We start from the raw sequence: 57671 nt of genomic DNA on the forward strand, positions 1-57671 counted from the left end.
TCAGCCTTAGACAAAGCCATTCAAGAGGCATTTGCTCAAGTCTCTCTAGAAGATATTCGCAGCTGGTTTACTCATTGTTGTTACTGTACCTCAGGAGACTAGGAAACGCTCTATCGATCGTCTCCCTTCTTAAACTTATTGATCAAATAATATTCATGTAGCTCCTCAGCCAGTTCAGAACCTTGTTTCTTTAAGAGATCCCTTAGTGCAATAAGTAATAGTGTCAGAGTTATTAAACGTTGTTGTCCATCAATCAAGAGATAAGGAGAGATACCATCAGCAGTTCCCGGCTCTGCAAGAGTAACAATAGGTCCAAGAAAATGATACTCTTCTACACCATCACTGTATAAACTCATTAGGTCATCCCAAAGAGTTTCCCAATTGCCTTTTTCCCATGAGTATGGTCTTTGGAAAAGAGGAACCTTAAACTGTTTACTACCCTCTAAAAGATTACGAAAACTTGTTTCAGATGCTTTCATTCGATTGCTCCCTAAGCTTAAGAAAAAATTTAAAGCTACCCACGCTTCTCATCTTTATAACACTAGATTAAGTGTCTGTCGGTGTGACCAAATCACTCTCATACGGAAATAGAATGAGCATTTATTCCAGTAAGTGAAATTCTGACAGACTTGCAGAGCGAATTTATCAAGCGATCCCGCTCGGGGAATTCTTGCAAGGTAATATTGATTCGAGTTGTGCGACTTGAAACTTGAGGGCGATCGCCCTTCAATTACAACGAGGGGGAAACCCTTGCGCTAAAGTCAGTAAAGGCTAGTGCGTATTGTTGAATTTATGACCGTGTCTCCCGCTGCATCTGCTGTTCCTGATCCCACCAATGGCTTGCCAGAGCGATTAGCCAAGCACACCGTTCGCTATGCTGACCATCGCTCCGTGAATCGGGAAGAGTTGACCCCGATGTTTCGGCAGTATGTGGACGTGAAAGACCAGTATCCCCATGCCATTCTGCTGTATCGAGTAGGCGACTTCTTTGAGTGTTTCTTTCAAGACGCGATCGCCGTAGCACGTGAGTTAGAACTAGTGCTGACGAGCAAAGAAGGGGGCAAAGAAGTAGGGCGAGTGCCGATGTCAGGCATTCCCCACCATGCCCTCGATCGCTACTCTGCCCAGCTAGTGGAGAAGGGTTACGCGATCGCCATTTGTGATCAAGTAGAAGATGCCTCAGAAGCGCAGGGATTGGTGCGACGGGAAGTAACCCGTGTCCTCACACCTGGCACCGTCATCGAAGATGGCATGCTGAATGCGCGTCGCAACAACTTTCTAGCGGCAGTTGTGATTGCGGGTAGCCATTGGGGCTTAGCCTATGCCGATATTTCCACAGGGGAATTCTTAACCGCGCAATCAAGTGAACTAGATCAACTGACACAAGAATTGATGCGGTTGCAACCTTCAGAAGTGCTGCTTCCCACGAATGCGCCTGATTTAGGGGGGCTATTACGTCCGGGGGAAACTTCCGAACATCTGCCCGATTGCCTGCCAACTCAATTTTGCTACACCCTGCGATCGCAAACCCCGTTCACAATTGGGGAAGCCAAGCCTCGGTTGATGCAGAAATTTAAGGTGCGATCGCTGGAAGGGCTGGGCTGTGAGCATTTGCCTCTGTCTATTCGTGCTGCTGGTGGCTTGCTGGAGTATCTGGAAGACACGCAGAAAGAAACTCAGATTCCGCTGCAACTCCTCCGCACCTATACGCTGACCGACTACTTGATTCTGGATCATCAAAGTCGGCGCAATTTAGAAATTACCCAAACTGTCCGTGATGGCACGTTTCACGGCTCTCTGTTGTGGGCCTTGGATGAGACAGTGACGGCGATGGGGAGTCGCACGCTGCGGCGCTGGTTGCTACAGCCCTTGCTAGATATAAAAGGGATTCAAGCTCGCCAAGACACGATTCAAGAATTAGTCGAGAACGGCGCTCTACGAGAAGATTTGCAGCGTTTACTGCGTCAAATTTACGACTTGGAACGCCTTGCAGGACGTGCGGGTTCTGGAACAGCAAATGCACGGGATTTGGTCGCTCTTGCCGACTCCTTTGAGAAGTTACCAGACTTGGCCAGCTTGGTGGCGACTGCGCGATCGCCCTACCTCAAAGCCTTACAAACAGTCCCCCCGCTCCTAGAGCAGTTAGGAGAAAACCTGCACGCCCATTTAGTTGATTCGCCACCGCTGTACCTGACAGAGGGCAACCTGATTCGTCCGGGTGTGGAGCCACAGTTGGACACCATGCGTCAGCAGTCAGAAGACGACGTGCAGTGGCTGAAAGATTTAGAGCAACAGGAACGAGAGCGCACAGGCATTCCGACGCTGAAGGTCAGCTACAACAAAACTTTTGGCTACTACATCAGCATCTCCCGCGCCAAGGCTGAACAAGCACCTAAAGACTACATCCGCAAGCAAACACTGACCAACGAAGAGCGCTATATCACGCCAGAGCTGAAGGAACGCGAAGCTCGGATGCTGACGGCGCAGGAAGACCAAAAACGGCTGGAATACGAAATTTTCTTAGGGTTGCGATCGCAAGTTGGCGAACAAGCTGACTTGATCCGCACGGTGGCAAAAGCGGTAGCAGCGGCAGATGTATTGTCTGCATTGGCAGAGATTGCGGTTTATCGCGGCTATTGCCGTCCTAAAATGGCTGCGGGTCGAGAAGTCACTATCGTTGAAGGTCGCCATCCTGTGGTAGAGCGCTCCTTACCCGCCGGATTCTTTGTGCCCAATTCAACCGAGCTAGGTCAAGAAACCTCAGAAGTAGTGCCTGATTTAGTGATTCTTACTGGACCCAATGCCAGCGGCAAAAGCTGCTATTTGCGGCAAGTGGGACTGATTCAACTGATGGCGCAGGTGGGTAGTTTTGTGCCAGCGCAGGTAGCAACTTTGAGTGTGTGCGATCGCATCTTTACCCGTGTGGGAGCGGTGGATGATCTAGCCACAGGTCAATCCACGTTTATGGTGGAAATGAATGAGACGGCGAATATTCTTAATCACGCCACGCCGCGATCGCTGGTTTTATTGGATGAAATTGGTCGAGGCACCGCTACCTTTGATGGTCTCTCGATCGCTTGGGCCGTGGCAGAGCACTTAGCTACCGAAATTCGCGCCCGCACCATTTTTGCCACTCACTATCACGAACTGAATGAACTCGCTTCTATCCTGACAAACGTGGCGAATTATCAGGTGACGGTGAAAGAGCTACCCGACCAAATTATCTTTCTGCATCAAGTGCGACCAGGAGGAGCCGATCGCTCTTATGGCATTGAAGCAGGACGCTTGGCAGGTCTCCCAGCTTCAGTGATTCAGCGGGCTAGACAGGTGATGAGCCAGATTGAAAAACATTCCCGGATCGCGATCGGACTACGCAAAGGAAGCCAAGTAGAAAATGCGAGTCGAGAGAAAAACGGCAAATCCTCAACGACTCAACCAACTGAACAATTGGATATTTTTGGTGCTTAGTTCTGCAATTTTTTGACTTCTTTATAAACACTCATCCCAATCTCTAAAGCTTCATTCAGCAGTCGGCCATATTCGCTAGCTTGGCTGTTGACTTCCAAGGTTCTGAGGGTGAGCAGATTATTTTCAATATTGACAAATAACTCCTGGCGGCGGGCGATAAAGCTTTTGTGTTGCCGCAGAATCTTTTCGGTCATTAAGGCACACACCAAACTTTCTCTAGTTACTCGGAGTGCTTCCAAAACCTCATCGCGATTAATTAAATTTGCAGGTAAATGTCCAATTGCTGCCAATTTATCAATAATTTCTACTGCTTTAATCACTTCGTTGTATTTATCGACTTCATCTAACAATTTTGCTAGCGGAACCAAGCTTTTTTGCTTACTCCAGAGATAAAAGTTCCAGCCCAACATGAGAATAAAGGCAATACTCAAGTTAATGGCGAAAAACTGTAATGCTTGCTGAACTTCCCCTCCTACTTGCGTCGAGTTTTGAGTCAGAACAAAGCCAACAGGTAGAGTAAAAACTAAGATTAGAACAAAAACAGAAACCTCTGTGAGGCAAAAGAAGAAGAGTTTTTTCGAGTCTCGCCATACTGAAGGACGATACGTGCCGCCAAAAATTCCCCCAACGAAAATATCATTAACATCTAAACCACTTAGAGTTTCCAACTCTCCTTCGCCAATCTTCAAAGCTTTGAGATCAGATTGCATGATGGCATAGCCCTTATCCTGATTAATTGCTTAGATGGTGCGATCGCAAAAAGCAATTGTAGTTTTAGTTCGTCAAAATCTCCAGCAGTGATTGAATCACGCTGAGATAAAAGTTGCCTTCACGGGGGCGAAAGAGTTCAAAAGCTTGTCCCGGAGCCCCAAAGAAAGGACGAAGTGTCCAGGCCAGCTGACAACCCACAAAAGCATATAATCCCAACCAGAAGCGCAAAATATTAGTACGAGTTTTAACTGCTGGATCTACATTTTTAGTAACTCTTTTCTTTGACTTTTGGTCTGCATCTACTACCACAAAATCACTTTCAGCTTTTTCCTCAACTAGAGTACCTGAGGTGACTGGAGAAAGTTCTAGCTGTTCAGGCTCAGGCCGCATGATTTGATAGAGATAGGAGATGCCGATGAATCCCGTGAGGGCGAAAATTACTACATTTAATAGAATAAAGAATTGGTAATTGCGAATTGTAATCAGAAAAAACAACGTGACAGGAGCAAAGCTAAATAAGAGTACTGCCGTAATCGAAATAGCGGTTAGTAGGAGAGCCAAGCTTTGACTAATACTTTGTTTTGAACCAAAAAAGGCATTAAAAAAGTAGAGCGTTGGCAAACAAATGATTAGCGTAATCAGATAAAGGGCAGGTAACTTGATTGCAGAGGCAAGAACCTGGAGTGGGCTAGCAAAAGCTCCGATGATTCCTCCATAAATTGCCAGAAAAATTGAACTCGAAATTAGTAAAGCCGTAATCTTAGTTTTGAGGCGAGCTTTGTGATGAATCTCCTCAACAAAGTTTTCGCGATCGCGCAGCAGCGTAATTAATATGGTGAAGTAGTTCATATTGTTATGCCAACCAACATCAATCCTGTAGTACGTAGCCTAATTGCTTCTAAAATCTAAAATCAGCGCAGACCTAAAACTTCTAAAATTGATTGAATTACGTTCAAGTAGAAGTTTCCCTGCATATCTCGAAATAGCTCGAAGGGCTCTCCCGGTGCGCCAAAGAAGGGGCGTAGTGTCCACCCTAGCTGGCTGCCCACAAAAGCATAAAGAATCAGCCAAGACTGCAAAATTTGTGTACGAGTTGCTTGCCCTGCTGAATCTTGAGGCGATAGCGCTTGGAGACCGTGATAGAGAAAGTTGATTCCTAAAAATCCAGTGATTCCAAAAATTACGACATTGAGCAGCTTGAAGAACTGATAGTTATCAATTGTCGCTAGGAAAAAGAGAGTGACTGGAGCAAAGCTAAATAGCAAAATGCTAATAATTGCTGCTGAACCTAACAAAACCACAAAGTGTTGGCCCAAAGTTAGTTTGGAGCCAAAGATGATGTTGAAAAAGTATAGAGTTGGCAGACAAATAATCAGGGTGATCAGGTAAAGTGCTGGTAGCTTTACTGCAGAAGATAGCGCTTGCAAAGGTCCAGCAAAAGCACCAATTACCGCTCCGTAAATGGCAAACAAAATAGAACTGGAAATTAGCAAAGAGGTGATTTTGCTATTAAGCCGAATTCCCTGACGCACCTCATCAATAAAATCTTTGCGATCGCGTAGCAGTGTAATCAGCACCGAAAAGTAGTTCATAAACTCACCCGAAAGGGGGGTTCGCCTAACTACACAAGTGTTGTTGCCCATTACGGAAAAGCTGAGGCTGGTTGATAGAGATTACAGCACCAGTTCGGCCAAGCCCAAGTAGTAAATACCTTCGGGGGTAATTTCAAAGCGGCAAGGCAACACTTCTAGCCCTTGAGCGACTGCTTCCCGCAAAAGTTTGCCATAGGCTGGATCGCGATCGTCACCGGGGGCAAAATGTGTACAGTCTCCCCGATTGATGAAGTAGAGCATGACGGGTCGTACTTCTGGCAGCAGTGCCACCAACTCCCGAATATGCTTTTGGCCCCGTGTTGTGACCGTGTCTGGGAAGCGCACCAAGCGATCGCCTTCGCACCAAGTTGTACTCTTCACTTCCAAATAAATCGGGCGTTCTAACTTCTCACCCGTAAGCAAAAAATCCACTCGACTTTTTTCTTGGCCATAAGCCACTTCCAAGCGAATGTCACTATAGTCTCCGAGTTCGGGAATGAGTTTCTTTTCTAGTACCAGCTTGACGATGCGGTTGGGCATGGCAGTATTGACTCCTACCCAAGTCGGCCCATTCTCATACACCTCAATTAGCTCCCAAGTGTAAGGCAGCTTTCGCGTCGGGCTGTCACTGCGCGACACATACACCGAGCTACCCGGTCTAGAAATGCAGCTCATCGGCCCTGTATTCGGGCAGTGAGCCGTAATCACTTCACCGTTGGTCAACTCGATGTCTGCGAAGAAGCGTTTGTAGCGCTTGAGGAGAATGCCGGGGTAAAGCGTCGGGTACTGGTAGATTAAAGCGGTCATCTGTATGAAATTCGAGTGAACTGCCACTTTGACGCTGGTTCACTTTTCGCAACTTCATCATCTTGACATAGGCTGACCAGTTTGCTGCTTTGCGCTGAAGTCGAGCTTTCATTGCTTTCGCGGCCAGAGCATAGCCTCCGTCTGCACCATCAATAAAATGCACTTGCTGCCCATTGCGTTCAAACACTAAGCAGGTCATCAGGGCGCGATCGGATAGATGGATTCCGTGCACCAACTTGCCCGCTTTGTATTGAGCTTCTAGATAGCTATTCAGTTGTTCCCGCTGGTCGGCTGTACCCGCAATCACCATCCGCAGCATGTCATCAAACTTGCGGTAATCTGTAGCTGCTGTGACGATCTGTTTGTAAGCACCCCAATCTACGTCACCCACCTTAGTCTCAAATTCCATGAAGGACCAGCCGAGAAAATTTTCTAGCTTTTCCTTCAGCAAGTACATCTGCTGGGGTAGCCAAGCTTGAGAGGTGGCCCGTGCTTTTGCTTCCGGTAACAAGTTGGAATGCTGGAACGAAAGCTGAAGACTCTTGGCAGCAACCGGATGTAAATCTGCATCCTCGCCAAAAATTTCTTGGATTTTTTGAATAACAGTTCGGTAGGTCAGGTATTGCTCTTTTTTGGAACCCATTGCCAGCACCAAAATGCTGAGCACTTCGCCCCGCTGGTTAGGAATATCTTGCCAACGGCACTCTAGACCCGAAAAATCAGGTTGTAGTGGTTGAGTTGCAGGTTTTAGCTGATAAGGATTATTCGGGATATCCTGCTTCACCATCTCAGTAGCGCAAGTTAGGCCCCCACCTGTAAATATTCCTTGGCTGTAGTTTTTTGAGACTTGCAACTTGGCTACTTTAATTTCGAAGCCAGCAGCCAGAACGTCGGTAACTGGAACCAGCCCTACTCTGAGATCTAAGTCAAATCTTGTTTTAGCAGCCTGTTGCGTCGCTAGTAGGGCTTGCTTCGTCTGATCTAGCAAAGCGGGGGGGATCAAAATAGAAGCTCCGTCACCCCCAAAGACAAAGGGAATCTCGGCAGATTTAGCGACGTTGAGCACAGCCACAATTGAGCAAGCACCCAACAGATTGACATCTTTATAACGCCCTGCTTCTATGGCCTGGGTCGAACCTACAATATCTGTAATTACCACGTGCCAGTCGTGGGGCAAATCCACAAAATTGTGCGGCTGGGTAATCTCGATAAACTCCTTGAGGCGCGGGAGCTGGGCATAAAATTGCTCGGTGCTCATAGGCTAACTCTGCCTTGGTTTCCGTATAGTGGCATGACTTAAGCACCCTGAAGAACTGCCTGAAACAGTTCAGCATCTCCAAAGCTTGAGTGAACTCAGTTGCTATCTTTGGGTTCGGCTGCAAGTTTGGAGATGCGATCGCTAGATCTGTAGATGAATTCAGTATGACTTTGTTTTATCAGTTCTTGTAGTGAATCTTTGGCCTAAGTTACTACGCGAAATCGCTGAGTAGTCTGTAAACCATTTACTAGAACTATTTGCTGCAGCCATCCTCATGAGGACGGTAGTAGGGACGGCGGCGTTCCATAAGATTGATCCGGGCGGAACTGGCCGATTCGCGATTAAATAGGGGATGCACGTTCGTTATTTGTAACTATTCGTGTCTGAAACTAAAAAGCCTTCTCGTTCCCTCGCTGGAATTGCTGGGATTGTGGCTGTGGCCACGATGATCAGCAAGGTATTTGGATTGGTGCGTCAGCAAGCGATCGCCGCTGCTTTTGGGGTGGGTCCTGCCGCTGGAGCTTACAACTTTGCCTATGTGATCCCAGGGTTCTTGCTGATTTTGTTGGGTGGCATCAATGGCCCCTTCCATAGTGCGATCGTCAGTGTGCTTTCCAAGCGCAAACAAAGCGAAGTCGCTCCCATTGTCGAAACGATCACAACTTTGGTCGGTGGGCTGCTCCTACTGGTCACCATTGGATTGATCGTTTTTGCCGATCCGCTGATGCATTTGGTGGCTCCCGGTTTATACATCAGCCCGGAGGTGGCGCAGGCGCAAGGGGTGAATCCAGAGCAATTTCAAGTATTGACTCAAACTAGAGCGATCGCCGTCCAGCAGTTTCGGATCATGGCTCCGATGGCGTTGCTGGCTGGATTGATCGGGATTGGCTTTGGCACCCTCAATGCCTCCGATCAATATTGGCTACCCTCCATCAGCCCTTTGTTCTCTAGTGTGACCGTGCTGATCGGGATTGGCGTCTTGGCATTCCAGCTTGGCCCTCAAATTACTACCCCCCAGTACGCCCTGCTCGGAGGAATTGTATTAGCTTGGGGAACCTTGGCGGGTGGTGTTTTGCAATGGCTAGTGCAATTACCAGCACAGGCAAGAGCGGGTATGGGTGGCTTACGGCTGCGCTTCGACTTCCATCGCCCCGAAGTCAAAGAAATCATCAAAATTATGGGGCCAGCGACTTTTTCCTCAGGCATGATGCAAATCAATGTCTGGACGGATTTATTCTTTGCGTCGTTTTTGCCCCAAGCAGCAGCGGCAGTATCAGCTTTAGGTTACGCGGGGTTGTTGGTCAACACGCCTCTGGGCATTCTTTCCAACATGATTTTGGTGCCCTTGATGCCTGTGTTCTCTCGGCTCACCGATCCGGCAGACTGGCCCGAATTGAAAGGACGGATTCGGCAGGGTTTGTTGCTGACTGCGGTAGCTATGCTGCCTCTGAGTGCCATCATGATTGCGCTGGCGTTTCCCATTGTGCGGGTGGTGTATGAACGCTACGCTTTCGATGAATCAGCCTCACGCCTCACGGCCTCCCTCCTGATTGCCTATAGCGTTGGGATGTTTGTGTATTTGGCGAGGGACGTGCTGGTGCGGGTGTTCTACGCTTTAGGAGACGGAGACACTCCCTTCCGCATTAGCATCGTTAATATCTTTTTGAACGCGGTCTTGGACTTCTTGTTAATCAAACCTTTTGGCGCGTCTGGTCTAGTCTTAGCCACAGTTGGGGTTAACGTCACCTCCAGTATTGCTCTTTTGGTGATTCTGCATCGCCGTCTACATGGCTTGCCTTGGCGAGAGCTAGGTTGGCCGATTTTAGGTCTGAGTTTGGGTAGCGCGATCGCGGGAGGATCTTCCTGGGCAACGCTACGAGCCTGCGAGCACTTTCTGGGTACCGAAGGCATCATGACTCAACTGCTAGAACTCACTACAGCTGGTTCAGTCGGCTTAGCAGTATTTGCCCTATTTGCAACTCAGTTACGGTTGCCAGAAGTGGATTTATTTATCGATCGCATTCGCCAGCGGCTACTGAGGCGTTAAGCAACAGACCATAACTCACGACAAAGGGCACGCTAGGTGCCCTTCACTTTTTAGACCTAAAGCTGATCTTGGTACTTTTCTAGGAGGTCCATGAGCGTGACTTGGCACTGCATGGGCAGGAGATCGAGTAGAGGCACTTCACGGCGGCCACCGCCCAGCTTAACTGACATGCTGCTGAGGATTTGCTGCACTCGGTTTTCATTCACTGAACTGGAGGTGAGCAAAGGATAGAGTTGCTCTGCCAAGGGAGTACTGAGGTGAGCATCGCTTAAGTAGAGGTGCCACTTGGCAATATCCATGTAGACATTTTCGCCAATATCAGCGGCGAGGGCTTCTAAAAGCTCGGTTGTATTGGTTTTTGCCATGATAATGATTTCCTAAATGCAAAATGGGGGCCAAACCAGCTAATTTAGCCAGATTCTGCCCCCATTCTAATCAAGCAATCGCCCAGACAACTTCGCTCTATGGTTTGGTAGATTTTGCACTCGTTTTTTTAGAATCAGCAGGAGTTCCGGCAGAAAATTGAGGGTTATAGCCAGAGTAATCTGCGATCGCAGCAATATAAATTAGATGCACTAGCAGCCCTACAGCCCAGGTTCCTGTAACCCACTTAGACCAAGGCCAAGTGGCAGCTTCTAGCGTGCGCACAAACCACATGCCAGAATTGGTCGCACCAAAAACTGCTACGTGCATGGCAAAATTCATCCGATCATCCAGACGGCGATAAGCAGGATCGCGACGATCTGGTTGACGAGGCCAACGAGGCGGCATAGAAAACCCTTTAGTAAGTGATTAAGCGTCAGAGTGGCTATTGTAATCGATTAAGCGCTGGATGACTGGGACTGGGACTGAGAGGGTGGGAGTTTGACAGTGTTGTCTGTACCGCTGAGTAGTTGAGCCTTCATTGCAGCCAACTCGTCATCTACGGCGTCGCCGCCTTCTAAGGAAGCAAACTTCTTTTCTAGGTCATCGGTGCCTAGTTCTGCAATCGCCTCTGACTGGGCTTCTAGTTGCAGTACCTTTTCTTCCATCCGCTCAAACGCAGACATAGCGCTACCCGTTCCCACGCGACCCAGCATGTCATTAATCTGCTGAGAAGCTTTTGCAGAGCGAGCACGAGCGATATATAAGTCCTTTTTAGTTTTGGCCTCAGAAATTTTGCTTTCCAAGGTCAACATATTTTGCTTCAGCTTGGTGACAATGCCACTTTGCTGGTCTAGCTGCGATCGCAAAGCTTCGGCAGTTTCCTGATAAGACTTACGACGGGTCAAAGCCTCCCGTGCTAAATGATCATCACCTTTTTGCAAAGCGAGTTGCGCTCGTTGATACCACTCATTAGAGGTGGATTGCGCTTGAGCACATTGTCGTTCTGTGCGCTTCTGAGTGGCGATCGCTTGAGCAACAGCTTGTCGCAGATGAATCAGGTCTTCCTGCATATCCAAGACCGTTTGCTCCAGAATCTTTTCTGGATCTTCTGCTTGCCCCACTAAGCTGTTGATGTTGGCTCGAATTACCCGCCCAATGCGGTCCAATAAGCCCATACCGATCTCCGTCCACGTTGCTACGACAGGCTTGTGGGCCGCTAACGCATCAGCTACAAAACGCAGTTTCAACGACCCCAGCGGAATATTAACCTCATGGTATCGCACCTTTCCGGTTCGTAAGCGAGCCGAAAGCAGGAGATTAGTGCTGTTCTACCTTAGCGGGAATCCCTTGTTTTTCGAGTTCTTCTGCTAAGGCTTCCGCTTTGCCAGCCTCATCAAAGGCTCCCAATTGAATGCGAGCACCATCCGGGAAGTTCTTCACATAGGCATCCGGAATAGCCTTTTGAGCTTCCTCCAACGTCGCATCACCACTGTATTCAGTCACCACCTTATAGTCGTAGGCGCTGCTACCCGCCGGAGCTGAGCTAGCAGCGCTCTCCGCTTCCGGTTCAGCCGCTCGCGATCGCGGAGCTGGAGGCTCTGGAGCGACCACTACAGGAGCAGGCTCTACTCTGGGAGGCTCTGGAGCAGGCGCATATCGTTCAACGGGCGGCTCGGCAGCAGGCGGGTTGTAAGCAGGTTGGTTATAAATTGCAGCGGGTGGAGGGGGAGGCGCGATCGATAGAGGGGGTGCCACTGGCTGCACCACGTAGGGAGCCGCAGAGCGAGGAGCCGCAGCTTGGGTAGCTGGTGCAGTTGTAGTAGTTCTTCCAGCAGCAGGCCCGATGTTAGCACTTGGAACTGCTTTCACTTTAGGCACAGCAACCGACTTGCCAGGGGTAGCGCTTACCTTTCCAGCTCCTGTATTGGCCTTCAGCGTGCTCAAGGTACCCAAGTTCAAATCGACAAATTCTTTCGAGGCTAGATTGGGTGAGTTAGGCAAGCCCACTGCTGCACTATTGGGCGTGACACTCGTAGAGTTAGTGGTTGTAGTGGATGATGCGGCATTAGGCGATCGCCCTACACCTAGAGGACGCAGCACCGAAGGATTCATCAACACGTAACCCAAGGTGGCGCTAGACAGCAGAAGCAGAAGCATTGAGCCTAAACCTAGCGGGGTGAGTAGGCTTTGCATAAAGCCCCGCTCAACTCTGGCTTCTGCTTCTTCCTCTGCCAAGCTGCGTAAAAGTTCCTCGGACGACTCCAGGTAATCATCTGGCGGCATTTGAGTAGCAGCCATGCTGATCAAGCTGTTAGTTTCAGAACTATTAGCTTCCGCATAGGCAGCGGTTGGTGCTTCTGATTCTGGGACGCGAGGTAGCACTGCTAGTTGGGAAGCAGAGTGGCTACGAGCAGAACTAAACGATGATTCAGAGCGCGGTTCCTGACTGGGTGACCAGGCTCTAGGTTCAACAGGTGGTGCAATCGGTGCCGTAGTGGATGGGCTGGCAGTAGCAGTATCAGTACTGGTGGCAACTCCCGAATTCATCGGCTGAGTTCTACCCCCTACTGCGCCAACTGAAATCAAATCCAAGGTCTTCCGGGCTTGCTGGCGACCTAGCCCACGAGGCGGTGGCACAGAGCGACCTGTTCGCTGACGCCGATAGCGAACCAATTCCTCTTCTAGGTGCACGTCTAAACTGCCCAAGGCCGTTTGCAACACCGAATGTAAGGATTGGTTTGGCTGGGATTGATTTGGGGATTCAATCGAGGGGCGTTGACTCATTACAGGATTCCTACCATCTTGACTAACCACAAACTTTCCAAGTGGGTGTCCCTCAACCTACGCCATCCAGGACAGCCATAAACTTTCGCAATCCGCCCTAAATTGTTTCGGTCAAAGCCTAGCTTTAATCCTCACTCAGACGCAAGCGGGTCTTACACAGATCAACCCTAAACTAAATAGACGTGGGTGAGGGATGAGGGCGAATCATGTAGATGCATCGTATAGTACTGCTGTTGATTCTGATCCTAAAGTAGAGAACCTTTAGAAAAGGGTATACGATTTTTTACCGAGATCGGCAGCATGGCTTTTGAATCCCTTCATCATGTTTTAGGCAGCTTCGAAAATCAAGGGGGATGGCAAGAGCGACAACAGTTCAAGCGCTTGTTGGCCTATTGGCCAGAAGTCGTAGGACTAGCGGTTGCCAGCCAAACAAAACCAGTTGCAATTCAGCGAGGCGTGCTAAAGGTAGCCACTTCTAGCCCTGCCTGGGCTCAAAACTTGATTTTTGAGCGACAACGGATTCTAGAAAAGCTCAACACTCGGTTAACCATCGAACTCACTGATATTCGTTTTTCTACCGCTCAGTGGCACAGCAGCCGGAAAGAAAATTCTGCTGCCACTTCTGGGCCAGAGGCCAACCCTTGGCAAGACCATCCTAGCCATGTAGCTAACTTCCAGGCACCCAATCAATCACCTCCCGCTCAGGCACCAGCGCCAAAAGACCCTCAAACCGCGTTTCAAGCTTGGTCAGCGTTAGTGCAACAGCGATCGCAGCATTTACCTGCCTGCCCCCGTTGCCACTGCGCGACTCCACCGGGAGAGTTGCAGCGCTGGACTGTTTGCGCCCTTTGTGTCGCGCAACAATGGCGAGGGTAATTCGTCACGGTTATAGCTTGTGTAGATTGGGAATTCAGCTCTGCATCTGGGTATGACTAAGCAGGGGGCAACCAACTCACTGCTAGCTTTGGCATTCTCACCCAGACGAGTTACTGAGTCTTTAAGTCCTATGATGCGGCGTTACACCTGTCAAATGGCTGAATTTACAGACTCAAACAGCAATTCAAGTTCCTTGACTTTGCTCGAGCTCTAAATTGATTTAAATGTAATTGTCTATCTTTTCTCTTGATCCCCAATTATTTTTGAGAGAAATCAGCGTGGTGGAGCTAGAACCAAAACTACTGTAAATGTATCCGTTTTTTAACAGGATTATAAAGACAATCTAAAAGGCCTTTTTTATCATGAATCGCTGAAAACCAGGTGCAAAAGCGATCGCAGGTTCCCGAATCAACACTCTCAAAAAAACTTTAGCTTAAAAATTAAAGACAACAGGTTACCTCCTAAAAAATCCTTCTATGAGAACCATAAACCTCGAAACTTCAGCATGTCGCCACTGTCGGTATTACACTCCCGAAGGACGACGCGGCGGCTCTTGTCAGCAGCTAAATGTACCTGTTCGAGGCAGTTGGAAAGCTTGTTCTCTGGCGATCCCCCCGTTTGCGCCCTCTTGGGAGAAGTCTGAAGAGATTATGAATTGGTCAGAAGGTACATTAATTCTAGGAGATGTGATCTCATTGGATTGTTCTCCAATTAATTTCTCAGAAAGAAAAGATGATTTAGCAGTGCGATCGCTGGCCAAATAATCCCCTCTCTTCTCTAAATCGGCTCTGTAAAAATACTGAAGTAATTTCGTTTTTAGATTTGAGTTTGAAGCTAAATGCATCCTCATTTCGCTGAGTTGAGATTGAAGTTTTGGTGAAATGGCTACAATTACAGACAAAAATTTGAAACCGCACTCTTATTTCAGAAGTGCGGTTTTTTAGGTGGTTGAGTTTTAGAGGTTAGGCCACGGCTCGTCTCAAGGCAACCAAGGGTACTGGCGGAAGTTAGGTTGACGCTTTTCTAAGAACGCCTCTTTACCTTCTGCCCCTTCTTCCGTCATGTAGTAGAGCAAGGTGGCATTGCCAGCTAGTTCCTGTAAGCCTGCTTGGCCGTCACAGTCGGCATTAAAGGCAGCTTTGAGGCAACGGATCGCGATTGGGCTTTTTTCCAGAATTTCCTGCGCCCATTGAATGCCTTCAGCCTCCAACTGCTCCACAGGCACCACGCAATTCACCAAACCCATTTCTAATGCCTGAGCTGCATCATATTGACGACAGAGGTACCAAATCTCGCGGGCTTTTTTTTGCCCCACCAGCCGAGCTAAGTAGCTAGCACCAAATCCACCGTCAAAGCTGCCGACCTTGGGGCCAGTTTGACCGAAAACAGCATTGTCTGCGGCGATCGTTAGGTCACAAAGAATGTGGAGAACATGCCCGCCTCCGATCGCGTAACCCGCCACTAAAGCAATCACTACCTTGGGCATGGAACGAATCAGACGTTGCAAGTCGAGGACATTGAGGCGTGGCACCCCTTCATCATCTACGTAACCGCCTTGACCTCGCACACTTTGGTCGCCTCCAGCACAGAAGGCATATTTGCCATCCGTATGCGGCCCTGCCCCGGTGAAGAGAACGACCCCAATCCGGCTATCTTCACGGGCATTGGCAAAGGCATCATAAAGCTCAAACACCGTTTTGGGGCGAAAGGCGTTGCGCTTGTGGGGGCGGTTGATAGTGATTTTGGCGATGCCATCCGCTTTGTGATACAGGATGTCTTCGTAGGTTTTGGCAACTTGCCATTCAACTTGCATAGTCTGTGCGTGAGTGTAAACAATTAGGCCATCTCTTACCCGAAAGAAATGGTCTAGGCTCAGTGGTGCCATTTTAGAGCAATTCTACCAACGGACTCTGGCAAGTCAGGGTTACGAAGATACCGATAAGCTAGTGGAAAATTGGTTGGCAATATCAACTAGGAGCTGCAGGTGAAATTGTTCTGGCAGCAGTAAATCTTTAATAGTGTTTAAGGCTTCTAGGTCGTCAGATTCAGACGAATGACCATTAGCCAAAACTGTCACCTCACCAGTAGAGAGAGACAAACGGCTGGCGATCGCCTGTAAATACATACTCTCTCGCAAGTCTACTTCACCATCCGCTGCGGCCATCTTGTAGCCCAAGCCGATTAGCAACACTTTTTCAGACTTGGAAAGTAGTACTGTGAGCTTGAGTAGCTCATTCGGAATGATATAAATCTGATGCCGCTGCACCCCAGCGATCAGTTGTTGTGTCAGCTCATGGGTTTGGTCATCCAACGTCAGAAACGAGCTGAGCGTCTGCTCCAACTCTTGCTTCTCGGCATCCGCGATCGCCCGATCCACTAGCATGACGCCTAGGAGCACCGTGACCAGAGCTGCCAGAAACACTAGCGAGGAATTTAATTCGTCCTGTTGCAACTCTTGGCCCGTGATGCGGCAGAGAAGCTCTAGAGTTTCAGCGCTGATTTGTGGTTGATCCATGCCTGAGAACCGTTGTTCGCCTTCAAGAGTAAAGCTGGGGTGCTCAGTTTTGTCAATCAACAGCAAATTTTGCTAAGTTAGCCCGCCGCCAAGCACTGTCTACCTTGCGATCGGTCCGCACCTCCAGCACTCGGATGCCGTTTTGAGGGAGGGGGTTCAAACGCTCTATTAGCTGGGGCCAGGTTTGAATCAGTTCATACTCCACGCCGTAGGCTTGGCAGAGTGGCATGAAGTCAACCGCTTGCGGTGTTGCGAAGAATTCTTCAAACACCTGCTCAAATTGGGCGATCGGCAGCATCTCGAAAATGCCGCCGCCATTGTTGTTGACCACAATAATGGTCAAATGTCCTACCAGCTTGTTTCTGAGCAAAAAACCATTCGTATCGTGCAGCAGCGCCAAGTCTCCCGTCAACAGGACGCTGCTTTGATTGCCGTGCGCCATACCCAGAGCTGTAGACAATGTGCCATCAATTCCATTTGCTCCCCGGTTAAAGTAAGGTTTGATTGCCGTATTGCCCGGTTTCCAGAAAAACTCCACATCCCGGACAGGCATGCTGTTGGCGATAAATAAAGGCGTACCGGGAGGCAAATGCTGGGACAGTAGCCAAGCAACTTTGCCCTCAAACCACGCTTCTGTATCTGACATCGTTTGGTCTAGCTTTTGCCGCACCTTCCCTTCAGCACTACACCAATCTTTGAAATAACTACTTGATGACTGGGACGTAGGCGGCAACAGCGGAGCCAACTGCTCGATCACCAGCCGTAAATGAATGGTGTAACCATGCAGCGGATCTAAATTGCGATCGCCCGGATCAACAATCCACTGCTGTGGCTGCACCCTCTCCAGCCAGAGCCGTAGTTCCTTACTCGTCGGCATTTCCCCAATCCGAATCACCATCGCCGGAGCCAATTGCTCTGCTAACTGCCGATTTCGCAGCAGCAAATCATAGGTAGAAATCAGCTCCGGATTAAGATCTGCATAATTTCTCAGTGGTGACAACCCTTCCGCTAACACAGGCCAACCCAACGCCGCCGATAGTTGCGCTACCGCAGTACAGTACTGCACAGGCGATCGCGGTTGAGCAGGCCCCGCAATAATCACCCCCCGCTCACAAGCTTGCCAAGTCGCCAGCGGCAACTGAATATTTCCTACCCCAGCCGCCTCAATCTCTGTAATAGGCTGCACTGCTGCAAAAAACTGAGCCGAGTCAAACTGCGATCGCCACTCCTCCACCGCCGGATCAGGAATCGGAGCCAACGGCTCACGCAACGGCAAATTGAGATGCACCGGACCTGCTACAGGCCACAGCGATCGCTCCCAGGCATAAATCATCGTTTGGCGTAAATACCGCAGCAGCCCCACCTCTAAAGCAGGCGTTGCCAATTCCGCATACCAGTTGGGAAAATCCCCAAACAACTTTTGCTGATCGATCGCCTGCCCCGCGTTGCAGTCGCGCAACTCTGGAGGCCGATCTGCTGTTAAAACCAACAACGGCACCCGACTTTGCCGCGCCTCAATTACTGCTGGATAAAAATTCGCCCCCGCCGTCCCCGACGTACATACCAACACCACAGGTAGCCCTGACTGCCGCGCCAAGCCCAAAGCGAAGAACGCCGCCGATCGCTCATCCAGCACCGGAATCGCCTCAACTTCAGGGTGCTGAGCAAACGCGATCGCCAAGGGCGTAGACCGAGACCCCGGACAAACCACCGCCATTCTTAACCCTAAACGAACCAAAGTTTCCGCCAGGATAGAAGCCCAAACAGAATTTGTATTGCGGAAATCAATGGACATGACAGAGAGGGGTGAAGAGTGAGGAGTGGGGGTTGGGAAAGGAGGAGGGAGGAATTGGAAAGATGAAGGAGGAACGATGAAAGGGAAGGAGATAGGAGTTGGGAGCTAGAAGGCCGAAAGTGAGAGGTAGGGAGAGAGGAGTGGGGAAAAAACAAAACTCGAAGCACTCACAGTTAGATTCGTCTGGAGGGGGTCTGGGGGACGCAGCCGTCCCTCAGCGGGGGTTTGGGGGCGAGTGCCCCCAAGCTCGGTTCTAGCCAAAGAACTACTAAACCAACGCTTGCAACAAAGCCTGCAACTTCAGCTTAATCTCCGTCAACTCCTTCTCCGGATCAGATCCCGCCACAATCCCTGCCCCTGCATAAAGCCTCGCAGAGCAACCATTCACCAATGCCGAGCGGATTCCTACTATAAACTCCCCATTCCCCTTGTGATCTAGCCAACCCAAAGGAGCTGCATAGAGCGATCGCTCAAACGCTTCATAGCTGCGGATTCGCTGGCAAGCAATATCCCTAGGAGCCCCCGCCACCGCCGGAGTTGGATGCAGTTCAGCCAAAATTTGGAGCAGCGACACATCTGCTGGCACCGTGGCTCGAATCGGAGTGCGTAAATGCTGAATATTGGATAGCTGTAACAAATGAGGAGAAAGCGATCGCCTTGGCATTAAGCCCAAGCGAGAGAGAGATTGGGTCAAAAAGTCAATCACCACCTGGTGTTCCCGGATCTCCTTTTCACTATTGAGCAACCCCCTCGCTAAATTGGCATCTTCTAGAGCAGTTTTACCCCTGGGAAAAGAACCTGCCAAGGCATCGGTCAACAGCTCTTGATCTTGAATACTCAGTAAACGCTCAGGACTCGCACCAATAAAGTTTTGCCCCTTGCCATTACTTAAACAGAACACATAGCAATCTGGATAAAAGCGTCGCAGATTGCTCAAAGAGTGAATCACATGAAATAGAGTCGGTGAAATAACATCAATTGCATGAGCCAAAACTATTTTATTAAACTGTTTCGACTCAATCGCTTCTAGGGCAGATAAGACAGCTAGCTTGAAATATTTTGTATCTATAATGTCTCGTTGATCAAAGATTCCTCGCCCCTGAAAGTTGACCTCAGGGACTCGATATTTAATCGCAGTAATTTTTTGAAAATCGCCCCACGCCCGATCGAGCAAGGATTCCAAGTTGGCACTAGCGTTAATGGCAAAATTAGCTACTAACACATAGCGGTTAGCCTGGCAGGCAACTTGCCAGCGAGGCAAAAAAAGAGTTGAGTTTGGAAAGTAAGCCTCTTTAGCTGGAGTTTCCTCAAAAAAGGTAAAGCCACCGAAGAAATGTGGCCCCGAGAGTGGCAAACTCAAATCACCTGTTTTAATAGTGTTAATTAAACAGGATTCAATGAAATCTTGCGCTTGAGCAAATCGTTGCGGGCCTTCTACCTTGAGGCTAGAAACCGCACCGATCGCCGCGATCGCTCGACGGTTAGATTCTCCAATTCGTTCGTCTTGCCCTCGTTTCTCAAAGTAAAAACTAAGTTGGATTGGCTTGCTTAAGCAATGCAGTACAGCTAGCGGATCTATTGGGTCAATTTCCAGAGAAATACTTGCAATTTGGGTGCATTTTTTCTCAATTGAAACTTGTTGACAAGCTAAAAGAAATTGATAGAGATCCTTACGATCTTGAAATAGATTAGTCCGGTATGGTGTGACTGGCATGAAAGCGAAGATAGCAATTTTTTTGAAATTGAGTTTATAAATCGTGATCAGCAAGCGTGGTATGCCCGAGGTCGTAACCTCTTCTTTCTATCTAAGCACCGCAGCGCTCGGCAGACCAATGCTGCCTCAATACCCCTGCCCTCTCTCAAGTTCTCATTAATCAGGGCGTGAGTTCTAGGGTCAGCCAGAAAAGTTTACAGGTGAGCCTAATTCATCCTTCTAGGGTAGCTAAATTGCCCAAAGAACTGACTCTAGGGTGAGTGGGCCAGAACGGCAGACTACTAAACTCAAAAGGCGTCTCAAAGTCTTATGAGCTCTTGGTTTGTGGATACTTACATTCTTAGTTTTCTAGTTCTTGGCTTACTTCTGCTGTTGATCACTTTAGGTTCGAGCTGGATCAACCGTTTGCCTCTCTCCTATGCCTTGATTTACTTAGCTGTCGGTATTTTGCTGGGGCCTGGAGGCATCAACTTAGTTAAGCTGCGGCCTGAGGCTGAGTTTTTAGAGCGAGCAACTGAGTTTGTCGTGCTGATCTCGCTGTATAGCTGCGGCTTGAAGATGAATCGCCCGCTCAAACTGTGGGCCTGGAGTTCTACAGCGCGGCTGATTGGCTTTCTGATGCCGATCTCTATTGGCGCGATCGCCCTGTTGGGGCACTGGTTTCTCAAACTCAACTGGGGCGAGGCCATTCTCTTGGGTGCCATCCTAGCTCCGACCGACCCCGTACTCGCCTCAGAAGTGCAACTATCTGACCGAGATGACCGTAACGAGCTACGCTTCGGTTTAACGTCTGAAGGTGGCTTAAATGACGCGCTAGCCTTTCCTTTTGTCTATTTTGGGCTCCACTGGATTGAAGACAGCAACTGGGAGAGCTGGTTCAAAAATTGGGTGGCTGTAGACTTGCTGTGGGCGATCGCAGCAGGACTGGTGATGGGAATTGTGGTTGCCAAAGCAGTGGCTTGGGTTGATCAGAAAATCCAGAACTACCGGAAGGTAGACGAACTCTTTGAAGACTTTACAGCCATCAGTACCATTCTCTTGACCTACGCCCTCACGGAAATGGTTAATGGCTACGGATTTTTGGCAGTTTTTGTCGCTGGAGTGGTAGCCCAACGCAGTTATCGCAATCCTGAGAAACCGCGTTCCCAACTGAGTTTCATTGAGCGGCTAGAGAAACTGGCGGAAGTTGGCGTGATTTTGCTGCTAGGGTCATTGCTACGCATCGAGCCGATTCTGCGCTTTATTGACGAAGCCCTTTTAGTGGCGGGAGCGTTAATTTTTGTCGTACGCCCCATTGGCGCTTGGATCAGCACCATCGGGGAAAAATATACCAGCCTAGTGCCTAAGGGTTCGAGACGAAATTTCCGCGAACGCTTTCGTCCCACCACTCGTTGGCTGTTAGGTTGGTTTGGCATCCGGGGCGTTGGTTCCTTGTATTACCTCGCTTACGCTTACGGTAAGGGCTTGGAAGGCGAAACAGGTGAAATGATCGGTTGGATTACTTACCTAACTGTCGTGATTTCTGTGATATTACATGGCATCAGCTCAACTCCGTTAATGAAATGGCACGACGAGAGTATTAGCGACATTCTGGAAGCCGAAGAAACGACTTCCCCGTCTTCGAGCCAATAAGCCTGAGGTTCCTGTAGGCTATGTTACGGGGGCCTTTTTGACTGGAGGAGACATCCCACGCAGAGATTGCGATCGCAGGGGTGCGGTTACAGTTTGAATGGGCTTCTGGCAACATACCAATTCTGTGGAATGACTACTAAATCTGTTGCGCCATCAAACTCAGCCAATAAGCTGTGGTTCGCGGCAATCAAACCTCCCATGTACAGTGTTGCTGTTATGCCAGTTTGGGTGGGAACTGCGGTTGCGTTTGCTGAAACTAAAGTCATTAACATTGCAATATTTATCATCTATTTATTGGCTTCAATTTTCATTCTCGCCTGGATGAATTTGAGCAATGATGTGTTCGATTCGGAAACAGGAATTGACGCCAATAAACATCATTCTTTAGTCAATCTTACAGGTAACAAATCTCTAATTTTCTGGCTCGGAAATGCTTTCTTAGCTTTAGGAATTTTAGGTAGTTCTGCGATCGCTTGGTGGCAACAAGACTTCACTCTTTTAGCCATTGTGTTAGTAGGTTGTGCTTTAGGATACACCTATCAAGGCCCACCCTTTCGATTGGGTTATCAAGGTGTAGGAGAAATTATTTGCTTTATTTGCTTCGGGCCTCTAGCCGTTTCTGCCGCCTACTACAGCCAAACTCAATCTTGGTCGAGTACTAGTTTGATTGCCTCGATCATTAATGGTATTACTACCAGCTTGATTTTATTTTGCTCCCATTTTCATCAAGTGAAAGATGATTTGGCTGCGGGTAAGCGATCGCCCATTGTCCGTCTCGGTACTGCTAGAGGAGCACAACTAATTCCTTGGTTTTGCGGCTTTATCTACGTCTTGACGCTGCTATTTACCCTTTTAGGCGTGTTTCCAATTAAGGCATTGCTGATCTTTGCTAGCTTGCCTTTTGCTATTCAACTGACTCGGCATGTGCAGGCTTATCACAACCAAGCAGACAAGGTAAGCAACTGCAAATTTATCGCTGTGGCTCTCCATTTTTGGAGCGGATTATTGTTGGGATTGGGATTTGTACTCTAAAGGATGCTTGCCACCCAAATCCATCCCTACCAATTTGAGTTCCGAACCTATCAGCGCCCATTTCGCCAGCCTTTGAAAACTAGCCACGGGTTATGGAATGTTAGAACCGGAATTCTGCTGCGTCTAACTGACGAGACGGGCCAGGTTGGTTTTGGGGAGATTTCACCTTTGGCTTGGTTTGGTTCCGAAACCTTCGAGCAAGCATTAGCTTTCTGCCAGCAACTTCCTTCTGAAATTACTGCTGGACACGTCTCAGCCATTCCATCCACCTTACCAGCTTGTCAGTTTGGCTTTGAATCTGCCTGGTCAGCCTTAAACAAGTCCACCCAATGCAAAATTCAACATTCAACATTCAAAATCTCTTCTAGTGCTTTGCTCCCTGCTGGCTTTGGAGCCTTAGAAGCTTGGCGATCGCTTTGGCACCAAGGTTTCCGCGCTTTTAAGTGGAAAGTAGGAGTTGCAGCCGTACAAGAGGAATTGGCAATTTTGCAAACCTTGTGCCAATCTCTTCCACCCCAGGCTCGTTTACGGCTAGATGCCAATGCAGGTTTGACACCAGAGACGGCGATCGCTTACTTACAAGTTTGTGACCAGTTAGGCATTGAATTTTTAGAGCAACCGCTGTCCGTCAGCCAGTTTCAGACCATGTTGGAACTGAGCCAACAGTACTCTACTCCCCTAGCCTTGGATGAATCAGTTGCCACTCTGGCTCAATTTAAAGCTTGCTATGCCCAAGGTTGGCGAGGAATTTTCGTAATTAAGCCTGCGATCGCAGGGTTTCCTTCCCAGTTGCGGCAATTTTGTCAAACGCACCAAATTGATGCAGTTTTTTCCTCAGTTTTTGAGACAGCCATTGGTCGAGACATGGGTTTAAGCTTGGCAGCAGAACTCACTTCAGGCGATCGCGCTGCTGGCTTTGGTGTAACGCACTGGTTTAGCGATGGTTGGGATCAACTTTCAGATTTTGAGCAGTTATGGAACAGCCTCTAGCTTCTGGCCTGCTTTTGCAGCATTTACAGGCGCGATCGCAAACTGACTGGTTAATTGGTGTTGACCAAGTCAAACTCACTGATCTAGCTCAGCATTTATTCCAAGAACTCACTCAACTCATCCGCCAAGAAACCACTCCTAAAATCTTTTTAGCCGAGCGATCGCCAGAGCGATTTCTGGCAGGATTCCTCGCTGCTTGTGCTGTTCAATGCCCTGTGTTTTTGTGCAACCCCAATTGGGTCCAGGCGGAGTGGCAGCAAGTATTAGATTTAGTGACACCGGATTTAATTTGGGGCGATCGTGACTCTTTAGCTCTTCCCTCAAATACTTTGGCCCCCTCAGTATTAGAGGACTTTGCTCAAGTTCCCCCCAAGTGTGGGGGGCTAGGGGAGCCAGGTTCAAACCACTCAGGTTGGATCATGATTCCCACAGGGGGGTCATCTGGGCGAATTCGCTTTGCTATCCACACTTGGTCAACGCTGCTGGCTTCAGTGCGGGGTTGCCAGCAATATTTTGAGGTGCAGAAAATTAATTCTTACTGTGTCTTGCCGATTTACCACGTCAGCGGTTTGATGCAATTTCTACGCTCTTTTGTGTCAGATGGGAAATTGGTAGTGCAGCCCTTCAATCAATTGGAAGCAGGAGAATTTAGCTCGATTGACCCCACTCAATTTTTCATTTCTTTGGTGCCAACTCAACTACAGCGCCTACTGGAGCGGCAAGAATTAACGTCTTGGCTAGCCCAGTTTCACACGGTTCTTCTTGGTGGAGCACCCGCTTGGAATAATCTGTTAGAAACTGCGAGACGCGATCGCATTCGTTTAGCCCCCACATACGGCATGACCGAAACCGCCTCCCAAATCGCCACCCTCCACCCAGAAGATTTTCTGGCAGGTCACCGAAATAGTGGGCGAGTTTTACCCCACGGCAACGTCAGTATCCACAGCGAGTCTGGAGAATTGCTGCTACCCGGTCAGGTCGGCCACATCAGGATTCAAGCTGAGTCATTGACGCTGGGCTATTATCCGCAACTGTTTGAGCAACCTCAGTTTCAACCCGATGACTTGGGCTATCTCGACCAGCAAGGCTATTTGCACATCATCGGTCGCAGCAGCCACAAGATTATTACGGGGGGCGAGAATGTTTTTCCCGCCGAAGTGGAAGCAGCGATTCGAGCGACCAACTTAGTGACTGATGTTTGTGTAATTGGCCTTCCAGATGCTCACTGGGGGCAAGTTGTAACAGCCCTTTACGTCCCTGCCTGTCAAACTACTTCAACTAATTTGAGCGGTCATTTGCAAACCCGCTTAAGCAAATTTAAGCAGCCTAAATACTGGATTTCAATCGAGCATTTACCGCGAAATCTCCAAGGTAAGATTAACTACGAGCAAGCCCAAGCGATCGCCCTCAATTGGCTTCAGAATCGCTCCACTGCTTGAGCCATTCCTGCATCATTTCTGGCAAATTTTCTCGTTTTCTAATTGTCGGATTAATACAGACATGACGAGTATGCGCTTGGCTTAACGGGCGATCGCTGGAGCCTTCTGCAAAAATTTGGTAATCAATTCTGAATTCTTGCTCTGAAATTAATGTTGGTGTTAGATGAATCAATTCTTGATCACCACAAAACATGGGTCGAAAAAAATCAACTTCTACGTGGGTGATGGGAATGGCGATCGCAGAGTTGCTGAAAAACTCTTTCAAATTAATTCCTGAGGCTGCCAAAGAGGCTTCATAAGCTTCATGACACATCGCCAACACATTGGCAAAGTAGACTACACCCGCTGCATCAGTGTCTTGAAAGCGAATGGTTCGAGAATAGATAAAAGGCATTGATTTTCTAGTTCTAATTAAGTGATAACAGACTCAGCTTGTGAAGCTTGTTGTAGATAACCTGCCGCCACACAATCAGCCACAATTTGCTCAACTAAGGGCCACAACTCCGGTGCGCCTTCCAGGACAGGCTGCATTCGCCACAACACTTGATCTGCTCTAATGCCATGCTTTTTCCAAGAAGCTCCCCCAGTTTGCTGATTGTTTAGAATCGGTTGGAGGCGATCGAGGGCAGCCGCAAACTTGGCCTCTGGAGTCACTTGTGCTTCAAATTCTTCCCAGAGCGATCGCAACTCAGTTCCTTGGTCTGGAGGTAAAAGCCCAAACAGGCGATCGGCAGCCGCCAGTTCCCGTTCCGCTTTGCTTTGGTTACCGCTGAGGTCGTAGCAGAACGTATCACCCGCATCAATTTCGACTAAATCGTGCAGCAACAGCAATTTGACAGCGTGTAATAGGTTCACTCCTTCAGGAGCATATTCAGCCAGCACGATTGCCATCAAGGTAATATGCCAGGAATGTTCAGCACTATTTTCCTGCCGCGAAGCGTTGATGAGCAACGTCTGCCGCAAAATCTGCTTTAGTTTGTCAATTTCGACAATAAAGGCAATTTGTTGAGTGAGTCGGTTGGATAGCACAGCAAACCCTAATCAGTTCTAACCAGGTTTCTACCATGCCCCAGTTACTTCAACCAAAACTCCAACAAAGCGCCTCGCTCTTGTAAATCTTGACGCTGCTCATCCGTCAAACCAACCCCTACACCTAAGCGGCAACCTTCCACCCAAGCTCCAGCCCAACTGGTTTTGTTGAGGGTCGCCCCTCGCAGGTCCGCATTTCTTAAATCAGCATCTTGCAACTGAGCGTAAATCAAGTCAGCTTTGACCAAACTGCTACCGTTCAGTTTCGCTCCCGTTAGATTCGCTCGAATCAAATTCGCCCCATCTAATGTCAAACCTGCTAGCTCCACACCACGCAAATCAGGAAACTTGACTCGACTAGGGTCAGCAAAAAAGCGCATTACACAAGCAACATTGGCATCAGTCTTAGGCATCAGCAATATGAAGTCGGCGTAGCGAGCCAACCCCAAGCGTTTCAGGATTTGCAGGCGATCGCTCACTTCCTGCTCCAGGAATCGGCTAGAGAAGGCTAACAAATCTGATGTAGTTGTTGGCAGCATAAGCTCCTCAAAATTTTGCGATCAGCCGTTTTCGTCTTTTGTACTGAGTATAAAATCACCAGCCTGGTACGGATATCACTGAGACACAAAATATGAAATTTTCTATCTAGGAAATGTAGTTACTCATGTCCAGACCTTTACGAGAGCAAGAACGATCCTATGTCTATCAATAACGACGCAGCTACCACCACTGAGGACATAGCTGTGTCTATTAACGTACTGGCAAATGATAGCAGCACGGACGGTAGCCCACTTACTATCGTCGGCTTTAACCAAGCAGTTAACGGGACAGTATGGAACCAGAATGGAACGTTCACTTATATCCCAAACCCTAATTTCAATGGTACTGACAGCTACGAGTATGTAGTTGAGTCAGGAACGGGAACTGCTAGCGCTACGGTGATTATTACGGTCAATTCTATTAGTGACGCACCGATCGCTAGCAATGATACTTTCACAACTAATGAGAACACAGCCATCACTCTCTCTGTTCTAGACAATGACTTTGATGTTGAGGGTGATGTTCTAACCATCATCAGCTCGACTAACGTTGCCAATGGCACGCTGATCGACAATGGCAACGGCAGCTTCTCTTACACTCCCAATCCTGGCTTCATTGGCGGTGACGGCTTCACCTATGTCATCGACGATGGCAATGGAAATACCAGCCAAGCAAGTGTCACCATTTCAGTTGGTAATGGCTCTGGTGGAGGATCGGGTAGCATTAATGGCACATCAGGCGATGATACGCTCTCTGGCACTAATGATGATGACACTATTTACGGCTATGGTGGCAATGACACGATTAACCCTGGCCTAGGATACGACTATGTCGATGGCGGTGAAGGAGAAGACACCTTAGTTATTGACTACTCCTCCCTCAACTATATGTCCAGCTTTCCTTCCTACAGCAATGGCAGTGGTTACTATTCTGGCTATGGTGCTAACGGGTCCAGCACCATCAACTTTAGTAATATTGAGCGTTTACAGGTCACTGGAACTGCAAATAGCGATTTTATTTATGGAAGCAGCGGCAATGATGTCCTCAATGGTGGAGCTGGCAATGATGTGATTAGCGGCGGCGGCGGCGCTGACGAGATTGATGGTGGCGATGGTGAAGATGCCCTGGCAGATGCAGACTTCTCGAATGCCACCACTAACCTTACTTTCACTGATGCTAGTTCAGCCACTTTTGATGTCACTTTTACCAATGGTACGACCGCCAAAAACATCGAGTTTCTAGATGGCTTGATTACTGGCAGTGGCGACGACACCATTAACTACAGCCGTCAGCGCAACAACATTATTAATACAGGTGCGGGCAACGACCTCATTAGTGCTGGGTTGGGAAATGACAATATTAATGGCGGTGAAGGAGAGGACACTTTAGTTATTGACTACTCCTCCCTTGATTACATAAGCGGGGCCTCCTACTCCTATATGGGGCTAGGAGCAGGCTACTACTTTGGCTACGGTATCAATGGCTCTGGCAGTATCAACTTTAGCAACATCGAGCACCTCCATGTAACAGGCACAGCCAACAATGACACTTTTGGGGGTGGTATTGGCAGCGACATCCTCAATGGTGGGGCTGGTAATGATGTGATTAGTGGGGGCGGCGGCGCTGACAAGATTGATGGTGGTGTTGGTGAAGATGCTTTGAATGATGCTGACTTCTCAACTGCCACTAAGAATCTCACTTTTGAAGATACTGGCAGCATCAGTAAGGAACTCAAGCTAGCCAATGGCACTGTTATCACCAATATCGAGTTTTTCGATGGCCTCACCACAGGCAGTGGTAATGACATCGTCAACTACAGTCGTTACCGCAACAACACAATCAAAACAGGCAGCGGCAACGACAAAATTAATGCGGGCTTAGGATACGACACTGTTGATGGTGGAGCAGGTGACGATTTGCTTATCATCGATTATTCCTCTCTTACCTTCATGAATGGCTACACCTACTCCAATGGCGGTGGCAATTACTCTGGCTCCAGCGCCAATGGTTACAACTCCATTAGCTTTAGCAACATCGAGCGCCTCAATATCACTGGCACAGTTAATCATGATTTCATCTATGGTGGTGATGGCAGCGATACACTCAGCGGTGGCTTTGGCAACGACTACATCTCCGGTGGTGCTGGCAATGACACGCTGAATGATGGGGCTGGCAGCGACACTCTCATTGGTGGAACCGGGGATGATGCGATCGCCCTGACCAATGATGGCTTCTCTAACACCATTTTTTATACCAATGGTGATGGCAGCGATACAGTGAAGCAGTTCCGGAGAGGGGCAGGCGGAGACGTCATCTCCTTTAGCGGCATTGGTGCGATTGATGTCGTCAAATCTGGCAATGGTACACAACTACGGCTCAGTGATGGCATCAGCAACAACGCAGGTTTCGGCAAAGGTGCTTTACTAGTGACGTTAGCAGAGACAGCAGGCTTTGCAGCAGCCGACGTTAATATAAATCTGCTTTCAAACGATGGAGGCCAGTTCCTATTTGCTTAGTTCTGCTAAAAACAAGTCTGGAATTGTAATTAGCTAGTAAAAGAGGGAACAAACTTTTCCCGTTGTCCCCTCTTTTGCGTTCGTAACGACTGCTATCAGGATTACCGCACTTTGACCCGCTTAATCTAAGCTTTTTCGGACTGCGGCCAAACCGTACCAAGGGACATCTGGATACTCGTGATGCTCCCAGTGATAACCAAAGTGATAGCAGCTAAGAAATGACCAAACACTTGAACAATTGATGCTGGTTGCTCGATGGCGATTGGTGTATCCTGCTGAAGGCTCGCGGTGGGGTAGATAAATCCCAAAGTAAAAGAGTTGCCAGGAGCTTAAAAGAAGTGGCAATAACCAGAATAACAACACATTAGCTAGGGGAACTTGAAACCCAAATAGCAAACTGTAAAAAACAATACTCATGCCAATTAGCAAAATCCAACTTTGCTTGCCTGACAGGTAGCTTTTCATAAAGTGAAAGTACCAAGCCGCAATGCTTTGAGGCTCCTGATCGTAAAAATCTGGATCGCGGTTGGTAGCTGGAGCGCGATGATGTAAACGATGGTTAGCTAAAAGATCTTGATAGGGCAGGAGAGCATAAAGGGCGGAAACTACAGTGCCAATACCCTCGTTAATTTGGCGGTTTTTGGAAATAGTTCCGTGCATTGCATCATGAGCTGTAATGAACAGCCCAGTATGTAAAAAAGTTCTAATTAGAATAACTGGAATTAAACCAAAAACTTGTAAGTTAGAAATATCAATCGTGAAACACCATATTAAGCTTCCTAGCCATAGGCTAGTAATAGTAGCAGCGATTAAAATTCCTGCATAAGAAGCTATAGAAATCGAAGATGATTCCTTTAATCTAATATCTAAATTTTGCATAATATCCAATTAAAAATTCGGGCGATCGCTAAACAGCAATCCGATTCAGTCAGGTTCGCTGCCGTACCGCAAACCGATCATCAAAAGCCGCTGTATCAAACTGCTAGCAAGAGCGCTGACTTTGTAGGGTGTCATAGTGCATCAGCGCTCTTAGCCACTTGGGAGATTAGACCCAGTTCTCTGGAGTATCTAAACCCCACTCATGCTTCAGAAATTCTTGGTACATCTTTTCTCGCAGCATCATTTGCTCATACAAGCTGACTAGAAACTCCTGAGCTTGTTCACGGGACATGAGCTGAACTTGATCTGCGAAACTTCTAAGACTGAATTCTTGTTCTAAAGATAATTGAGCGGGGGAATTCATAACGGGCTCCTTGCCAAGTAAAACCAAGAGAGAGTAACAGTGAGAAAAAAGCTTTGAAGTGAATTTTGTAAACCTATGTAAACAAAGATAACAAATTATTTAGGAAACGGTTTCTATCTTCTGTAGAGTTACCTCTTTACAACTCTAGGTACAGGTAGGGCACAAAGCGGCCAAGCCTAGACCACTAGCGAGGTAGGGGCGTGACTGCTGCCACTTCCTCTAGTTCTGGATCTACCACTTGCAGGTGTTGTTCTAGCAGGGCCAGATTTCGGATGTTCGATTTGTAAAAGGCATCGAACAAGTCACCAATCAGGGGTATAGAACCCACTACTGCCTCCAAGCCGATGTTGAAGACCATGCGGTACAACACGGGAGAGGGCAAACTGAATCGAGCTGCCAGGAAAATGATGTAAGCCGAGAAGGCGGTGCTTACAAGATCTCCTGCCCCTGGAATTAACCCCATGATCGGGTCTAGGCCAATCCGAAAACCGATACCCGGAATTCGAATGGCGGTGTCCATCAAGCGGCTGAGCTTACGGATACGATTGAGCGTGAGGAGACGTTCAGTGTTGTTCATATCTTGATCGTCGCAAAGGTGACAGGCGATCGCTTGTATCAGGAGAGAGAATGCAAACAGGGCTATTGCCTCGTCCTCGTGACTGAGTTGAGGATGGCTGAATATGCAATTGGGTAGGCGGATACAAAACGGCGATCGCTCTCCCTGCTTCAGTCTCAGTGCGAACTATGAGACAATCACACTGTGTCTGATCTCTTGCAATCTGGCGAAATTCTTTATAGTCCCGGTGGTCACTTCTGCTACCGGATTGTGGGTCCTTGCTGTCGTTTGTTTGACCGTGAGCAATTGCCTTGGCCTTGTTGCCGGTTGGAATGGCGGGGCAAAGAACCGAGTTGGCGCAGGATTGGCAAACGCTACATACCTGATTTAGCCACCAAAACTCACCCTTCCTATGCAGTTGAGATTTTAGGTCAAGGTTGCTCTGGAAAAACAATTGAAATCACGCTTTACTCCGTCAAACTCTCCCCTGTAGAGCAAGAGTGGTGGTATGCCAGCCATAAAACCCCACAAGCTGACTTTCCGCTTGAAGCGGCTATCTCTGGTCTGGTTTCTTAACGGTCTCGTTCGTGGTCTTCAATCTAATGATGCAGATCCAGTAGATAGCGATCGCTCACCTGGGCAGCGATCGTTTCTAGCAAGCTGAGAGGTGCAGATGAGACGAGCACAGAGGGATAGACAGCACTCTCCCAATCCGGATGAATGACTAAAGTACAGTCGCCTTGAGCCATCGTGGGATATTGCAATGCTGCCCGCACCACCGCAACATCATCCAAGTGCAGCCGACCGGGAGGCGATCGCAGGGGCCAACCTGTTGCTGGATCAAAAAGGTCTGCCAAATACCCTAAGGATTCAAGTTCCAGCGCAACTTGATGCCCAAACTGCAAAAACTGTTCACGTCCCTGGCGCTTTTGGGTTTCTGTTGCCAGAGTTCGACTCAGCATCAAGCTAGAGCATTGTTGCAGTACGACCAAAATCGACAAAATCGGCTGCGACCAATCGGGCAGCAATTGGTCAGCGTAAGTCTGGATAAATTGAGTGGGCGAATGAACTGAATATTGCATTCGCATGCTGGGGATGGAATGTGAGGAGCGATCGCTTCTCCACTCTAACCGCCGTCCCTTCCAATCTAAAATTCAATTTAAACGGCAACTCCCCCAGTGGATAACCAGCGTGGGGGAGAAGGGTTTGAGCGAGAGTAGAATCGTGACTAGACGAGTTTGAGGTTGGGATACTCCGCTATCATGTCGTCTGTGGTCAGAGTGTCATCCTCAGCTTGAGGAGTCCACAGAATCTCCACTGCTAGCAGTTGTTCGCTAGGAATAGCACCAATCTGGCTGAGTGCCCGTCGCAAATCTTCGGTGTTGTTGATGGCTGGGAACTGCCATTTACCTTGCGTCCCGACCAGGATGGTCACCACAATGTATTCACTGGGAGCTTGACTGGTGTTAGTCAATGCACCACCGGGTTCAGCAACAGTCAGGGCAGATGCGTCATTGGCTGACTTCAGTTGCCTACGAGTGTTGAAGTTGGTCAGAGTTTCCTCGCCAAACTTACTGCGCTCTGCTAAGGCTAACCGATTAAACTGAGCTTCAGCCGCGCTTAGACGAGTTTGCTGGCTTTCGGACCCAGCGTAGATCCAGTACTCTGGGTGACGCAGCAAGGCAAGAGAGGCTTCTTGCAGGACTTGAACCAACCCTTCCGAAGAGCTAGTATCCGCAGCTTCGGCAATGCGGTTCAGGTCAGCTTGCAGAGTTCGAGCTTCGGCCAACAGACCTACTTGCAGTTTCGCGACTGACACAGCAGGATTGCTGGAGGAAGCATCATAGTCTAGGCTCTCACCATCTGTGCCTGCACCAACTCGGCGGAACGTGCTGACGAGGAAGTTGGCGATCGCAAAGAAGATCAAGATACCAAATAGGCCACTTAATCCACCCGTACCACCTAGGAACGGAATAAAGAAGAGAGGAGAAAATCCACCGCCACCACCATAACCGTATCCATACCCACCGCCATAACCACCAGGGCCAGGAGTATAGCTACGGGGAGCAGAGTAAGTGGGGCCACGACTGGGGGCTCTGAATGAACCACCGCCAATGCGTCCACCGCTACGGGCTGCCAACGCACCATCGGCATTACTCAGTGCCAGAGTCAGCACTAGGCCAACCAGAAGCACGGACTTTAAAAAAGGTTTGATTACAGAAAAAAGTTTATTACGCATAAGGCGTGCCTATCCAAGCTGACGAAAAAACAATCGGCTCCGGCTAATTCCAAACTTCAATTCAAAATTTCAATTCGGAATGTTTTTAACCAGTTCATGATACTGGTGGACAACCACCTGCCTGCAAGTTTTAGAACTCGGCTTGAGGCGGCTCACCCTTTGTCAAGAGCCGTAAACCTAGGGCACACCTATACTGTACTGTCTTACTCCGGGGGTAGGGCATCAGTCTGGAGGGAGTTATCCGTACTCAAGCTGCCTAGGTATTGCGCCTAGATAAAACAGCGATCGCTAACCGCCGCCCACAATGGTGACAATCTCCAGGCGATCGCCTTCTTGGACTTGGGTATCTGCCCAAAACTGCCGATGCAGAATCTCACCGTTATACTCAACAGCAATTAAACGGGGGTTGAGTCCGAGTTGTTCTAACAAATTTGGTAGCAGGATAGAGCGGGAACAAGTTTGGGGTTCACCATTCACTTGCACCGTAATGGCATCAGAAAAATTAGACAGACCAGACAGATCAGACATGAGGCTTGGCAATGCGTTCTTCGTAGGCACGAATCGTTTGAATGCGGTGGAGCTGAGAGATGAAATATTGCGTAATTAAGGTAGGCTGATCGGCTTGCATAATGGCTCGCACCACTGCGACCCGCTCTGCGCCAGCGGCTAGAACATCATGAATATTATTCGTGTCAACGCCACCAATTACAAACCAAGGCACTGTGGCATGTTCTTTGGCATAGCGGACATACTCCAGACCTGCGGCAGCTTTACCCGCTTTAGTGGGTGTTTCATAAACTGGTCCCACGCCAATATAGTCAGCCCCTTCTTGAATTGCCTGCCGCATTTCGTCTGGGTTGGTGGTGGAGCGGCCAATCAACCGATGCGGGCCTAACAGTTGTCGCGCCGTGGCGATCGCCATATCTTGCTGACCTAAATGCACACCATCGGCATCTACAGCCAGCGCTAAGTCTACTCGGTCATTAACGATAAATAGAGCGTTGTAATCTTGGCAAATTTGCCGCAGTTTTTTGGCATTACTGAAGCGCACATTGTCGTCTGCGGTTTTGTCGCGGTACTGCACCAGAGACAAACCGCCTTGGAGGGCTGCTTCCACCGTGGCAAATAGATTCTCGGCGGGAGAAGTGACGAGGTAGAGGTGCGATCGCTCTAGGAGTTGCTGTCGTTGGGGTACCAGCAGATTACTTTCTAGGGTATAGACGCGATAGCGCATTTGTTTGCAAGCCATGCCCATTTCTGGGGTGTAAATCTTGCCGTATTCTTCCAGCACCCGGAGGGCTTCTTCGACACGGCACAAGTTAACCTGCAAAACTTGCTCAATGCTGGAGCGCTGCTCTTCTTGCGGGTGAGTGAGTTCTGTCCCTGGATCGCCTGGTGTATCACGGGCCGCTCGCAGTTCTGGATCATGCCAACGCGCCAATTCCTGCCGCATTTGCTTGCACTCGTCAGTCAGCGGTGCGCTGTTGAGGCCAAATCGACACCATTCTTCGACGATCCTCAAGCCTTCACGAGCCCGATCCAGATTGGCATCTAGAATGCGGTAGAGTGCGGGCTGCACGAGTTTACTCCCGGTAGGTCTATCGCCCATTAGAACAACCCCATTCCCATTCATGTTTCATCGTAACGTCAGATTCCCCCTTCCTAAATAAAAAGTTTCTCGCTCCGAGAAGCCGTATGCTAGCTGGATGAAAACTCAACTACACAGCACACGTGGGAGTAGGGCAATTCAAATTCTGCCATTTGTCGGTCGTTTAGTTTAACTATTCTTAAGTTTCTCAGTCAAACTTTGCAGATGGGGCAAGAGACGGTTATTTTTAGCGGGTATCTAGGGTAAGATAGCTCCCGTTTTTATCGCTTGTTTTTTATTGCTGATTGGTGGGCTGTGTGGAGCGCCAGCGATCGCTAAATTCAACTACTGCCTTTCACCCAGTGCGGTCAAGAGGAGATTTGTGAGTATGACCCCCGACAACTATCAATCCTTGATCCAGCCCCCCAGCGGTCATGTTGGCTGGTATGCAAGTAACCGTTTGTTTTCCCACAGCTTGATGGGCGTAGGTCTAACCATTGCTGCTTGGGCAGGTTGGTCTACGGAGCCGGCGATCGCTCAGTTTGATGGGTCTGATGGGTCGATGCAGCTAGCCCAAGTGCCAGCTAGAGCCAGGGCCATGTCTAGCTTAAACTTGCTCTATGTCAATCCAGTCGCGGGGGATGACACAGTGGGCGATGGCGGTGAACGGGCTCCCTTCAAAACTATTACGCAAGCTCTCAAAGCAGCCCAACCCAACACGGTGATTGTGTTAATTCCGGGCACCTACAGCGCCCAGACTGGCGAGGTTTTTCCCCTCAAACTCAAACCCGGCGTGACGATTCAAGGGGATACTCGCACTCGCGGCAAAGATATTTTGATTCAGGGTGGTGCTCCTTACCTCAGCCCCACCTTTGCCAGCCAGAACATTACAATTCTCGGAGTTCACCAGGCAGGTTTAGCAGGCGTTACGGTGACCAATCCGAATCCGCGAGGCTATGGTCTTTGGATTGAATCAGCCAGCCCTGTGATTCTAGAAAACACTTTTACAGGCAATACTCACGATGGCATCTCTGTAGTTGGCAGTAGTGCGCCTGTGGTGCGAGGCAACTACTTCTATGCCAATGGAGCCAATGGCATCACGATTTACGGCAACTCTCGACCAGAAGTACGCGAGAATTTGTTCATCAAAACTGGTTTTGGCATCAATGTCGCTCAGGATGCCGCGCCAACCATCATTGGCAACCGGATTGTGCAGAACCAAGACGGCATCGTGGTTCAAGCTAACGCCCAGCCGATTATTCGGGGCAACCTGATTGAACAAAACCTGCGGGATGGCGTGGTGGCGATCGCCCAAGCTCGGCCTGATCTGGGCAGTGCAGTTGATCCTGGCGCTAATATTTTCAGCAACAATGGTCGGTTTGACATTAACAGTAGTGCTTCTAGTCAAGCAGTTTCTGCTTTCGGTAATGAACTGAGTAGCGATCGGACCAGCGGACGCATTGATTTATCTGGCACAGCTTTAGCAAGCACGGCAAGCACAACTCCTTCGGTTAGCGTTGCCCCCACCTCCTCGCCTGCTAGCATCGCTGCCCGACCAGTCACCAATTCTGACAAAAGTGCGACCATCGCTCCGTTGGAAGTGCGGGTCGAGCCTTTCAAGCCAGCTATCACGACTCAGGCAATCGCAACTGCTCCAACAACGCCAGCTTTACCCACTGTCAAAGCTGACTTTCCTGCGTTAAAGATCTTACCCAAAGCTGCCCCTCCAGCGGAGCCAACCGTTTCTGTTAAACCAACCACCGTTCCTACATCAGTGGCAGCTTCAGCTCCTGCCCAATCACCTGTAGTTGAGGTTGCGGCCAAAGTACCACCCACAGTTCCAAAACCAACGGTTGCAACTGTGTCCGAGCCGCCACCTCCTAGAGCTAACGCTACCAACTCAACGGTTTCAACTTCTTTGGTTACCCCTGCGACAGTGGTAGTGGCCAACCCGCGCCCCACTATCATCACAACCAAACCTGTCACCACTGAACCCGTTGCGATCGCGATCGAGGTACCAACCCCCGAACCCGCACCTCAGCCAGTCGCAACTCCGGTTGAGGTGCCGCGCCCAAAAGCCATCAGTTCAGTGGTACAGCCATCTGAGGCATCTCAGCCATCTGTCACCAGCCCTCCTATTAGCAGTGCGATCGCGATTGAGGTACCACCACCTGAAGCGGCCCCCGCGATCGCTACTGCGCCGTTTAAACCAACAGCCCCCGCGATCGCAACTGCTCCACCTAAAGCCCCAGCGGTTCCCAGTATGACTGCCGCCGCTTTCCCGGTCCCGACCGAGTTAAAGCCGACTAGCAAGAAGACAGAAAAGCCAGCCGCCAAGGTAGCAGCCCAGCCCTCTCCCGCTTTGCGCCCTCAACCGATCGCTGCCTACTCCTTCCGAAATCGGCGACCTGTGCCATCACCCATTAGCACAGCGCCTCGCTCCAATCCATCCAACTCCAAATCTCGCCAAGCTGCTCAGCAAATCACGTTGCCCCCCATCCCCACATCTGGGACCACCGCGATCGCGATTCCAGTGCCACCGCCAGAGACAACTCGTACCAGCCCAGTCCGAGTAGCGGCTCGACCTAGTCGTAGCCTCCAGTTACCCGTTTTGCCGCCCAAGCCTGTTGTTGTTCAACCTGTCGCCCCCGCGATTGCAACTGCTGCTCCTTCTACCAGCATCGAGATTCCGGTGCCTGCGCCTGAGACTAGCGCTGTTATCCCGACCATGCCTCCAGTGCCTACTTCAGCGCCAGCGATCGCGGCTATCCCTCAACCTAGCTCTCCCTCTATCAGCGGTGATGTCTTACCAGTACCGGGACCAGACATTCCGGTGGGTCGGGGAGGTGGAGATTTGCCTAGTGTTTTGGTGGCGAGTAATCCCCTAGATGGCACCAACAGCCTGCCTTTTCCAAACCAAGGTGCGGCTTTGGGGTCGCGCTACCGCGTGGTAGTCGAGGTTGAGAGTGAGGGTGAGCAAGCGGAAGTTGCCGCGATCGCTCCTAGCGCTTTTCGCACTTTATGGAATGGGCGCATGGTGATGCAGGTTGGCTCCTACAGCAACCGCGACAACGCAGACAAAATGATGCAGACGCTGAATAGCCAAGGGTTAAAGGCAGCGATCGAACCCTTAAATTGAGGATTGGCCTGCAAACACCAATTCAGCAGGCCCCGTCATATAAACCCGTTGATCTAGCTCGGACCATTCAATTTCGAGCGGGCCGCCGGGAAGCTCAATCGTGGCACGGCGATCGCAGATGCCGTTCAGCACTCCCGCCACCAGCACTGCACAAGCACCTGTCCCGCAAGCTAATGTGATACCCGCACCGCGCTCCCAGACTCGCATCTTTAAGTAGTCGCGGCGCACCACCTCAATGAATTCAGTGTTGGTGCGTTGGGGAAAGACGGCGTGATGCTCGAATTTGGGGCCAATGGTTTCCAGGGCGATCGCGGCTACATCTTCAACAAACGTGATGCAGTGTGGATTGCCCATGCTGACACAAGTTACATCCCAAGTTTGTCCAGCCACTTCTAGGGGTTGGGCAATCACTTTTTGGTCTGCTGCGGCCAAGGTGGTTGGAATTTCTGCTGCGAGCAAATGGGGTTGACCCATATCTACTGTCACTTGGCCGCTCGCTTCAATCTTGGGTACCATCACACCTGCCAGGGTATGAATTTTGTACGATCGGGGCAACAAAGACTCCGAACTCACGTTGGCATCAGCGGCTTCCAAATCTACCAGGAACTTAGCTAAGCACCGAATGCCATTGCCACACATTTCTGGCTCGGAACCATCCGAGTTGAAAATCCGCATTGTGTAGTCGTGGCCATCCTGATCAGGCAAAGCAAAGATCACGCCATCTGCGCCAATTCCAAAGTGGCGATCGCACCACTTCACGGCTTGTTCTGGCGTGAGGTAAGGTTCTGCGGAGGTGCGGTTATCAATCAAAATGAAATCGTTGCCTAATCCGTGGTACTTGGTAAACTCAATTCCCATAAACTTCTCCCTTAAGGTCGCAACCACTGTAAGCTGAACTGGGCAATTTAATGTTTAGCAATTTTCCCATAGCAAAGGATCGGAAGTTATGAGCAGCGAACTAGAAACAGGTTTGCCGAGCATTCGCCAACTCCAAAACTTTATTCGAGATGGTAAAGAAGTAGAGCTAAAGCTCCTGACTGGAGATTTGCTCACAGGCAAAATTCGCTGGCAAGATCAACACTGCTTTTGCTTGAGCGATCAGTATGACCAGCCCACTTTAATTTGGCGGCAAGCGATCGCTTTCATCAAACCCAAAATGTAGTCCGACTGCCCTCTATGGATAGGAGCCATCCTGCTACTTCTAGCTCTACAGTTCGCGGAGACTATCGGGTGGCAGGAACTCCTGTAAGGTTTCGCTAACGTTTGCCTTCACCACTGGAATTTGTAACATCGGCAGTTGCAAGGCGGGAGCAATCCACTGGCGCACCTGCACCAAAGAATCTCGGTTGCCACATAGCAGCAGGCGATCGCTCACCAAAATATCGGTGTCTCCAGTAGGAAAGCGGATAAATCGACCTTCCCGGCGGATGGCTTGCACCTGTACGTCATATTGCCCTTGTAGGTCTAACTCAGCTAATGTTTGGCCTGCCACTGGACTCTCTACGGGCACCATTAGCCATTGGCAAGAGGAACTTTCCTTGGGAACTGCCGCTTCTCCCCGAGCTAGCTCATCAAACGCTGCCACTTCTTCTGACTGCCCCACAATTAAGAGGCGATCGCCCGGTTCTAGAATAGTTCGCGCGTCTGGATAATCCACCTCATTACCACCCGCGCGACGAATCGCCATCAAACTCACACCTGTGAGGCGACGCAAATCTGTTTCCTCTAGGGTCATTCCTAGCAATGGCGAATGCTCTGGCAAGCCATACCACTTGCTGTTCATATCCTGAGCTGCCACCCGCAGGTCGCGCGAAATTTGGTTGGCGGTGCGCTCCGGTCGTAGTCCGTAGTAGTGACTATTGCGAATTTGCTGCACTTCTAGCTGAATGCTGGAGAGAGGAGCGCCCATGCTAGTAAGTAAGTGAGTTGAGAGTTCTAGGCTTGCTTCAAATTCTGGTTGCACCACTTCACGCGCCCCCAGTTGGTAGAGCAATTCAATATCTTTGTCCTTATTGGCTCGTACTACCACATCTAAATCGGGCGCAATTTCTAAACAGCGTTTGAGGGATAACCGAGTACTCATGGGGTCGGGTAGCGCGATCGCCATACCCTGAGCTTTATCCACGCCTGCCTTTTCCAACACATGCAAGCTGCCCGCATTGCCATAGACGTAGGGGATTTCGGCATCTCGGAGTTGTTGAATTCTCTGTTCCGACTGCTCAATCACCAGCACTGGATACTGGTGTTCCTGCAACAATTGCACAATGTTGCGTCCGACTCGGCCATAGCCACAAACCACCACATGATTTTTTAGGGGCGCTTCTTCTGAAGCTGCTAACGGTAAATCAGTTCGGTCGAGATATCGCTTCAGCCAAGGCCAAGATTCCGCCCAGACAAATAATTGCGGCACTAATCGCAACAAGAAAGGAGTGACGACTAGAGTTACTGCCGTTGTACCCAGAATCAGCAAGTAAACCCGGCGAGACACTAGCCCTAAAGCTTGTCCTTCGCTCGCCAGCACGAAAGAAAATTCACCAATTTGAGCTAATCCGAACCCGGCAATCAAAGCTGTCTTTAATGGGTAGCGAAACAGAGTGACCAGAGGTGTGATGATGAGAAACTTGCCCACCAATACCAGCGCCACCAAGCCTAGAATCAGCTCCCAATTGTTCCAAAGAAACACCGGGTCGATCAGCATCCCGATCGCGGCAAAAAACAGGCTAGCAAAAATATCCCGCAACGGCTCGACATAAGTTAGCGTCTGGTCGGCATACTCCACCTCCGAAATCATCAGCCCCGCCACAAAGGCTCCCATTTCAATCGAAAGCCCCAGATGTTCTGTCAGCAGGGCAATTCCCAAGCAAAGTGCCACCACACCCAGCAAGAACAATTCACGGCTCTCGGTGCGAGCCAGCAACCGCAATAGAGGCGGAATAATCCAGATACCAACCGCCACTGCCCCCGCCGCAAATAAGCCAATGCGTAACAAGGCCCATCCCACGGCAATTCCGATCGCTTCGGCAGGCTGATCGAGAGCAGGTAATACGGCCAGCATCAAGCCCAGCGCCAAGTCCTGCACCACCAAAATCCCCAGCATCACCTTGCCGTGGGGGGTTTCAGTTTCGTTGCGCTCCATCAAGCACTTGAGCACCACTGCCGTAGACGACAACGATAGGATGGCTCCCAAGAAAACTCCTTGAGCGGGAGAGGTGACCCAACCCATCGTGACTGAGGCGATCGCCGTCACCAAAATCGTTAGGGCAATTTGCAACCCGCCACCGCCCAAACTGATCGCTTGGACTTTCTTCAGCTCGGCAAATGAGAACTCAACGCCTAACGCAAATAGTAAAAAGGCCACTCCAAACTGGGCCAACGTTTCTACTTGGACGAGTTCCTTAATTAGCCCTAAACCAGCAGGTCCAATAATCACTCCACCCAGCAGGTAGCCCAACAAAGCCGGCTGGCGGAGTAAAGCCGCAATCAGTCCTCCTGCCGCAGCCGCAGCCAAAACAGTCACCAGATCGACGATCAGCCTAAAGTCTTCTTGCACAGGTTCTTAAAAAAATGAGAGAAATATTAACGTCTACAAACTTCAGAATAAGAGGTTTTTACGACTCTGGGGAGAGTACAGCGGAGGTTTAGCTAGGAAAACGCCGCGATCGCACCGTTATTCGCCGCTCATCTTAAGAATTGGTTGACTCCTAGGAAGTTACTCCTCTAAAATTTGTCCCGAAATGACTGGACAGACTTGGAAACAGATACAGAAATACTTAGTCTAAGTCTGACAGTAGGTCTGACAATAGTTGTGAAGGACATCTTGAGATTGTGATTGCTTCCCCTCCATCTCACCGCTTCAGGAATTGGTTGTTTCACCTCGGACTCGCACCGTTAGGCGTGGCTACAGGAGCGATCGCCTCAATCACTCCTGCTCAAGCCCTGCAAGTTCAGATTACGCCTACAGCCCCCCAGCTTGGAGACACCATTTCTGTAGTCGTGCGGCAAGATAACCTGGAGGTCAGCAGCAGCCCCAGAGTGACCTTAGGGCAGCAAACCTTTGATACTTATCTCATCGGCCCTAATCGCTTCCGAGCTTTATTGCCAACCACCCCCCTCGATAAACCTGGCACGCTGAAGATTCAAGTCACTGGGGAAGGGCAGGTGAAGAATTTGGCAGTGCAGCTTCGCAATCGCTCCTTTCCAACTCAGAGCATCTGGCTCCCACCGGGCAAAGATGAGGACATTAGCGATGCCGAATTTAATCGCGTAGATGCCTTCAAGCGTTTAGTGACGCCCCAAAAATTCTGGAGCGGTCCTTTTGTGCGGCCTAACCAAGGAGAAATCACCACAATTTACGGCATTCGTCGCTACTACAACGGCGTATTTGCCAAAGATTATTACCATTCAGGCGTGGATTATGCAGGAGCCACAGGCTCCCCTGTCGTTGCCGCCGCAGCGGGACGAGTCGCCCTCGTCGGTCGTGAATCCCAAGGATTTAAGATTAATGGCAATGTCGTCGGGGTTGACCACGGTCAAGGTGTGCAGACGATTTATTTACACCTGAGTCGCATCAATGTAAAGGAAGGTGATATGGTCCGAGCGGGCCAAGTGATTGGCGCAGTCGGTTCTAGTGGAGCTTCGACTGGGCCACATTTACACTGGGGCTTGTATGTGCAAGGAAAGGCTGTAGACCCAGTACCTTGGCGTTATCAAGGCATGGAATAATCTTGTGGGAAGTTTTGGTAAATTTCGTCCAACAGTACGATTCTGGGGCAAACTAAAGCAAGGTGCTTGCAGCAAGGTTGCCCATTTGTAAGATGGTGGCGGGGAGCGAAGAGGCGTTATGAGTATTGAGAAAATTGTAGAGCAGGCCTTGCAGGACGGTTACCTCACACCAGCGATGGAAGCTGAGGTGGGTCGCATCTGTGACACGGCTTCCGAATTGTCGATTGAGGAATATATGGCCCTCGATCGCTTGATGGGAGCGTTACTAACGGGTGAAGTTGTGGCTGTACCCAGAAAGCAGTTCATCAACGTGATGGAAGAATTGGTGCTAACTGAAGCGATCGCTCGGGTCGCCGAAATTGAAGCTACGAGTGATTGCACTTTAGATTTGGGTGATATTGCTGCCTACGCCTTAAACCGTCTGCCACCCCTCTACGCCACCACTGAAGAAGGCGCTAACTACCAGCGCAACCGCGCCAAAGAAGAACTACACGGCTTGATTGCTCAGCAGGTGAGTGAAGCGATCGCCCGTAACCTAGACCGACCTGAATTCTTCCCTGAGCGGCAAGCGATCGGCAAAAACTCTGGCGATGAAGTGTTAACTCAAGTCAGTACGTTGCTCCAGGTTTACGCTCCTAAGTTTGAACCCCAGCCCTCCGATAACTAATTGCATTGGCAGATTTTGGGTGGTGTAGATGAAGCCTACACCACCCAAAATCATTACCTATGTAAATCCTTTTAAGGCTGCACTATGACTGGCGTTCCTTCGGCAACTTGCTGATAGAGCGCCACAATATCTTGGTTTCGCATCCGCACACAGCCGTGGGAAACAGCCTGACCAATTAACTCTTCCTGATTCGTACCGTGGAAGCCAATTTGGTTGTGGCCATCGGACCAAAAACCGATCCAGCGCAGTCCCAAAGGGCTATCAGGTCCCGCGGTGATGAGCTGCTCGGTAATGGGGTGCTGCCAAACTGGATTAGTTTGCATCTGAGTGATGGCAAAAGTGCCTGTAGGGGTCTCCCAGCCTACTTGACCAATCGCAACTGGGTAACTTCCTTGCAATTTTTGGCTGCGGTACAGAGAAACCTTGCGATCGCTCAAATCTACCACAAGGCGACTTTGAGCTTGAGCGGGCGTAGCAGGCTTAGGCTTCAAGGACGCAGAAGCGCTCTTAACGGGTTGCAGCGGTAGGTTAATAGCAGGTTGCTGTGGCGTGAGGGAGGCAGCATTGGTCTGCGATCGCACCAGCAACGTTAAAAAAGCTGCGCCTAGGCACAGCAGCATAAAACTACGAGTGATCGATTCATCTCTAATCATGACTTCGTCACTTCATTGCGCCGCAAAGAGCTCCAGCACTAGCCAAAATCTGGATTCAACTTCTATTGTCAATTTACTCTGTCAAATTCCAAAGGGGCTATCTGTCTCTCAGGTGGTTTTTGTAAACCCTCTCGTCAGCAACCACGCATTTTTGTCAGCAACAACTCTACTTAACTGCGATCGTTCCCTGAATCACTAAAGCTGTAGCTGCTTCGCAATTAAGTGGTCTAGCAAAGAAATAGCCTTGAGCATACTCACACTTCAAAGCTTTGAGTTGTGCCAACTGCTTAGCAGTTTCCACTCCTTCAGCAATTATGTCCATGCCTAAATTCCAAGCTAGGGTAACGATGGTGCGGACAATTTCTAAGTTCTCGCCATCAATATCGATGCGGTTAATAAAGGAGCGATCGATCTTTAGCGTGTCAATGGGGAAGCGGTGCAAATAACTGAGTGAAGAGTAGCCAGTGCCAAAGTCATCAATAGCTAGCTGAATCCCTAAGCTTTTGAGCTGTTGCAGCATCGTTGTAGCCACTTCAGCATTTTCCATCACCACACTTTCAGTAATCTCCAGCTTTAAGTAGCGAGGATTTAGATTCGTTTCTTGCAGAATTTGACTAATTTGGTTTACTAAATCAGGCTGGACAAACTGACGGCTGGAGAGGTTGACGCTGACGATGAGTGGACAAGGCGAGGAGATCAGTTGGTGCCAGACAGAGAGCTGATAGCAAGCCTGACGCAATACCCACTGACCAATCGGTACAATCAGCCCAGTTTCTTCGGCCAAGGGGATAAAGTCGGCAGGCGAGATCAAACCCCGCTCTGGGTGATTCCAACGAATTAAGGCTTCAAAACCCATGATGCGATTGGTTTTGAGAGACACAATCGGTTGGTACTGTAGCCAAAATTCTGGGGCTTCTGTTTCTCCAGAAATGGCTTGATCCTGAGTCTTGGCGATCGCTCGTCGGAGGTCATGCTCTAGTTGCATATGGGCCAGCGTCCCCCGATGCATGGAAGCATCAAAGATTTCGTAGCGCGTGCGGCCCATCGCTTTCGCTTGGTATAAAGCCAAATCTGCATCGCGCAGAATTTCTTCAGGTTGGCTGTAATCGGTACAACTGAGGGCAATGCCAATACTCGCTGTGGTAGAAATTTCGTGACCGCTGAGATAGAAGGGCAGTTGCAACTCTTGCTGTAGACGTTCTGCTACTCGAATGGCATCTTGAACGTCTTTAATGTCTTCTAGCAGGATCGTAAACTCATCGCCACCGAATCGGGCAACGGTATCGCCAATTCTCAGGCAAGATTCCAAGCGCCGGGCGATCGCCACCAACAGTTGATCGCCCACCAAATGCCCTAGAGTGTCATTCAGGGTTTTGAAGTAATCCAGATCAACAAAGAGTAAAGCAAACACAGCACCAGAACGCCGCTTTACATGCTCGATCGCTCGGCCCAAACGGGCCATAAACAAGGCTCGGTTGGGTAACCCTGTGAGGACATCATGAAACGCATCATGCCGCAGCCGTTCTTCAATCCGTTTGCGCTCAGTGATATCGAACTGAATGGCTAAGTATTGAAAGGGTTGTCCTTGCTCGTTGAGGTAAGGCACGATAGTTGTGTCTACCCAATAGTAAGAACCGTCTTTGGCTTTATTGCGAATTTCTCCTTGCCAAACTTTGCCTTGGTCAATAGTGGACCATAAGCTTTGAAAAAATTCCTTGGGGTGACAGCTAGAATTAAGCATCCGATAATTTTGCTGCACCAGCTCTTCACGGGCGTACTGGGATAGCCGACAGAACTTGTCATTCACATACTGCATCACGCCAGTTGTATCTGTCAGAGCCACAATGGCAGCTTCATCCAGCGCGAGCTTGATGTTGGACAACTCTTGCTGTACATTTTGGAGCTTTTCCTGCCACTGCTGACATTCAGGTTGCTGAGAGGCGATCGCTTCTGAATGCAAGCATTCTGCTGAAATTGGCGGCTGCTCACTTGCATCCTGGCTCTGTATGTCCCGCTGCTTAGTGTCCATATCTTTTCTCGGATGGGTGTCCCGCTACATTCATAGTTCCCTCCTGTTAGGAGAAAACAGAGTTTAGGATGAAGGCAGGACGTAACGTATTGTTTACATGTTGTGGGCATGGATTGGCAGGAAGTTTCTGGTAACTGGGTTTTAATTCCGCCGCGACCCATCGCGATCATCCATTTCTTGGGAGGAGCTTTTGTTGCGACTGCACCTCACGTCACTTACCGTTGGTTGCTAGAACATCTCAGCCGCCAAGGCTATGTAATCATCGCCACTCCTTTTGTCAACACGATGGATCACGGTGCGATCGCTCATCAAGTGCTGCGGAACTTTGAACGAGCCTTTGCGCAACTCCAAACCAGAGGATTACTGCAAAAGCGCTACCTCCCCATTTACGGCTTGGGACATAGCATGGGCTGCAAGCTGCATTTACTGATTGGTAGTTCGTTTGCTGTGGAGCGAGCAGGAAATATCTTAATTTCCTTCAACAACTATGCCGCGCGCGATGCCATTCCGTTAATGGATCAGCTTTCGCCTAGCTTTGCCGTTGAGTTCACACCATCTCCGCTAGAAACGATGGCTTTAGTCTCTGAGCGCTACCAAGTACGGCGAAATTTGCTGATTAAATTTACCAACGATACGCTGGACCAAACCATAACCATGAGTGAAGTGCTGAAGGAGCGTTTTCCTGATATGGTGACGCTGCAAAAGCTACCGGGCAGCCATACCACTCCTCTGGGTCAAGATGTTGCTTGGAAAAGTGGCTCAGTTTTCACCCCGCTAGATGCGATCGCCCAGTGGATGAAGCAAGAGGTGTATCGAGAACTCAATCAACTCAAGCAATCAATTCTGCTTTGGCTCGATCCATTTATGAAGCTGTGAAATTATACGTTTATGGCTGTGACTCCTCGGCTATTGACTGATCCGTTTTTGCAACTGCCGACTCCTACTTCCATCCGGGTCGTCTGGTTCACAGAATTTCCTGGTTCCCAACATTTTGTGACCTACGGGCCTGGCTTAACGACACCTGCCGAGAAAAGTCGCGATCGCACTGTCATGGCAACCAGTAGCCAGCTCAGTCGGACCCGTGAAGATCAAAAGTCACACTTGAATTCCCAAGTTGTTGATTTGATCAATTCTAGACCTGAGGAACGGCAGATTTGGCGGCACGAGGCGATCGTGAACAATCTCACGCCGGGAGTGCGGGTGCCTTATCAAGTAACGAGTGTGCAGGAAGATGGTCAAGTAATTACGAGTCGAGTTTTTAGCTTGATGCCGCAGCCTAGCCCACAAACGGCCCTCAAGATTTTGCTGACGTCCGACCATCAACTCAAACCTTTGGTTTCGGCGAACTTACAAAAGGTGGTGGAAACGGTTGGCGCCGTAGATGCGGTGTTTTTTGCGGGAGACTTGGTTAATATTCCCGATCGCGCCTCCGAATGGTTTGATGACAATCGTGGCGGAGCCTTCTTTCCAGTATTGCAAGGCCGAGCTGCCTACAAGCTGGAGAAACAAGGGCAGGAAACTATTTATCGGGGAGCCGAAATTATTCAGCATGCGCCTTTGTTTACCACGATTGGTAATCATGAGGTGATGGGACGCTTCTCAAGGGAGAACTCCTTAAGTAGCCAATTTGATGATGCCGTCCCTTGGGCGATCGCCTCAGCTCGCTATCCAGAGCAAGCACATTCTAATCAGCCAGCAGACGACTCTACTGGTTCCACGGCGCGCGCAGCTTGGATCAAAGATCATTCCTTCAACACAGATACCTACGAAGAGATCTTTACGCTGCCTACTAGTGAGACAGGCGGCAAAACTTACTACGCGGTTACTTTTGGCGACATTCGCTTAGTGGTTCTATACGCAACCAGCATTTGGCGTGTTCCAGAAATTGGCCCTGAGATACGTGGCAAGTACAGTGATCCAGTTCCCCAGCCAAGTCAGCAGGCCAAAGAGCTATCTCAACTCGATCAAGATGCTTGGGGCTATGGGCAACACATCTTCGAGCCGATCGCCCAGGGAAGCAAGCAGTACCAGTGGTTGCAGCAGGAATTAAACAGCCCAGAATTTCAGCAAGCCAAGTACAAAGTGGTGATGTTGCACCATCCTCTCCATTCCTTAGGCGGCAATATTGTCCCGCCTTACACCGACCCTGTAACTGTGAGCGATCGCGCTCCCGATGGCACGATCCAAGGCGTTCGGTATGAGTACCCGCCAGAGAGCAACTACTTGGTCCGAGACGTGATGCCACTGCTAGAGGCAGCAGGCGTGCAGTTAGTGTTCTACGGTCACTGCCATTTGTGGAACCGATTTGTCAGTCCCAGCGGCATGCATTTTCTCGAAACCTCTAATGTGGGTAACTCCTACGGTGCTTATCTAGAACAACCCAGGCCAACAGCTCCCAGCTCTGACTCAGCGACTGGTACAGCGGTCGGCAATCCTAACGGTCTAGCGCCTGTGGTCCCGACGATCGCGCCACTTAAAGATGAGAATGGGCGATCGCTGCCGTATCTGTCGAGCAATGATCTCACCGCGTTCAGCATTTTCAACACAGCCGATGGCACGGTTAGTAGCTACTACTTTGACACCCGTCAGCCTCAGTCGTCCACAATTAAGTTTGATGAGTTTCAGCTCTTGCAAACTCCACCGACTAAACCAGCAACGCAGAGTTAGTCGGCGAAGCTAGTTTCTGGGCTTTAACTGGAATTTCAATCCGAAACTCTGTGCCTTGTCCAGGGGCTGAGTGACAAATTAGTTCACCGCCATGTTTGTCCGTCACAATTTGATAGCTGATTGACAATCCCAGCCCAGTCCCCTTTCCTACCGGCTTGGTGGTAAAGAACGGATCAAACAACCGTTGTCTAACAGCTTCCGTCATACCCATACCGTTGTCGGCAATTCGGATCACAACTCGATTGGAGTCCAGAACTGCGGTCTCGATGCGAATAAAGGTTGGCTGAGCTGATTGATCTGTAGTGGCTTGGTGCAACTCATCTACAGCATCGATCGCATTAGCGATCAGATTCATAAAGACTTGGTTGAGCTGTCCTGCATAGCACTCAACCATCGGCAATGGGCCATATTTCTTGATCACTTGAACGCCAAACCGCCCCACTTTTTCCTTAAAACGATGCTGTAGCAACAGTAAAGTGTTGTCTAAACCTTCATGAATATCCACAGGCTTCATCTCTGATTCTTCTAAGCGAGAGAAGTTGCGGAGAGACAAAACAATTTTCCGGATGCGCTCTGCTCCCACCTTCATGGAAGACAGCATTTTAGGTAAGTCTTCAGTTAAGAAATCAAGGTCAATTGCTTCAGCTTTGGCTTGAACTGTTGCAGCAGGATGAGGATAACTTTGTTGATAGATCTCAAGCAAATTTAGCAAGTCTTGAGCGTATTCGTTGGTATGGCTCAGATTGCCATAGATAAAGTTAATGGGATTATTAATTTCATGCGCAATGCCAGCGACCAATTGCCCTAAACTGGACATTTTTTCCGTATGAATGAGTTGCGACTGAGTCTTTTGTAGCTCCTTGAGAGTTTGCTCTAGTTGTTGGGTGCGTTGACGCAGATGATCCTCGGATTCTCGTAGCGCTGCGTCTGCTATTTGACGCTCTGTAATATCCTCATAAATCCCTAAAATTCCTACAACTTGACCTGCGGCATTATGCAACGGAATCTTACTGCTATCTAACCAAGCTTGCTTGCCGTCCGCTTGCAGTTGCGGCTCAATGATGTGATATTCCGGCTGATTTGCCTCTATGAACTGGCGATCGCAACTCTGAAAAAACTCGGCTTCTTCTGGTTTCCACGCTAACTCATAATCTGTGCGACCCACGATTGCTTCTGATGCTGCTAGGCCTGCATCCAGGGCAAAGCTACGATTGCAACCCAAATAAACTGACTCATGATCTTTCCAGAAGATCGCTTGTGGAATTGTGTCGATCACCAGCTTCAACATTTGTTGAGAATCACGCAAAGCGATTTCCATGCGTTGGCGTTCTACAATCTCATCTTCCAGCTTTTGATTGGCGGCTTCGAGTTGCGCTGAACTGGGTAACGACAAAACTTGAGGAATCAAAGACCTTAACTCCAAGGCAGTGTAGAAAGAAACTGCCGCAGTAATAGCTTTGAGGAAACCCGATATCCAATAATGGGGGTGCCAGAGCGTCCAAATGTCCATCAAGTGGGTGGTACCACAAGCAACAATAAAGATACCAAATAAAATAAAAATTCCATTAAAAGGAATGTCCCGCCGCTTGTGGACAAAGTATACCAACATCAGCGGAATCGAATAGTAAGCTAGGGCAATAATTGAGTTAGAAGCAATATGCAGCCAAACAAGTCCGGGTTGCCAAAGATAGCAATGTCCATGCGGAATAAACTGACTTGAATCTAAAAATATTTTCCAGAATTCCGGCATAAACCTACCTCAAAAAATTGCCACAGTAGGAGATACCGAAAGGCATCTCAAGTAAAGCTTAAAAAAAGTTCTTTTGCCCCTCGAAGCAAAAATTCAATAAAACAAAATTTGAGCCTTCCAGGATTCACATAAACTCTGTGTTTCAAGTTTCACTCGACTCAACTCGATTTATGATTCGCTACTACCCTAAGCAATCACTTCACAGTGTTCTTAAGCTTCTCTCTAGTGATACTCCATTCACTTGAAAAATCAAACTGATAATTATTCGGTATTAGTCAGTTCAATTCCGAGAAATCAGTCCGTGATGGCACTGAATCAATATCAATGAATTCATTAGTCCGGATATTTTTTATTAGTAAATTATGCAGTTGTAGAGTTTTTATCAATTGACAGAGCAATCAAAATCAACTATTTACAGTCTTAGAAGCTCTCTTATCAATTCGATTGCACGGCTTTTGATGCCCCAACAGCGTAGCCCTGCCAGAGCACGAAAAAACTAGAAGAGCGGAGTATATTAGTTGATGGCAGAGGCCCGTACAAGTGTCAGAAGGCATTGCCTCTAGGCATCGCTGATGATCCTTGACTGGGCTGCTAACTACTTGGCAGCGTTGCCGCTTCGTATCTGGGTCCACTCTATTCATCCTTGCTATGACATCTGAAAAACAAGATTTGGCAGATTCTTCCGGGCAGTCAGGGTTCTGGAAATCCCAACGAGAAAATTTTCAGATTCTAGCGATCGCTTTAACTTTGGCCCTTTTCATTCGTGCCTTTGTTGCAGAACCTCGCTTTATTCCGTCTGACTCAATGGTGCCAACTTTATTAGTTGGCGATCGCTTGGTGGTGGAAAAGCTTTCTTACCGCTGGCACTCACCGGAAACGGGCGATATTGTCGTCTTCGATCCACCATTGCAATTGCAGACCCAGGGCTACAGCAAAGAGCAGGCTTTTATCAAGCGCATTATTGGCCTGCCTGGTCAGATTGTGCAAGTGCAGCAGGGTAAGGTTTATGTAGATAACCAGCCGCTGAAAGAACCGTATATTGCCGAGCCACCCGCTTATGAGTGGGGGCCAAGGCAAGTCCCAGAGGGGCAGTTTTTCGTCATGGGCGACAACCGCAACAACAGCAACGACTCCCACATTTGGGGCTTCTTGCCAAAGCAAAATATTATTGGTCGAGCTTGGTGGCGCTTTTGGCCGTTCTCCCGAATTGGGCAGTTCTAGCGCAGCTAAAAACGCAAGTAGTGCATCAAATCAGTTGTTACGGTACTAGGCAGAGAAAGCCGTCGTTGCAGATCTGCCAGGTTGCGGTAAGGCCCTGTAGCTAAGCGATTTTGCACGATCGCTCTAGCCAAGAATAAATCAATCGGTGGCACTTTGAGCAAAACTTCTACAGAGGCCGTGTTGGGATTAATGGGCTCAATTGTGACCAGACTCTCAGCATCGTAATAACAAAAATTGAGAATCGGTGCGAAGGGCCGTAGTCGCTGGACGGGCACTCCTAAAACAGCGGCCATATCTTCCAGGCAGCAAAACTGTACGCCTGCTTGAGTGAGTTCGGCTAGCGATCGCGCTTGATGGATAGAAATTCCGGGTAAACGTAGCCAATCGTCCACTGTGGCTTGATTGGCGTCGATTTTAACTCCCAAGGAAACGGCTAACTGCACTTCTTCTAACGATTGCAGACGGTAATAAGGATCATTGATCAACCGCGATCGCAGCGGTGTAGAGGCAGCCGCGATCGAAGGACGAGTCCGAGCTACAGAGGTTAACCAATCTAAAAATGCCATCTCAGGTTTCAAGTCACGCTATCTAATAACTGTCGGCGCTTTTGCTCAAACTCATATTCTGAAATCAAACCATCTTGGCGCAGTTGGTCCAGTTGGCGCACTGCCGTTGCGATCGCGCTAACTTTCGCCGGATCAACAGTTGGCCCTGTAGGGTAACGGACGGTGGGGCTAGCTGCTATTCCATCGTTAAAGTTGCGATCGAACTGATCGGAGTCTTGGCTTAGGTACCAAACTCCTTCAATTGCACTGGCAATTTTAGGAATGGGCGTTGCCAGAGACAACAGTAGATACAGCATACCCCAGCGATATTGACCGAGATAGAGCTTGTGCAACCCCGCGATCGGCACGATCACGCCAGCGAAGGCTAGGACTGCTGCTATTTGACGATTTTTTGGCTTGTTTAGCATGCTTTGCTCCTTGGCGGCACCTAGATGCATCACGGTCGATCCTATGGATTAAAGGTAACGGCAGCGCTTTTGCTAGCAATAGATTTCAATTTGCAAAATAAGCCCGTAGACTTTGGACATCGTAGTTGTGATTTAAGTTACTGACACCTGCCCAGGATCACCCAGGTGCCTGATGTCGAGTTCTAGCAAACAGAGTACAGTAGTAAAAGAGTTTTATTTCAGCGCAGGGTACTGAAACCAACCTGGAAACCGATATTAAAGTTGCTAGTAACCAAGCTCAGCAGCGTAAGTCGTCTCTAGCTTTGCTCTCAGCTTAGCCATCTCGTCACTTTAGATGCAGACCAGGTGGGCACCCTATTTAACATCTACCTATCCTTATTTTTTGCCATTGCTAAGGCTTCTGGGCAATAACACTTAGAACAGCTTAACAGCTTGGCACTTAGCAGAAACCAGTTACTAAATTGCCTGAAACGGGTGATTTATAGTCGTAGCTGTTCCTTTAATCTGCTGGGATTCGTTGATTTTTTATTCAAAAATTTTAAGGCCGCTGATCAATGCCACAGACTTCTTTTTCAGCAGACTGGCTCCAGAAATTTTCCGATCCCTACGCCCTCCTCGGTATTTCTGTAGCGGCTGATGATAGTCGAGTTCTGAAGCGCTATCGTAACATTGCTAAAGTTTTACATCCTGATAGTTTTGGAGCTACTGAGAGTGAGACTAAGCAGTTAGCCAGCCAAATTTTTGCCCGTTTGGTCAACCCTGCCTATCAGAAACTGAAGCAAGAGAAAGACCGCACTGAATCTTTAGGATTGCTACGGTTTCAAGTACGACGCTTGAAAAGAGAAGGAGCGATCGCCCCTAAAACCAAATTAGCTCAACAGCTCAGCCAGCTCAACCTCAAAGATGCTGAGGTATTTTATGAGCAGGCGATCGCCGAACTTGGCGCGACCCAGTTTCAGCCCATCGAGCGCTTTGCCTCAGTTACTCAACAACTGTTAGAACTAAATCTGGTCTATCTACAGTTGAAGCTAGATGACGTAATTCTGCGCGAAAAACGCACAGGGCTTGTCTCTAGCGCTCCCGCCCAAACCATTGAGTTTGCGACCGCTAGCCCGCAAGAAGCACCTGCAACGGACTATGCCTACCAACATGCTAAGCGAGCTAAGGAATACTTAAAGAAAGAAAACTTAGCTCAAGCAGTTCAGGAGTTGCGAGATGCCATTAAAATCGAGCCGACTCAAGGGGAGTACCACGCTTTACTAGGATTTGCCTACTTCAAGCAAAACCTTTCCGGGATGGCTACCGTTCATTTTCGCCAAGCTCTCAAACTCAATCCTAAAGAACCCTTAGCGCTGCACTATGCGGCTAAGCTCAACCTCAACCTAGAAGATAAAGTGCGGCCTACCCAAACCACTAAAAAAAGTAGTCTTTTTGGCTTGTTTGGAGCCAAAAAACCTTGACCGAACCAGCTGAGGTACGGATTCGCGCAGCTATCCGCCGATCAAGCCCTGCATTAAAATTAAAGTAAGCCATGAGAAGCGACGATCGCCTTCTCATTATGCTTGGTAGTTGACCCAAGAAATAGCAATGGGATTTTTTGACTCTGAGATTGTGCAGCAAGAAGCAAAGCAGTTGTTTGAGGATTATCAATCCCTAGTGCAACTGGGCAGCAGCTACGGCAAATTTGACCGAGAAGGCAAAAAGCTTTTCATTGAGCGGATGGAAGGGCTGATGGAGCGCTACCGCATTTTTATGAAGCGCTTTGAGCTATCGGAAGATTTTATGGCGCAAATGACCGTGCAGCAGCTGCAAACACAGTTAGGTCAGTTTGGGATGACGCCCCAACAGATGTTTGAGCAGATGAACCTTACCCTAGAGCGGATGAAGGCTGAGGTAGAAAAAACCTCTTAGCGGCTGAAGCTGCATAGGCTAGATCAACGTACGACCTGGCCCATATACTCACCCCATAGCTGAGCTGCTTGGCCGCTACTGCCAGTAGTGGGATCGTTGTTGTCGTTGCCCAACCATATCCCAGTGACTAGAGAGCGACCCGGAATGTATCCGACGAACCACAAGTCAACACTGTCGTTCGTAGTTCCTGTTTTTCCCGCTTCTCCCAAGCCTAATGAGGCACTGCGCCCCGTTCCGCTCTGTACGACTCCCTGCAGCAGCCCGGTCATCGTATCTGCGACTTCTGGCGGAAGCACAGAAACGTTAGCTTCCGAATCTTGGTCGTAGGTATAGATTACTCGACAAGTTTGGAAGTTATTGCGGTCTTGACAATCACTGCTATCCAAAATGCGTTGAATAGCATGGGGACGATGGCGAACTCCACGATCGGCTAGGACGCTAAAAGCGCCTGTCATTTCCAGAGGGGTGACTTCACTTTGCCCTAAGACGAGACCTGGGACAGGATTAAGCTCAGACTGGATGCCCATTCGCCGAGCTGTTTGCACGACCTTATCTAAGCCCGCATCTTGAGCAATTCGGAGGGCGATCGGATTTTCGGAGAGGGATATGCCGCTATACATATCCAAGCTACCACCCCCAGCGTTACAGCCACTAAACGATTGGCCGCCCCAGTCTAGAGGAGCGCAGGAGTAAGGCTTTCCCGGCGAAATTCCTTGCTCCAAGGCTGCGGTGTAGCTAAAAATTTTGAAGGTAGAACCAGGCTGGCGTAGAGCTTGGGTTGCTCGGTTAAATTGACTTTGCTGGTAATCGACTCCACCGACTAAAGCCAGGATAGAGCCGTTGCTGGCATCTAGCGTGACGATCGCGCCTTGGGAAAAATTGTAAGTAGCCCCAACATTAGCGACTGAATTCCGCAAGGCAGTTTCTGCCAAGGTCTGCATTTGCAGGTCCAAGTTGGTCTCAACAATAAAGTTACCTTCTTCTGCTAGTTGCTTGCCGAGCAGAGTTTGCAACTCATCAAACACATAGCCATAGAAGTAAGGCGCACGAGTACTCTCTAGAATTTCCCTAGCTTTGGGATTAATTTCAATGCGCGATCGCCGGGCTCGCTGGGCTTCTTCCAAGCTCACCATGCCCATCGCTGCCATTCGATTAATCACGCGATCGCGGTACTCTACTGCTGCCTGGTAATCACGAATGGGGTTGAAGCTATTCGGGGCAGGCAAAATCCCTGCCAGTGTCGCTGCTTCTGAGAGGGTTAGATCTTTAGCCGACTTGCCAAAGTAAAACTGAGCCGCATCCTCGAAGCCAAAGTTACCATTGCCCAAGTACACTCGGTTCAAATACATCTTGAGAACCGCGTCCTTGCTGTAAAGCATTTCTAGCTTCAGGGCTACGATCGCTTCTCGGAGTTTGCGTCCGGCTGAATCTTGAGTGCCGACATAGTCACGGAACAAGCTGCGAGCAACTTGCTGGGTGATCGTGCTGGCACCTTCACGAATGCCTCCACCCCGAATATTGGTCAGTAAGGCTCTTAAAATTCCGATCGGATCAACGCCTAAATGCCAGTAAAATCGGCTATCTTCCGAGGCTACTACTGCCTTGGGTAAATAAGCTGAAAAATCCGAAAGTTTATTCAGTTCTAAGTGGGCGTTGTTGCGGGCAGGGCTTAGCGGTGTTTGGCGATCGCGAGCGTAGACCATGACTGGTCCTTGGATCGACTTAGGCAAGGGGCGCACCGAAAACTTAGTCCACTCAATGCCCACAAATAAGGCTGTGATCGCTGTAAGGCCGCTGACTCCGTAGAGACTATAGCGAAACGCTTTGACGTACCACGGGGGAGGGTTGTGATACTGGATGCGAACCGCTGCGGCAAGCTCCGGTGGCCCCAGAGTCAAAATGTCACCGTGATACAACGTGGATGTATTTACACGTCGTTTGCCCCGATAAATACCATTGGTCGAGTTTTCATCCTTGAGCACGAAGGGCGTTTGCTGTTGGCGATCGCGAGTCAGGGAAAGATGAATCTGACTGACGACGGGATTGCGCACCACAATGTCACAGGACTTGGAACTCCGTCCCAACAGGTAGCGATCGCCCAACAAAGGATAGACTTCTGCCTTCTCAGTCCCAGCATCTTGCACCCACAGTTCTGGCACCCTTGCATCCGGATTCAAGGCCAGTTTGGAAAAATCAATCTTAGCCTGAATGGTCTGTACAGCTTGGGTCAAGTTACCCAACAGGGTTTTAGATTGACGAGGGGGCTGAGGAGGAGTCATTCACTACCAACACAAATTTAGCTAGAGCAATCGGAAGCAGTATAAACAACATTTGACTGAAGTTGAGTCAAGGATGTTGCGCTTGTTGCAGTTACTCAGCGGCAATTCAGAGTTTAGGTGGCAACCTCATGAGTTGATAGGATTGATTGCCCAGCCAAGTATCTTTACCCGCTTCATCCTCAATCATACAAGCTAGACTTAACTGCTGCTGTCAACAAACCGCTGAGTAGTCTGAGCTTACCGCTGAGTAGAATCAGGATGCGAATCTCCCTTAGCAACATCCTCCCCTCTGAAAGTAGCAATTAACAAACAAACAATTCCAACATTAATGAACACATCAGCAATGTTGAAGACCGGAAAATCAATCAACCGAAAATCCAAAAAATCAACGACTCGACCCTCCAGAAAGCGATCGATGCCGTTGCCCGCTGCACCACCTAAGATACAGCCATAGCCAGCCTGTTCCCAGCGATTCATCCTCGGCCCAAACAAACCTAGGGCTACCAGAATTAAGCTAACTCCCAAAGATAACCAACGCAGCCAGTCACCGCCTTGACTGAACAAGCTAAAAGCAGCACCTGTGTTAGTCACATAGGTAAAGTGAAAGACATTGGGCCAAAGTGCCCAAGATTCGGGAGGAATCGTCAAGTCAAACTGAGTTACAACCCAGTACTTAGTCACACGATCTAAAATCAAGCTAATGAGAGCTGCAAGCCAAAAAAAACGATTCTTCCAATTCATAGCAACTGGGTCAGAAAATTTCAAACCAACTAGGCACCCACCAAGCACTACGAGGCAGCAGACAACGTTACTTGATTTAGCCCACTTCAGTAAAACATTAAATGTCGAATCGTAAAGGCTAGAACTGTGACTGCACAAGTAAGAGCCAATTGGCCTGGCAAAGCATAATAAGAGTACTTCAA

At 49.1% G+C, this 57671-nt stretch carries 53 protein-coding genes (1 of these 53 running past the window's edge); 19 read left to right on the top strand and 34 right to left on the bottom strand.

Translation table 11 applies throughout. The features are described 5' to 3' along the window. Window positions 1-110: 110 nt before the first annotated feature. Window positions 111-479: a DUF262 domain-containing protein gene (locus tag H6F90_RS08205; RefSeq protein ID WP_190551861.1), complete on the bottom strand. Its 369-nt coding sequence runs from the start codon at window positions 477-479 to the stop codon at window positions 111-113. A 295-nt stretch (window positions 480-774) separates the two neighbouring features. Here H6F90_RS08205 and mutS point away from each other — a divergent pair, with 295 nt between their 5' ends. Further along, on the top strand, window positions 775-3468 hold the full coding sequence (mutS, locus tag H6F90_RS08210; protein WP_370587972.1) for a DNA mismatch repair protein MutS: 2694 nt from the start codon (window positions 775-777) through the stop codon (window positions 3466-3468). Here the strand turns inward: mutS and H6F90_RS08215 are convergent. The 5 genes from H6F90_RS08215 to H6F90_RS08235 form a co-directional block, all read right to left on the bottom strand. After that, window positions 3465-4178 carry a hypothetical protein gene (locus H6F90_RS08215; protein ID WP_190551865.1) on the bottom strand — a complete coding sequence of 238 codons (714 nt, stop codon included), beginning with the start codon at window positions 4176-4178 and terminating at the stop codon, window positions 3465-3467. The two genes, mutS and H6F90_RS08215, sit on opposite strands and share 4 nt — an antisense overlap. Window positions 4179-4242: 64 nt before the next feature. After that, window positions 4243-5028 carry an actin-binding WH2 domain-containing protein gene (locus H6F90_RS08220; RefSeq protein WP_190551867.1) on the bottom strand — a complete coding sequence of 262 codons (786 nt, stop codon included), beginning with the start codon at window positions 5026-5028 and terminating at the stop codon, window positions 4243-4245. A 62-nt stretch (window positions 5029-5090) separates the two neighbouring features. Further along, the gene (locus H6F90_RS08225) at window positions 5091-5771 is read right to left on the bottom strand and encodes an actin-binding WH2 domain-containing protein (RefSeq protein ID WP_190551869.1); all 681 of its coding nucleotides are present in this window, start codon (window positions 5769-5771) and stop codon (window positions 5091-5093) included. 81 nt (window positions 5772-5852) lie between these two features. Further along, entirely contained in the window at window positions 5853-6578 is a 726-nt protein-coding gene (gene sfsA, locus H6F90_RS08230) for a DNA/RNA nuclease SfsA (protein ID WP_190551871.1), read from the bottom strand. Further along, window positions 6481-7836, bottom strand: a complete 1356-nt coding sequence (locus H6F90_RS08235; RefSeq protein WP_190551873.1) for a DUF3095 domain-containing protein — start codon at window positions 7834-7836, stop codon at window positions 6481-6483. The genes sfsA and H6F90_RS08235 overlap by 98 nt, the downstream gene beginning before the upstream one ends. A 379-nt stretch (window positions 7837-8215) precedes the next feature. On the opposite strand from H6F90_RS08235, the gene murJ reads away from it, so the two are divergent. Then, window positions 8216-9883 carry a murein biosynthesis integral membrane protein MurJ gene (murJ, locus tag H6F90_RS08240; protein WP_190551876.1) on the top strand — a complete coding sequence of 556 codons (1668 nt, stop codon included), beginning with the start codon at window positions 8216-8218 and terminating at the stop codon, window positions 9881-9883. Between the two features lie 56 nt (window positions 9884-9939). Here the strand turns inward: murJ and H6F90_RS08245 are convergent, their stop codons facing one another. The 4 genes from H6F90_RS08245 to H6F90_RS08260 form a co-directional block, all read right to left on the bottom strand. After that, on the bottom strand, window positions 9940-10248 hold the full coding sequence (locus H6F90_RS08245; protein WP_190551878.1) for a DUF3181 family protein: 309 nt from the start codon (window positions 10246-10248) through the stop codon (window positions 9940-9942). 97 nt (window positions 10249-10345) lie between these two features. Beyond that, window positions 10346-10654: a 2TM domain-containing protein gene (locus H6F90_RS08250; protein WP_190551880.1), complete on the bottom strand. Its 309-nt coding sequence runs from the start codon at window positions 10652-10654 to the stop codon at window positions 10346-10348. Between the two features lie 50 nt (window positions 10655-10704). Beyond that, entirely contained in the window at window positions 10705-11532 is an 828-nt protein-coding gene (locus H6F90_RS08255; RefSeq protein ID WP_370587973.1) for a PspA/IM30 family protein, read from the bottom strand. Between the two features lie 34 nt (window positions 11533-11566). After that, window positions 11567-13033 carry a hypothetical protein gene (locus H6F90_RS08260; RefSeq protein WP_190551882.1) on the bottom strand — a complete coding sequence of 489 codons (1467 nt, stop codon included), beginning with the start codon at window positions 13031-13033 and terminating at the stop codon, window positions 11567-11569. A 300-nt stretch (window positions 13034-13333) separates the two neighbouring features. Between H6F90_RS08260 and H6F90_RS08265 the strand changes: the two genes are divergently transcribed. Further along, window positions 13334-13909: a DUF721 domain-containing protein gene (locus tag H6F90_RS08265; RefSeq protein WP_190551884.1), complete on the top strand. Its 576-nt coding sequence runs from the start codon at window positions 13334-13336 to the stop codon at window positions 13907-13909. A gap of 476 nt (window positions 13910-14385) precedes the next feature. Then, entirely contained in the window at window positions 14386-14673 is a 288-nt protein-coding gene (locus H6F90_RS08270; RefSeq protein WP_190551886.1) for a hypothetical protein, read from the top strand. 215 nt (window positions 14674-14888) lie between these two features. On the opposite strand, the gene menB is transcribed toward H6F90_RS08270, so the two are convergent. From menB to H6F90_RS08290, 4 genes are all read right to left on the bottom strand, one after another. Then, on the bottom strand, window positions 14889-15722 hold the full coding sequence (menB, locus tag H6F90_RS08275; protein ID WP_190551888.1) for a 1,4-dihydroxy-2-naphthoyl-CoA synthase: 834 nt from the start codon (window positions 15720-15722) through the stop codon (window positions 14889-14891). Between the two features lie 111 nt (window positions 15723-15833). Continuing rightward, window positions 15834-16424 (bottom strand): TerB family tellurite resistance protein, encoded by a 591-nt coding sequence (locus H6F90_RS08280; RefSeq protein WP_190551890.1) that lies wholly within the window; start codon window positions 16422-16424, stop codon window positions 15834-15836. A 52-nt stretch (window positions 16425-16476) separates the two neighbouring features. After that, on the bottom strand, window positions 16477-18219 hold the full coding sequence (menD, locus tag H6F90_RS08285) for a 2-succinyl-5-enolpyruvyl-6-hydroxy-3-cyclohexene-1-carboxylic-acid synthase (RefSeq protein WP_190551892.1): 1743 nt from the start codon (window positions 18217-18219) through the stop codon (window positions 16477-16479). Window positions 18220-18487: 268 nt separating this feature from the next. After that, on the bottom strand, window positions 18488-19933 hold the full coding sequence (locus H6F90_RS08290; RefSeq protein WP_190551894.1) for an isochorismate synthase MenF: 1446 nt from the start codon (window positions 19931-19933) through the stop codon (window positions 18488-18490). Between the two features lie 309 nt (window positions 19934-20242). Here H6F90_RS08290 and H6F90_RS08295 point away from each other — a divergent pair, with 309 nt between their 5' ends. From H6F90_RS08295 to H6F90_RS08310, 4 genes are all read left to right on the top strand, one after another. Next, entirely contained in the window at window positions 20243-21565 is a 1323-nt protein-coding gene (locus H6F90_RS08295) for a sodium:proton antiporter (protein WP_190551896.1), read from the top strand. Between the two features lie 129 nt (window positions 21566-21694). Then, window positions 21695-22597 carry a 2-carboxy-1,4-naphthoquinone phytyltransferase gene (gene menA / locus H6F90_RS08300; protein ID WP_190551898.1) on the top strand — a complete coding sequence of 301 codons (903 nt, stop codon included), beginning with the start codon at window positions 21695-21697 and terminating at the stop codon, window positions 22595-22597. Between the two features lie 3 nt (window positions 22598-22600). Next, complete coding sequence (locus H6F90_RS08305) at window positions 22601-23587, top strand: o-succinylbenzoate synthase (RefSeq protein WP_190551900.1); 987 nt, start codon at window positions 22601-22603, stop codon at window positions 23585-23587. Next, entirely contained in the window at window positions 23572-25026 is a 1455-nt protein-coding gene (locus H6F90_RS08310) for a 2-succinylbenzoate--CoA ligase (protein ID WP_190551902.1), read from the top strand. The genes H6F90_RS08305 and H6F90_RS08310 overlap by 16 nt, the downstream gene beginning before the upstream one ends. On the opposite strand, the gene H6F90_RS08315 is transcribed toward H6F90_RS08310, so the two are convergent. Genes H6F90_RS08315 through H6F90_RS08325 form a run of 3 tightly spaced genes read right to left on the bottom strand, consistent with a single transcriptional unit; the run spans window position 24995 to window position 26594 of the window. Continuing rightward, entirely contained in the window at window positions 24995-25420 is a 426-nt protein-coding gene (locus H6F90_RS08315; protein ID WP_190551904.1) for a thioesterase family protein, read from the bottom strand. The genes H6F90_RS08310 and H6F90_RS08315 overlap by 32 nt on opposite strands. A gap of 17 nt (window positions 25421-25437) precedes the next feature. Continuing rightward, window positions 25438-26055 carry an HD domain-containing protein gene (locus tag H6F90_RS08320; protein ID WP_190551906.1) on the bottom strand — a complete coding sequence of 206 codons (618 nt, stop codon included), beginning with the start codon at window positions 26053-26055 and terminating at the stop codon, window positions 25438-25440. 44 nt (window positions 26056-26099) lie between these two features. Beyond that, window positions 26100-26594, bottom strand: coding sequence for a pentapeptide repeat-containing protein (locus H6F90_RS08325; protein ID WP_190551908.1), 495 nt, complete (start codon window positions 26592-26594; stop codon window positions 26100-26102). 159 nt (window positions 26595-26753) lie between these two features. On the opposite strand from H6F90_RS08325, the gene H6F90_RS08330 reads away from it, so the two are divergent. Beyond that, entirely contained in the window at window positions 26754-29111 is a 2358-nt protein-coding gene (locus H6F90_RS08330; RefSeq protein WP_190551910.1) for a tandem-95 repeat protein, read from the top strand. Between the two features lie 120 nt (window positions 29112-29231). Here H6F90_RS08330 and H6F90_RS08335 read toward each other — a convergent pair whose 3' ends face one another. The 3 genes from H6F90_RS08335 to H6F90_RS08345 all read right to left on the bottom strand — a co-directional run bounded on the left by H6F90_RS08335 (window position 29232) and on the right by H6F90_RS08345 (window position 30931). Continuing rightward, window positions 29232-29990, bottom strand: coding sequence for a fatty acid desaturase (locus tag H6F90_RS08335; protein ID WP_190551912.1), 759 nt, complete (start codon window positions 29988-29990; stop codon window positions 29232-29234). Window positions 29991-30156: 166 nt separating this feature from the next. Beyond that, window positions 30157-30354: an NblA/ycf18 family protein gene (locus H6F90_RS08340; protein ID WP_190438859.1), complete on the bottom strand. Its 198-nt coding sequence runs from the start codon at window positions 30352-30354 to the stop codon at window positions 30157-30159. A gap of 184 nt (window positions 30355-30538) precedes the next feature. After that, on the bottom strand, window positions 30539-30931 hold the full coding sequence (locus tag H6F90_RS08345) for a DUF4112 domain-containing protein (RefSeq protein WP_190438861.1): 393 nt from the start codon (window positions 30929-30931) through the stop codon (window positions 30539-30541). Between the two features lie 183 nt (window positions 30932-31114). Here H6F90_RS08345 and H6F90_RS08350 point away from each other — a divergent pair, with 183 nt between their 5' ends. After that, window positions 31115-31486 (top strand): hypothetical protein, encoded by a 372-nt coding sequence (locus tag H6F90_RS08350; protein ID WP_190551914.1) that lies wholly within the window; start codon window positions 31115-31117, stop codon window positions 31484-31486. Window positions 31487-31509: 23 nt separating this feature from the next. Here the strand turns inward: H6F90_RS08350 and H6F90_RS08355 are convergent, their stop codons facing one another. The 4 genes from H6F90_RS08355 to H6F90_RS08370 all read right to left on the bottom strand — a co-directional run bounded on the left by H6F90_RS08355 (window position 31510) and on the right by H6F90_RS08370 (window position 34728). After that, window positions 31510-31992 carry a methylmalonic aciduria and homocystinuria type D protein gene (locus H6F90_RS08355; RefSeq protein WP_242024392.1) on the bottom strand — a complete coding sequence of 161 codons (483 nt, stop codon included), beginning with the start codon at window positions 31990-31992 and terminating at the stop codon, window positions 31510-31512. Between the two features lie 146 nt (window positions 31993-32138). Continuing rightward, window positions 32139-33149 carry a DUF1517 domain-containing protein gene (locus tag H6F90_RS08360; RefSeq protein WP_190551918.1) on the bottom strand — a complete coding sequence of 337 codons (1011 nt, stop codon included), beginning with the start codon at window positions 33147-33149 and terminating at the stop codon, window positions 32139-32141. 288 nt (window positions 33150-33437) lie between these two features. Further along, window positions 33438-33677 carry a sulfur carrier protein ThiS gene (thiS, locus tag H6F90_RS08365; protein ID WP_190438872.1) on the bottom strand — a complete coding sequence of 80 codons (240 nt, stop codon included), beginning with the start codon at window positions 33675-33677 and terminating at the stop codon, window positions 33438-33440. Continuing rightward, window positions 33670-34728, bottom strand: a complete 1059-nt coding sequence (locus tag H6F90_RS08370; RefSeq protein WP_370587975.1) for a thiamine phosphate synthase — start codon at window positions 34726-34728, stop codon at window positions 33670-33672. The genes thiS and H6F90_RS08370 overlap by 8 nt, the downstream gene beginning before the upstream one ends. A gap of 397 nt (window positions 34729-35125) precedes the next feature. On the opposite strand from H6F90_RS08370, the gene H6F90_RS08375 reads away from it, so the two are divergent. After that, window positions 35126-37876: a DUF1565 domain-containing protein gene (locus H6F90_RS08375; protein WP_199295794.1), complete on the top strand. Its 2751-nt coding sequence runs from the start codon at window positions 35126-35128 to the stop codon at window positions 37874-37876. Here the strand turns inward: H6F90_RS08375 and dapF are convergent. Then, entirely contained in the window at window positions 37868-38734 is an 867-nt protein-coding gene (dapF, locus tag H6F90_RS08380) for a diaminopimelate epimerase (RefSeq protein ID WP_190551921.1), read from the bottom strand. The two genes, H6F90_RS08375 and dapF, sit on opposite strands and share 9 nt — an antisense overlap. Window positions 38735-38822: 88 nt before the next feature. Here dapF and H6F90_RS08385 point away from each other — a divergent pair, with 88 nt between their 5' ends. Then, complete coding sequence (locus H6F90_RS08385) at window positions 38823-39038, top strand: RNA chaperone Hfq (RefSeq protein WP_190438881.1); 216 nt, start codon at window positions 38823-38825, stop codon at window positions 39036-39038. A gap of 45 nt (window positions 39039-39083) precedes the next feature. Here H6F90_RS08385 and H6F90_RS08390 read toward each other — a convergent pair whose 3' ends face one another. Continuing rightward, the gene (locus H6F90_RS08390) at window positions 39084-41426 is read right to left on the bottom strand and encodes a cation:proton antiporter (RefSeq protein ID WP_190551923.1); all 2343 of its coding nucleotides are present in this window, start codon (window positions 41424-41426) and stop codon (window positions 39084-39086) included. Window positions 41427-41701: 275 nt separating this feature from the next. Between H6F90_RS08390 and H6F90_RS31295 the strand changes: the two genes are divergently transcribed. Together H6F90_RS31295 and H6F90_RS08400 are read left to right on the top strand one after the other, a co-directional pair. Beyond that, window positions 41702-42598 (top strand): M23 family metallopeptidase, encoded by an 897-nt coding sequence (locus H6F90_RS31295; protein ID WP_370587976.1) that lies wholly within the window; start codon window positions 41702-41704, stop codon window positions 42596-42598. A gap of 118 nt (window positions 42599-42716) precedes the next feature. Then, on the top strand, window positions 42717-43265 hold the full coding sequence (locus H6F90_RS08400) for a late competence development ComFB family protein (RefSeq protein ID WP_190551926.1): 549 nt from the start codon (window positions 42717-42719) through the stop codon (window positions 43263-43265). 71 nt (window positions 43266-43336) lie between these two features. On the opposite strand, the gene H6F90_RS08405 is transcribed toward H6F90_RS08400, so the two are convergent. Together H6F90_RS08405 and H6F90_RS08410 are read right to left on the bottom strand one after the other, a co-directional pair. Next, window positions 43337-43918, bottom strand: a complete 582-nt coding sequence (locus H6F90_RS08405) for a L,D-transpeptidase (protein ID WP_199295795.1) — start codon at window positions 43916-43918, stop codon at window positions 43337-43339. A 166-nt stretch (window positions 43919-44084) separates the two neighbouring features. Further along, window positions 44085-45947: a bifunctional diguanylate cyclase/phosphodiesterase gene (locus H6F90_RS08410; protein ID WP_190551928.1), complete on the bottom strand. Its 1863-nt coding sequence runs from the start codon at window positions 45945-45947 to the stop codon at window positions 44085-44087. A gap of 108 nt (window positions 45948-46055) precedes the next feature. On the opposite strand from H6F90_RS08410, the gene H6F90_RS08415 reads away from it, so the two are divergent. Both H6F90_RS08415 and H6F90_RS08420 read left to right on the top strand, forming a co-directional pair. After that, complete coding sequence (locus tag H6F90_RS08415; RefSeq protein WP_190551930.1) at window positions 46056-46823, top strand: DUF1350 family protein; 768 nt, start codon at window positions 46056-46058, stop codon at window positions 46821-46823. A gap of 12 nt (window positions 46824-46835) precedes the next feature. Continuing rightward, window positions 46836-48614, top strand: coding sequence for a metallophosphoesterase (locus H6F90_RS08420; protein ID WP_190551932.1), 1779 nt, complete (start codon window positions 46836-46838; stop codon window positions 48612-48614). Here the strand turns inward: H6F90_RS08420 and H6F90_RS08425 are convergent. Beyond that, window positions 48592-50364, bottom strand: a complete 1773-nt coding sequence (locus H6F90_RS08425) for a sensor histidine kinase (RefSeq protein WP_190551934.1) — start codon at window positions 50362-50364, stop codon at window positions 48592-48594. The two genes, H6F90_RS08420 and H6F90_RS08425, sit on opposite strands and share 23 nt — an antisense overlap. A 648-nt stretch (window positions 50365-51012) precedes the next feature. Here H6F90_RS08425 and lepB point away from each other — a divergent pair. Next, window positions 51013-51585 (top strand): signal peptidase I, encoded by a 573-nt coding sequence (gene lepB / locus H6F90_RS08430; RefSeq protein WP_190551936.1) that lies wholly within the window; start codon window positions 51013-51015, stop codon window positions 51583-51585. A 5-nt stretch (window positions 51586-51590) separates the two neighbouring features. Here the strand turns inward: lepB and H6F90_RS08435 are convergent, their stop codons facing one another. Next, entirely contained in the window at window positions 51591-52151 is a 561-nt protein-coding gene (locus H6F90_RS08435; RefSeq protein WP_190551937.1) for a ComEA family DNA-binding protein, read from the bottom strand. Window positions 52152-52159: 8 nt separating this feature from the next. Continuing rightward, on the bottom strand, window positions 52160-52558 hold the full coding sequence (locus H6F90_RS08440; RefSeq protein ID WP_190551938.1) for an SHOCT domain-containing protein: 399 nt from the start codon (window positions 52556-52558) through the stop codon (window positions 52160-52162). Window positions 52559-53112: 554 nt separating this feature from the next. Here H6F90_RS08440 and H6F90_RS08445 point away from each other — a divergent pair. Then, window positions 53113-54018: a J domain-containing protein gene (locus H6F90_RS08445; protein ID WP_190551939.1), complete on the top strand. Its 906-nt coding sequence runs from the start codon at window positions 53113-53115 to the stop codon at window positions 54016-54018. A 127-nt stretch (window positions 54019-54145) separates the two neighbouring features. Continuing rightward, on the top strand, window positions 54146-54469 hold the full coding sequence (locus H6F90_RS08450; protein WP_190438912.1) for a DUF1825 family protein: 324 nt from the start codon (window positions 54146-54148) through the stop codon (window positions 54467-54469). Window positions 54470-54492: 23 nt separating this feature from the next. Here the strand turns inward: H6F90_RS08450 and H6F90_RS08455 are convergent, their stop codons facing one another. From H6F90_RS08455 to H6F90_RS08465, 3 genes are all read right to left on the bottom strand, one after another. Further along, window positions 54493-56748, bottom strand: a complete 2256-nt coding sequence (locus H6F90_RS08455; protein ID WP_190551940.1) for a PBP1A family penicillin-binding protein — start codon at window positions 56746-56748, stop codon at window positions 54493-54495. Between the two features lie 237 nt (window positions 56749-56985). Continuing rightward, the gene (lspA, locus tag H6F90_RS08460) at window positions 56986-57489 is read right to left on the bottom strand and encodes a signal peptidase II (RefSeq protein WP_190438918.1); all 504 of its coding nucleotides are present in this window, start codon (window positions 57487-57489) and stop codon (window positions 56986-56988) included. Window positions 57490-57575: 86 nt separating this feature from the next. Beyond that, window positions 57576-57671 carry the end of a biotin transporter BioY gene (locus tag H6F90_RS08465; protein ID WP_370527532.1) on the bottom strand. It continues 486 nt past the right edge of the window, so only the last 96 of its 582 coding nucleotides appear in the window; the start codon falls outside the window, past its right edge — the gene reads right to left on this strand; it ends in the stop codon at window positions 57576-57578.

This window comes from Trichocoleus sp. FACHB-591 (assembly GCF_014695845.1).
In the GTDB taxonomy this organism is placed as follows: Bacteria; Cyanobacteriota; Cyanobacteriia; order FACHB-46; family FACHB-46; genus Trichocoleus.

Excerpts from the sequence above, each read along its gene's own strand:
- H6F90_RS08205 (WP_190551861.1), bottom strand. The coding sequence starts at position 479 with ATGAAAGCATCTGAAACAAGTTTTCGTAATCTTTTAGAGGGTAGTAAA.
- H6F90_RS08215 (WP_190551865.1), bottom strand. The coding sequence starts at position 4,178 with ATGCAATCTGATCTCAAAGCTTTGAAGATTGGCGAAGGAGAGTTGGAA.
- H6F90_RS08220 (WP_190551867.1), bottom strand. The coding sequence starts at position 5,028 with ATGAACTACTTCACCATATTAATTACGCTGCTGCGCGATCGCGAAAAC.
- H6F90_RS08225 (WP_190551869.1), bottom strand. The coding sequence starts at position 5,771 with ATGAACTACTTTTCGGTGCTGATTACACTGCTACGCGATCGCAAAGAT.
- sfsA (WP_190551871.1), bottom strand. The coding sequence starts at position 6,578 with ATGACCGCTTTAATCTACCAGTACCCGACGCTTTACCCCGGCATTCTC.
- H6F90_RS08235 (WP_190551873.1), bottom strand. The coding sequence starts at position 7,836 with ATGAGCACCGAGCAATTTTATGCCCAGCTCCCGCGCCTCAAGGAGTTT.
- H6F90_RS08245 (WP_190551878.1), bottom strand. The coding sequence starts at position 10,248 with ATGGCAAAAACCAATACAACCGAGCTTTTAGAAGCCCTCGCCGCTGAT.
- H6F90_RS08250 (WP_190551880.1), bottom strand. The coding sequence starts at position 10,654 with ATGCCGCCTCGTTGGCCTCGTCAACCAGATCGTCGCGATCCTGCTTAT.
- H6F90_RS08260 (WP_190551882.1), bottom strand. The coding sequence starts at position 13,033 with ATGAGTCAACGCCCCTCGATTGAATCCCCAAATCAATCCCAGCCAAAC.
- H6F90_RS08265 (WP_190551884.1), top strand. The coding sequence starts at position 13,334 with ATGGCTTTTGAATCCCTTCATCATGTTTTAGGCAGCTTCGAAAATCAA.
- H6F90_RS08270 (WP_190551886.1), top strand. The coding sequence starts at position 14,386 with ATGAGAACCATAAACCTCGAAACTTCAGCATGTCGCCACTGTCGGTAT.
- menB (WP_190551888.1), bottom strand. The coding sequence starts at position 15,722 with ATGCAAGTTGAATGGCAAGTTGCCAAAACCTACGAAGACATCCTGTAT.
- H6F90_RS08280 (WP_190551890.1), bottom strand. The coding sequence starts at position 16,424 with ATGGATCAACCACAAATCAGCGCTGAAACTCTAGAGCTTCTCTGCCGC.
- menD (WP_190551892.1), bottom strand. The coding sequence starts at position 18,219 with ATGTCCATTGATTTCCGCAATACAAATTCTGTTTGGGCTTCTATCCTG.
- H6F90_RS08290 (WP_190551894.1), bottom strand. The coding sequence starts at position 19,933 with ATGCCAGTCACACCATACCGGACTAATCTATTTCAAGATCGTAAGGAT.
- H6F90_RS08295 (WP_190551896.1), top strand. The coding sequence starts at position 20,243 with ATGAGCTCTTGGTTTGTGGATACTTACATTCTTAGTTTTCTAGTTCTT.
- menA (WP_190551898.1), top strand. The coding sequence starts at position 21,695 with ATGACTACTAAATCTGTTGCGCCATCAAACTCAGCCAATAAGCTGTGG.
- H6F90_RS08305 (WP_190551900.1), top strand. The coding sequence starts at position 22,601 with ATGCTTGCCACCCAAATCCATCCCTACCAATTTGAGTTCCGAACCTAT.
- H6F90_RS08310 (WP_190551902.1), top strand. The coding sequence starts at position 23,572 with ATGGAACAGCCTCTAGCTTCTGGCCTGCTTTTGCAGCATTTACAGGCG.
- H6F90_RS08315 (WP_190551904.1), bottom strand. The coding sequence starts at position 25,420 with ATGCCTTTTATCTATTCTCGAACCATTCGCTTTCAAGACACTGATGCA.
- H6F90_RS08325 (WP_190551908.1), bottom strand. The coding sequence starts at position 26,594 with ATGCTGCCAACAACTACATCAGATTTGTTAGCCTTCTCTAGCCGATTC.
- H6F90_RS08330 (WP_190551910.1), top strand. The coding sequence starts at position 26,754 with ATGTCTATCAATAACGACGCAGCTACCACCACTGAGGACATAGCTGTG.
- H6F90_RS08335 (WP_190551912.1), bottom strand. The coding sequence starts at position 29,990 with ATGCAAAATTTAGATATTAGATTAAAGGAATCATCTTCGATTTCTATA.
- H6F90_RS08340 (WP_190438859.1), bottom strand. The coding sequence starts at position 30,354 with ATGAATTCCCCCGCTCAATTATCTTTAGAACAAGAATTCAGTCTTAGA.
- H6F90_RS08345 (WP_190438861.1), bottom strand. The coding sequence starts at position 30,931 with ATGAACAACACTGAACGTCTCCTCACGCTCAATCGTATCCGTAAGCTC.
- H6F90_RS08355 (WP_242024392.1), bottom strand. The coding sequence starts at position 31,992 with ATGCAATATTCAGTTCATTCGCCCACTCAATTTATCCAGACTTACGCT.
- H6F90_RS08360 (WP_190551918.1), bottom strand. The coding sequence starts at position 33,149 with ATGCGTAATAAACTTTTTTCTGTAATCAAACCTTTTTTAAAGTCCGTG.
- thiS (WP_190438872.1), bottom strand. The coding sequence starts at position 33,677 with ATGTCTGATCTGTCTGGTCTGTCTAATTTTTCTGATGCCATTACGGTG.
- H6F90_RS08375 (WP_199295794.1), top strand. The coding sequence starts at position 35,126 with ATGACCCCCGACAACTATCAATCCTTGATCCAGCCCCCCAGCGGTCAT.
- dapF (WP_190551921.1), bottom strand. The coding sequence starts at position 38,734 with ATGGGAATTGAGTTTACCAAGTACCACGGATTAGGCAACGATTTCATT.
- H6F90_RS08385 (WP_190438881.1), top strand. The coding sequence starts at position 38,823 with ATGAGCAGCGAACTAGAAACAGGTTTGCCGAGCATTCGCCAACTCCAA.
- H6F90_RS08400 (WP_190551926.1), top strand. The coding sequence starts at position 42,717 with ATGAGTATTGAGAAAATTGTAGAGCAGGCCTTGCAGGACGGTTACCTC.
- H6F90_RS08405 (WP_199295795.1), bottom strand. The coding sequence starts at position 43,918 with ATGATTAGAGATGAATCGATCACTCGTAGTTTTATGCTGCTGTGCCTA.
- H6F90_RS08410 (WP_190551928.1), bottom strand. The coding sequence starts at position 45,947 with ATGGACACTAAGCAGCGGGACATACAGAGCCAGGATGCAAGTGAGCAG.
- H6F90_RS08415 (WP_190551930.1), top strand. The coding sequence starts at position 46,056 with ATGGATTGGCAGGAAGTTTCTGGTAACTGGGTTTTAATTCCGCCGCGA.
- H6F90_RS08420 (WP_190551932.1), top strand. The coding sequence starts at position 46,836 with ATGGCTGTGACTCCTCGGCTATTGACTGATCCGTTTTTGCAACTGCCG.
- H6F90_RS08425 (WP_190551934.1), bottom strand. The coding sequence starts at position 50,364 with ATGCCGGAATTCTGGAAAATATTTTTAGATTCAAGTCAGTTTATTCCG.
- lepB (WP_190551936.1), top strand. The coding sequence starts at position 51,013 with ATGACATCTGAAAAACAAGATTTGGCAGATTCTTCCGGGCAGTCAGGG.
- H6F90_RS08435 (WP_190551937.1), bottom strand. The coding sequence starts at position 52,151 with ATGGCATTTTTAGATTGGTTAACCTCTGTAGCTCGGACTCGTCCTTCG.
- H6F90_RS08440 (WP_190551938.1), bottom strand. The coding sequence starts at position 52,558 with ATGCTAAACAAGCCAAAAAATCGTCAAATAGCAGCAGTCCTAGCCTTC.
- H6F90_RS08445 (WP_190551939.1), top strand. The coding sequence starts at position 53,113 with ATGCCACAGACTTCTTTTTCAGCAGACTGGCTCCAGAAATTTTCCGAT.
- H6F90_RS08450 (WP_190438912.1), top strand. The coding sequence starts at position 54,146 with ATGGGATTTTTTGACTCTGAGATTGTGCAGCAAGAAGCAAAGCAGTTG.
- H6F90_RS08455 (WP_190551940.1), bottom strand. The coding sequence starts at position 56,748 with ATGACTCCTCCTCAGCCCCCTCGTCAATCTAAAACCCTGTTGGGTAAC.
- lspA (WP_190438918.1), bottom strand. The coding sequence starts at position 57,489 with ATGAATTGGAAGAATCGTTTTTTTTGGCTTGCAGCTCTCATTAGCTTG.